This is a genomic window from Sulfurovum sp. NBC37-1 (assembly GCF_000010345.1).
Taxonomy (GTDB): domain Bacteria; phylum Campylobacterota; class Campylobacteria; order Campylobacterales; family Sulfurovaceae; genus Sulfurovum.
This window is the reverse complement of the sequence record NC_009663.1, coordinates 1,960,316-2,017,986: the sequence shown is the minus strand read 5'-3', so window position 1 is coordinate 2,017,986 and position 57,671 is coordinate 1,960,316. Positions and strand designations below refer to the sequence as shown.

General features: G+C 43.7%; 48 protein-coding genes, 3 pseudogenes and 1 riboswitch (2 of these 52 running past the window's edge). Of the genes and pseudogenes, 19 read left to right on the top strand and 32 right to left on the bottom strand.

Features of this window, described 5'->3' with window-relative positions:
- The 3 genes from SUN_RS10100 to SUN_RS10090 all read right to left on the bottom strand — a co-directional run.
- Nucleotides 1–1,578 carry the 5' portion of a phosphoethanolamine transferase gene (locus tag SUN_RS10100; protein ID WP_012083714.1) on the bottom strand. The gene continues 27 nt to the left of window position 1, outside the view, so the window shows 1,578 of its 1,605 coding nt (coding positions 1–1,578); it begins with the start codon at nt 1,576–1,578; its stop codon lies off the left edge, out of view.
- 562 nt (nt 1,579–2,140) lie between these two features.
- Entirely contained in the window at nt 2,141–3,130 is a 990-nt protein-coding gene (locus SUN_RS10095; protein ID WP_148154695.1) for an O-antigen ligase family protein, read from the bottom strand.
- Between the two features lie 246 nt (nt 3,131–3,376).
- A complete protein-coding gene (locus tag SUN_RS10090) occupies nt 3,377–4,105 on the bottom strand; it encodes a hypothetical protein (protein WP_041673080.1) in 729 nt (242 codons plus the stop codon).
- Between the two features lie 171 nt (nt 4,106–4,276).
- Here SUN_RS10090 and SUN_RS10085 point away from each other — a divergent pair, with 171 nt between their 5' ends.
- The 3 genes from SUN_RS10085 to SUN_RS10075 are packed head-to-tail and all read left to right on the top strand — an operon-like array spanning nt 4,277 to nt 7,651.
- Complete coding sequence (locus tag SUN_RS10085) at nt 4,277–5,137, top strand: lysophospholipid acyltransferase family protein (RefSeq protein ID WP_041672750.1); 861 nt, start codon at nt 4,277–4,279, stop codon at nt 5,135–5,137.
- Between the two features lie 4 nt (nt 5,138–5,141).
- Entirely contained in the window at nt 5,142–5,888 is a 747-nt protein-coding gene (locus tag SUN_RS10080) for a glycosyltransferase family 2 protein (protein WP_012083710.1), read from the top strand.
- Between the two features lie 56 nt (nt 5,889–5,944).
- Nucleotides 5,945–7,651, top strand: a complete 1,707-nt coding sequence (locus SUN_RS10075; protein WP_012083709.1) for an ABC transporter ATP-binding protein — start codon at nt 5,945–5,947, stop codon at nt 7,649–7,651.
- 31 nt (nt 7,652–7,682) lie between these two features.
- Here SUN_RS10075 and rfaE2 read toward each other — a convergent pair whose 3' ends face one another.
- From rfaE2 to SUN_RS13810, 4 genes and pseudogenes are all read right to left on the bottom strand, one after another.
- The gene (gene rfaE2 / locus SUN_RS13160; protein ID WP_349674929.1) at nt 7,683–8,582 is read right to left on the bottom strand and encodes a D-glycero-beta-D-manno-heptose 1-phosphate adenylyltransferase; all 900 of its coding nucleotides are present in this window, start codon (nt 8,580–8,582) and stop codon (nt 7,683–7,685) included.
- The gene (locus SUN_RS13910) at nt 8,560–9,021 is read right to left on the bottom strand and encodes a bifunctional heptose 7-phosphate kinase/heptose 1-phosphate adenyltransferase (RefSeq protein WP_041672749.1); all 462 of its coding nucleotides are present in this window, start codon (nt 9,019–9,021) and stop codon (nt 8,560–8,562) included. The genes rfaE2 and SUN_RS13910 overlap by 23 nt, the downstream gene beginning before the upstream one ends.
- A pseudogene (gene rfaD, locus SUN_RS10060) lies at nt 9,014–10,011 on the bottom strand (ADP-glyceromanno-heptose 6-epimerase). Before rfaD ends, SUN_RS13910 begins: the two are co-directional and overlap by 8 nt.
- An 11-nt stretch (nt 10,012–10,022) precedes the next feature.
- Nucleotides 10,023–10,238 carry an HAD hydrolase-like protein gene (locus SUN_RS13810; protein ID WP_232501330.1) on the bottom strand — a complete coding sequence of 72 codons (216 nt, stop codon included), beginning with the start codon at nt 10,236–10,238 and terminating at the stop codon, nt 10,023–10,025.
- A 115-nt stretch (nt 10,239–10,353) separates the two neighbouring features.
- On the opposite strand from SUN_RS13810, the gene SUN_RS13805 reads away from it, so the two are divergent.
- Nucleotides 10,354–10,536 (top strand): hypothetical protein, encoded by a 183-nt coding sequence (locus SUN_RS13805; RefSeq protein ID WP_232501329.1) that lies wholly within the window; start codon nt 10,354–10,356, stop codon nt 10,534–10,536.
- 20 nt (nt 10,537–10,556) lie between these two features.
- Here SUN_RS13805 and SUN_RS10050 read toward each other — a convergent pair whose 3' ends face one another.
- Together SUN_RS10050 and SUN_RS13520 are read right to left on the bottom strand one after the other, a co-directional pair.
- Nucleotides 10,557–11,873, bottom strand: a complete 1,317-nt coding sequence (locus SUN_RS10050) for a sugar transferase (protein WP_012083707.1) — start codon at nt 11,871–11,873, stop codon at nt 10,557–10,559.
- A 364-nt stretch (nt 11,874–12,237) separates the two neighbouring features.
- A pseudogene (locus SUN_RS13520) lies at nt 12,238–12,372 on the bottom strand (transposase); the annotation flags it as partial.
- A 137-nt stretch (nt 12,373–12,509) separates the two neighbouring features.
- Between SUN_RS13520 and SUN_RS10040 the strand changes: the two are divergent.
- Nucleotides 12,510–12,944 carry a transposase gene (locus tag SUN_RS10040; RefSeq protein WP_012083706.1) on the top strand — a complete coding sequence of 145 codons (435 nt, stop codon included), beginning with the start codon at nt 12,510–12,512 and terminating at the stop codon, nt 12,942–12,944.
- Here the strand turns inward: SUN_RS10040 and SUN_RS10035 are convergent.
- A complete protein-coding gene (locus SUN_RS10035; protein WP_012083705.1) occupies nt 12,928–14,133 on the bottom strand; it encodes an IS256 family transposase in 1,206 nt (401 codons plus the stop codon). The genes SUN_RS10040 and SUN_RS10035 overlap by 17 nt on opposite strands.
- A 477-nt stretch (nt 14,134–14,610) precedes the next feature.
- On the opposite strand from SUN_RS10035, the pseudogene SUN_RS13515 reads away from it, so the two are divergent.
- Nucleotides 14,611–14,715: pseudogene (locus tag SUN_RS13515) on the top strand (IS1595 family transposase); the annotation flags it as partial.
- Between the two features lie 105 nt (nt 14,716–14,820).
- On the opposite strand, the gene galU reads toward SUN_RS13515, so the two are convergent.
- From galU to SUN_RS09995, 7 genes are all read right to left on the bottom strand, one after another.
- A complete protein-coding gene (gene galU, locus SUN_RS10025) occupies nt 14,821–15,648 on the bottom strand; it encodes a UTP--glucose-1-phosphate uridylyltransferase GalU (protein ID WP_012083704.1) in 828 nt (275 codons plus the stop codon).
- A 134-nt stretch (nt 15,649–15,782) separates the two neighbouring features.
- Nucleotides 15,783–16,997 carry a glucose-6-phosphate isomerase gene (locus tag SUN_RS10020; protein ID WP_012083703.1) on the bottom strand — a complete coding sequence of 405 codons (1,215 nt, stop codon included), beginning with the start codon at nt 16,995–16,997 and terminating at the stop codon, nt 15,783–15,785.
- Entirely contained in the window at nt 16,994–18,418 is a 1,425-nt protein-coding gene (locus SUN_RS10015) for a phosphomannomutase/phosphoglucomutase (protein ID WP_012083702.1), read from the bottom strand. The genes SUN_RS10020 and SUN_RS10015 overlap by 4 nt, the downstream gene beginning before the upstream one ends.
- 112 nt (nt 18,419–18,530) lie before the next feature.
- Complete coding sequence (gene galE / locus SUN_RS10010; protein WP_012083701.1) at nt 18,531–19,571, bottom strand: UDP-glucose 4-epimerase GalE; 1,041 nt, start codon at nt 19,569–19,571, stop codon at nt 18,531–18,533.
- 12 nt (nt 19,572–19,583) lie between these two features.
- Nucleotides 19,584–20,165 (bottom strand): YfaZ family outer membrane protein, encoded by a 582-nt coding sequence (locus SUN_RS10005; protein WP_012083700.1) that lies wholly within the window; start codon nt 20,163–20,165, stop codon nt 19,584–19,586.
- 216 nt (nt 20,166–20,381) lie between these two features.
- Nucleotides 20,382–20,633 (bottom strand): cbb3-type cytochrome oxidase assembly protein CcoS, encoded by a 252-nt coding sequence (ccoS, locus tag SUN_RS13400; protein ID WP_012083699.1) that lies wholly within the window; start codon nt 20,631–20,633, stop codon nt 20,382–20,384.
- A gap of 148 nt (nt 20,634–20,781) precedes the next feature.
- Nucleotides 20,782–23,199, bottom strand: coding sequence for a heavy metal translocating P-type ATPase (locus SUN_RS09995; protein ID WP_012083698.1), 2,418 nt, complete (start codon nt 23,197–23,199; stop codon nt 20,782–20,784).
- Between the two features lie 71 nt (nt 23,200–23,270).
- Between SUN_RS09995 and SUN_RS09990 the strand changes: the two genes are divergently transcribed.
- A complete protein-coding gene (locus SUN_RS09990) occupies nt 23,271–23,660 on the top strand; it encodes a hypothetical protein (RefSeq protein WP_148154693.1) in 390 nt (129 codons plus the stop codon).
- Nucleotides 23,661–23,810: 150 nt separating this feature from the next.
- On the opposite strand, the gene gdhA is transcribed toward SUN_RS09990, so the two are convergent.
- A complete protein-coding gene (gdhA, locus tag SUN_RS09985; RefSeq protein ID WP_012083696.1) occupies nt 23,811–25,172 on the bottom strand; it encodes an NADP-specific glutamate dehydrogenase in 1,362 nt (453 codons plus the stop codon).
- A 209-nt stretch (nt 25,173–25,381) separates the two neighbouring features.
- Between gdhA and rho the strand changes: the two genes are divergently transcribed.
- Together rho and murI are read left to right on the top strand one after the other, a co-directional pair.
- Nucleotides 25,382–26,707, top strand: coding sequence for a transcription termination factor Rho (gene rho / locus SUN_RS09980; protein ID WP_012083694.1), 1,326 nt, complete (start codon nt 25,382–25,384; stop codon nt 26,705–26,707).
- A gap of 12 nt (nt 26,708–26,719) precedes the next feature.
- Nucleotides 26,720–27,517, top strand: coding sequence for a glutamate racemase (gene murI / locus SUN_RS09975; RefSeq protein WP_012083692.1), 798 nt, complete (start codon nt 26,720–26,722; stop codon nt 27,515–27,517).
- A gap of 17 nt (nt 27,518–27,534) precedes the next feature.
- Here the strand turns inward: murI and trpS are convergent, their stop codons facing one another.
- The 3 genes from trpS to SUN_RS09960 form a co-directional block, all read right to left on the bottom strand.
- Entirely contained in the window at nt 27,535–28,494 is a 960-nt protein-coding gene (gene trpS / locus SUN_RS09970) for a tryptophan--tRNA ligase (protein ID WP_012083690.1), read from the bottom strand.
- A gap of 259 nt (nt 28,495–28,753) precedes the next feature.
- Nucleotides 28,754–30,157: a ribosome biogenesis GTPase Der gene (gene der / locus SUN_RS09965; RefSeq protein ID WP_012083689.1), complete on the bottom strand. Its 1,404-nt coding sequence runs from the start codon at nt 30,155–30,157 to the stop codon at nt 28,754–28,756.
- Between the two features lie 138 nt (nt 30,158–30,295).
- Nucleotides 30,296–31,486 (bottom strand): mechanosensitive ion channel family protein, encoded by a 1,191-nt coding sequence (locus SUN_RS09960; protein ID WP_012083688.1) that lies wholly within the window; start codon nt 31,484–31,486, stop codon nt 30,296–30,298.
- A gap of 65 nt (nt 31,487–31,551) precedes the next feature.
- Between SUN_RS09960 and SUN_RS09955 the strand changes: the two genes are divergently transcribed.
- From SUN_RS09955 to recG, 8 genes are all read left to right on the top strand, one after another.
- Entirely contained in the window at nt 31,552–32,292 is a 741-nt protein-coding gene (locus SUN_RS09955) for a DUF3108 domain-containing protein (protein ID WP_012083687.1), read from the top strand.
- Nucleotides 32,293–32,383: 91 nt separating this feature from the next.
- Complete coding sequence (locus SUN_RS09950; RefSeq protein ID WP_012083686.1) at nt 32,384–33,286, top strand: DMT family transporter; 903 nt, start codon at nt 32,384–32,386, stop codon at nt 33,284–33,286.
- Nucleotides 33,287–33,304: 18 nt separating this feature from the next.
- Nucleotides 33,305–34,105: a 3-deoxy-8-phosphooctulonate synthase gene (kdsA, locus tag SUN_RS09945; RefSeq protein WP_012083685.1), complete on the top strand. Its 801-nt coding sequence runs from the start codon at nt 33,305–33,307 to the stop codon at nt 34,103–34,105.
- Between the two features lie 111 nt (nt 34,106–34,216).
- Entirely contained in the window at nt 34,217–34,687 is a 471-nt protein-coding gene (ribH, locus tag SUN_RS09940; RefSeq protein WP_012083684.1) for a 6,7-dimethyl-8-ribityllumazine synthase, read from the top strand.
- A gap of 81 nt (nt 34,688–34,768) precedes the next feature.
- On the top strand, nt 34,769–35,161 hold the full coding sequence (gene nusB, locus SUN_RS09935) for a transcription antitermination factor NusB (protein ID WP_012083683.1): 393 nt from the start codon (nt 34,769–34,771) through the stop codon (nt 35,159–35,161).
- A 65-nt stretch (nt 35,162–35,226) separates the two neighbouring features.
- The gene (locus SUN_RS09930; RefSeq protein ID WP_232501328.1) at nt 35,227–36,288 is read left to right on the top strand and encodes a dehypoxanthine futalosine cyclase; all 1,062 of its coding nucleotides are present in this window, start codon (nt 35,227–35,229) and stop codon (nt 36,286–36,288) included.
- Between the two features lie 171 nt (nt 36,289–36,459).
- Nucleotides 36,460–37,698 (top strand): M16 family metallopeptidase, encoded by a 1,239-nt coding sequence (locus tag SUN_RS09925; protein WP_012083680.1) that lies wholly within the window; start codon nt 36,460–36,462, stop codon nt 37,696–37,698.
- A 158-nt stretch (nt 37,699–37,856) separates the two neighbouring features.
- Nucleotides 37,857–39,665, top strand: coding sequence for an ATP-dependent DNA helicase RecG (gene recG / locus SUN_RS09920; RefSeq protein WP_012083679.1), 1,809 nt, complete (start codon nt 37,857–37,859; stop codon nt 39,663–39,665).
- Nucleotides 39,666–39,752: 87 nt separating this feature from the next.
- Here the strand turns inward: recG and SUN_RS09915 are convergent, their stop codons facing one another.
- From SUN_RS09915 to SUN_RS13685, 8 genes are all read right to left on the bottom strand, one after another.
- Nucleotides 39,753–40,502, bottom strand: coding sequence for a DUF481 domain-containing protein (locus SUN_RS09915; protein ID WP_012083678.1), 750 nt, complete (start codon nt 40,500–40,502; stop codon nt 39,753–39,755).
- Between the two features lie 150 nt (nt 40,503–40,652).
- Nucleotides 40,653–41,186: a ribosome hibernation-promoting factor, HPF/YfiA family gene (raiA, locus tag SUN_RS09910; RefSeq protein ID WP_012083677.1), complete on the bottom strand. Its 534-nt coding sequence runs from the start codon at nt 41,184–41,186 to the stop codon at nt 40,653–40,655.
- Nucleotides 41,187–41,290: 104 nt separating this feature from the next.
- Nucleotides 41,291–41,944, bottom strand: a complete 654-nt coding sequence (locus SUN_RS09905) for a pilus assembly FimT family protein (protein WP_012083676.1) — start codon at nt 41,942–41,944, stop codon at nt 41,291–41,293.
- 11 nt (nt 41,945–41,955) lie between these two features.
- Complete coding sequence (locus SUN_RS09900; protein WP_012083675.1) at nt 41,956–42,408, bottom strand: hypothetical protein; 453 nt, start codon at nt 42,406–42,408, stop codon at nt 41,956–41,958.
- A gap of 10 nt (nt 42,409–42,418) precedes the next feature.
- Nucleotides 42,419–43,276 (bottom strand): pilus assembly FimT family protein, encoded by an 858-nt coding sequence (locus SUN_RS09895; protein ID WP_012083674.1) that lies wholly within the window; start codon nt 43,274–43,276, stop codon nt 42,419–42,421.
- Nucleotides 43,273–43,974, bottom strand: a complete 702-nt coding sequence (locus tag SUN_RS09890; RefSeq protein ID WP_012083673.1) for a hypothetical protein — start codon at nt 43,972–43,974, stop codon at nt 43,273–43,275. Before SUN_RS09890 ends, SUN_RS09895 begins: the two co-directional genes overlap by 4 nt.
- Complete coding sequence (locus SUN_RS09885) at nt 43,975–49,557, bottom strand: Ig-like domain-containing protein (protein WP_012083672.1); 5,583 nt, start codon at nt 49,555–49,557, stop codon at nt 43,975–43,977.
- An 81-nt stretch (nt 49,558–49,638) separates the two neighbouring features.
- Nucleotides 49,639–49,718: riboswitch (cyclic di-GMP riboswitch) on the bottom strand.
- A gap of 341 nt (nt 49,719–50,059) precedes the next feature.
- Nucleotides 50,060–50,224, bottom strand: coding sequence for a hypothetical protein (locus SUN_RS13685; protein ID WP_188085346.1), 165 nt, complete (start codon nt 50,222–50,224; stop codon nt 50,060–50,062).
- A 258-nt stretch (nt 50,225–50,482) separates the two neighbouring features.
- Between SUN_RS13685 and bamD the strand changes: the two genes are divergently transcribed.
- Complete coding sequence (gene bamD, locus SUN_RS09875) at nt 50,483–51,133, top strand: outer membrane protein assembly factor BamD (RefSeq protein ID WP_012083671.1); 651 nt, start codon at nt 50,483–50,485, stop codon at nt 51,131–51,133.
- Nucleotides 51,134–51,266: 133 nt separating this feature from the next.
- Nucleotides 51,267–53,687: an endopeptidase La gene (gene lon, locus SUN_RS09870; protein ID WP_012083670.1), complete on the top strand. Its 2,421-nt coding sequence runs from the start codon at nt 51,267–51,269 to the stop codon at nt 53,685–53,687.
- A 103-nt stretch (nt 53,688–53,790) separates the two neighbouring features.
- Here the strand turns inward: lon and SUN_RS09865 are convergent, their stop codons facing one another.
- The 3 genes in view from SUN_RS09865 to SUN_RS09855 are tightly spaced (at most 5 nt apart) and all read right to left on the bottom strand, a layout consistent with a single transcriptional unit that may run on beyond the window.
- Entirely contained in the window at nt 53,791–54,159 is a 369-nt protein-coding gene (locus tag SUN_RS09865; RefSeq protein WP_012083669.1) for a response regulator, read from the bottom strand.
- A gap of 5 nt (nt 54,160–54,164) precedes the next feature.
- The gene (locus SUN_RS09860) at nt 54,165–57,362 is read right to left on the bottom strand and encodes an ATP-binding protein (protein ID WP_012083668.1); all 3,198 of its coding nucleotides are present in this window, start codon (nt 57,360–57,362) and stop codon (nt 54,165–54,167) included.
- A 3-nt stretch (nt 57,363–57,365) separates the two neighbouring features.
- Nucleotides 57,366–57,671, bottom strand: partial view of an Hpt domain-containing protein gene (locus SUN_RS09855; protein ID WP_012083667.1) — the 3' portion only. It continues 1,020 nt past the right edge of the window; the window shows 306 of its 1,326 coding nt (coding positions 1,021–1,326); its start codon lies beyond the right edge, outside the window — the gene reads right to left on this strand; its stop codon occupies nt 57,366–57,368.

Below are 57,671 nucleotides of genomic sequence, written 5' to 3'. Positions count from 1 at the left end.
CTTAGCTGTTTCTTCCGGGGCTGAACAAATATTCAAACTTTGATCAATGCCGCCATCTGTTGACTCAATTGCGGAACAACCCAATACGGAATAAAAAATATTGGCAGAGGATAAAGCAGTATCAAGATTATATTTTTTAAGGTGACTGAAACGTTTTCTTCCTTCTTCTGTATCGAGGTATTTTTTGGAGAACCAGATAATAAATGGAACATCGAACTGTTCCTGTGGTGCTATATCTATGGGTTTACCATGGAAATAGTTTCCGTTCTCACCCAGGGATTCACCATGATCAGAAATATAAAAGAGTATTGCCTTTTTATCAGAGAGTTCATTGATGAGCGTTGCAAGAAAGGAATCAATTCCGATAATTGTATTGTCGTAGGCATTAAGAAGTTCTTCCTGTGTACATTTCGCGACATCGGCATGTCGACAGCTTGGTTTGAATATCTCCTGTTCCGGAGTGATACGGTCATGATAAGTCTGATGGGATCCAAGGGTATGTAAAATAAGCAACTTTTTCCCATTTTTATAGTTTTTAATAATTTGCTTGGCATATGGCAGAAGAGAAATATCTTTTGCACCACTGTGTTGCTCGTTTAATATGGCATATTTTGATTTTAGATGATCATAACCCAGATACTGATAAAACTCATCTAATGTCTGAAGAGAATATATCTCCGTGTTGAATCCCAAAGAGTGAAAAACTTCACTAAAGGGTGAATGCGTAACATAGGATTTTGAATGGGCCCTGTCAAGCGGTGAGAAGATGCAAGGTAATGACTGTATAGTCAGCGTGGCACAGGAACGAACATTCCTGAAACTGCTTAAGCCTTCGGTTTTAGAAAGCAGTGGTGTGGTATTTCTGTTGTATCCATTGAGCATAAAGTGGTCGCCGCGTGTGGATTCGCCCAGCACAAATACAACCAAAAGGTCATTTTCTTTTGACCGGTAGTGATATTTTTTTGACATAATTTCGATATTGCTATACAGTTTCTTCATTTTTTTATAAGATCTAAGTGCTTTGTTGAAACTATACTCAACATCTAAAGGTGAAAAGTTACTTAACGCCTGAGAAAATTTGGGGTCTCTTATCTGCCCTTTTGCTCTAAACTCGTACCCCTGTAGAAAGAAAATTGATACTACAGTGACCAATGACACTGCGATCAATATGGAAGTATGTAAAAATTGTTTTTTGAAAGAAAGATGTTGAATTTTTGTAAAAAAAATAGCTATTATGGGCAATATGGCCGTGGACAGGACCCAAAGCAGCAGTTTCATGGAAATCATTTCAGCTGTCAGGTCCGTATCATTGACAAGGCCACTTAGTATGATGTCTCCAGTAATGGTAATACCGTATTGCCATTTGAAAAATATGGCAATAGATGCTATGAGAATATTAAAAGATACAAAAAGTTTCAAGAATAAACGATGAAATAAACCTATAATCAGAAACAGAATAAATAAAAGGAGTGTAGGCCAGATTGACATTACTATCTGGTCTAGATTTTGGTTGCTGAATAAATTTAGAGCAAATATATAAACTGTTGCAATACTACTAAAAGCTATTTTATTAATCATACTTAATATTTACGTTCCTTAGTCTTGTTTTAATGACACTTTTGTTTGAAAGTATAAAAGTGTCATTAAAATATAAATATTTATTATATCGAAATTAAAGTAAAATAATTTTACTCGATTATGTGTCTTTTGGGCGCATAAAGGTAAAATAGTATTTTTGAAAGAACGTAGAATACACTTGTTGTAAATATATCAAAGAAGCGCAGGACAATGAATTTTTTATTAATTTGTATTATATAAAGGAATTAAGCCTATATTTGTGTATATGCTCTCTGGAACTTGTTGAAAACGCTGTCTATACTGGTGTATTGGATATAGAACACAGAAAATATATTTATTCCGAACAGCTCAAAAAAAATAGATTTTAGCCATGTATAAAAAGAGGTGGTTGTGAATTGTATCCCCATGCAAAAGTCTGTGTAAATAACAGTTGTTCCGCTTCATCAAGTCCAACATTTGGAGATATGAAAATTCTAAGAACAATTTGCAATAGGAAGTATGAAAAAAGAATAAATAAAAAGTTCTTGATATAAAAAGAGTTGTGTTTCACTGCATATTCCTGTCAAGTTCCGGAAGGAGTTCTTTGTGGAAGGGAAGCACCCAGGAAGAGGCCTGCGAACAGAATAAAAAGCGTGTTGGTGAACTGCTTCATCAGAAGCGGTTCCGGTATGAACCCGATCAGGAACATAATAACGATCAGCAGGCTTAGCTCCTTGAGCTCAGGATCTGAAATGGATAGCCTTGTAAATTGATAAAAGACCATAAGCAGCAGGAAGAATCCGATAAATCCATTTTGTACCAGGACATTCAGGTACTGACTGTGAAAATGGTATTTTGGTATGAACTGAACGACTTTTTTATTAAAGTTGTGATTATTCTTTTTTAGAGCTTCTGTTGCGGCATCTCTAAAGTCTCCAACACCAACACCGATTAATGGATGGTCTTTAATGATATCCGCTGCCACAATGTACATGGCAACTCGCATACCCCAGCTTGATGTGAATTGTCCCTTTTCGATTTTAGTAATATCATGCTGGGCAGCCTGTACACGTGTCTGGAATTTGTCACTCAGAGTATATGCACCAGTAAAGATAACGACGATCAGAACCAATGCTGCAATGATGGACCTAAAATTGATTCTGTAATGAATGAACACTGTTGCGAATATACCTACTAGAAATGCAAGTTGACCGGTTCTCCCCTCATTAATGAACAGATTACCGGTGATTGTAATAAAGAAAAACAAAAGAGCTATTTTCTCTTTGGGTGTATAACGTTTTGATAGTATACGGTTTAGAAGAATTATGGCGGTAAATGCAAGAAAAATACTATAGTCGATATGCATCATAAATGGAGAAGGATACTCTTTGCCATGACCTTTTATTGTCCACAATTCAAAAAACATACCATAAGAGAGTACTTCACTGACGACCATTCCCAGTACAAATGCAGTGATGACGGACGGGATATTGTCTTTTTTGACATTAAGTGCAATGGCGAATATGGCGATCCAGTAGAGATAAAGAATCTTGCCATTCAGGCCGATTTTCATATTATGGGTCCATAACAGAGAGAGAACAGTGAAGGAGATGAATGCAAGAATAGCAATTGCAAAATGTGAGTGTTTTAAGCGTGCAATCTGCTGTTTATAGTGTCCCTGAAGAAATACAAGTAAGATCAGCAATGCTACAGATAAACTGTTCGTGGCACGTGAAAGTGGTAAGGTGAATGCAAAAGCAAGCAATAAATAGTGATAGGTTTGTTCGAAATCTATTCTATTGATTAGGTCTTTCACTGATCATTCTCTCCAATACTCTTCTATCCACGGAGATGGCTGAATGTGTCTATACCATTTACCGCTGATGCCTTTGACGGCTTCAGGCGGGTTGGGGAGACCGTGGAAGAGGATGATCTTGGCTCCCTGTGGTATGGAAGGTGCTTCGAACCAGGACTTTATCCAGGAGGGGGCACAGTGATATTTGAAACTCGGTACCCATTCATCCGACCAGAATTGAAGTTTCCCTAGTTTATACATTTCACGGGAGAGATAGGCCTGTTCATGACGCACTTCACTTTTTATCTGTTCGAAATTCTCTTCGAAGTATTTTAGTATCTCGGGGTATTTGCCGATTTCAAAACGAAATACCGATGAGTTCCCTTCCATTTTTTTTGGACGATGCCGGTCATGGGCGATCAGAAAGTCACCCGGGTAGGTAAAAAAATCATCGATACTGTCTACGATCACGACATCAAGGTCAAGAAAAAGTGTTGTACCGGACAAGCCGCCGAAGTTTTCGGCAAAAACGGTGAGCTTTCGCCAACCTCTCTCGGGGATATTCTCAGGCAGATCGAGCTCGGGAAGGGGTTGGATCTCTACTTCCGGGCGGATATCTCTGCCATTTTCCGTGAAACAGACAAATCTGAAAGGCAGAGTGAGGTTCCTTTCTACCATGCCGTAGAGTCTGTTGACGTAGTCTGCAGGGAACTTGTCACCCCATTTCATACAGATGATGTTTACTTTATCCATAACCAAGAAGAGCACCTTTTTTTGAACATGGAGAATTATATCCAATAATTTCTGCAATTTGAAACTCTTTTAGGATATTTCGATAAAATTGTATCACTACAAAAAGGTGACGGATGAAACAAACTCTTTTCTATTTTACTGTAATCCGGAAGCTGTGCAGGTCGGGTGAACATGGGTGAGACTGCCGCTTACCTATCCGTAAGAGGGCTTATCGCCATTACGGCACTGCTACCAACATCATGGGTATATAGCCTGATGAAAGCTGTTGCACTTGTATTTTACTATCTCTCAAGGTCCCGCAGGGAGATCACAAAACAAAATCTTGCCGCTGCATTTCCCAATAAGAGCAGGAAAGAGATAGAAATTCTGGCAAAAGAGGTTTATGTCGAACTTTCAAAGACCGTCAGTGAGATCTTTCTGATGCTTTCGAACCGTTTTCCTATCGATGATGCGATCATCAATAAAGAAGAAGCCCTTGTAAAACTGGCTTCCTTGAAGCAGCTGTATCCTACAGGTTGGATCATGATCACGGCCCATTTCTCGAACTGGGAACTGCTGGCACAATTCCTGGGAAAACATGACTATTCGATGGTCGTTATTGGAAGAGAAGGGGACAACAAAAAGATTGACAGTAAGATCACCACTCCTTTCAGAGAACGTTTCAACAACAGATCCGTGCATAAAAGAAAAGCGGCGGTTACCATTATGAAAACCCTGAAAAAAGGGGGAATTGTCGGTATTCTGATCGATCAGAAGGTCATGGAGCATGAAGGTATAAAGGTCAAGTTCTTTGGCAGAGATGTCTACGCAACACCACTGGTCGCTACGATGAAAAACAAGCTGGATATACAGGTTATCCCTATGTTCCTACCTCGTGTCTCCAACGGTAAATATGAATTGCTCGTTGGAGACCCTGTGGAAGCAGATGATGATATTGCGTCTATGACGCAGGCATACAATGACGAAATGGAAAAGATCATCAGAAAGTATCCTGCACAGTGGTTCTGGATGCATAACAGGTGGAAGGTATGATCGAATGGATATAAGTATAGTAATCATTGTAAAGGACGGCGTAAAAACCATGGAAAAATGTCTGAAGGCTCTTGCAGCATTTGATGATGTGGTAGTGTTCGATAACGGTTCTACAGACGGTACACAGGGGATTTGTCGTGCATTTTCAAACGTAAATCTTGTAGAAGGTGAATTTATAGGGTTTGGACCAACCAAAAGGCTTGCTTCGACCTATGCAAAACATGACTGGATACTTTCTCTTGATAGTGATGAGATTGTCACAAACACATTTGTTAATACGTTGAGGTCAAAAAGCCTGGATAAAGATACTGTCTATTCGATAAAGCGGGTCAACTATTATAAAGACATTGAGATTAAGCATGGCTGGAGCAATGATATCCTTCCGAGGCTCTACAACAGAACGAAAACCAATATCAGTGAAAAAATGGTGCATGAGGGGGTCGTTACTGATAATATGAAAGTGGAATATCTGAATATTTCGCTGAAACATCTCAGATATACGTCCATATCGGAATTCATCATTAAAGCTGACCGTTATTCTACACTTTTTGCTGAACAAAATGTTGGGAAAAGAGATTCCTCACCACTGAAAGCTATAGGAAGTTCAAGTTTTACATTTATTCGAAAATATTTTTTCAAACTGGGATTTCTTGACGGTTATCCCGGCTTGATTATGGCTTATTCGAATATGATAGAGAATTTTTACAAATATATGAAACTGTATGAAAAGAACGAAGAACTTGAAAAATAAAAATGAAATAAACCAGCAGTTTTACTGTACAATTAAGTAAAAAAAGAACATAGACGATGAAACAACTTATAAAATACTTTCTACCCTATATGCTCAATTACAAAAGAGAGTTTATCTTTGCTATCATTGGTATGATTGCAGTGGCAGTAGGTACGACACTTACGGCCCAGCTTTTAAAACCTGTACTGGATGATATCTTCATCAACAAGGACCAGGAGATGCTGAAACTGATCCCTTTTGCAATCGTCGGTGTCTTCATGCTGAAATCCGCAGGGCGTTTCGTGCAGACCTACTATACGGTCTATATCGGGGATGATATCGTCCGGAAACTCCGTGACAGACTGGCCCGTCACCTGATGTATCAGGATATTGAGTACCTTAACAAAATGCGCAGTGGAGAGCTGCTGAGCCGTGTCACGAACGACATCAACCGTATACAAACTGTTGTTTCTTCCATGATCCCGACATTGATGGTCAAATCGATGCTGATCGTTACGCTTACTGCCTATGTTATTTACCAGAGTCCGAAACTGGCATTCTATTTTTTGGTGGTCATGCCGCTGGCACTTCTGCCGCTTCAGATCCTGGCACGCAAGATGAAAAAGTACTCCAAACGTTCACAGGAGAGCAATTCCGACCTGACCTCCCGCCTGACTGAGATCTTCAACAATATCGAAGTGATAAAATCTAGTTCTTCCCAGGAGTATGAATTTGAACGTTTCTCCAAAGAAAATATGAATTTCTTCCAACTGGCGATCAAGCAGATGAAGATCAATGCGCTCGTTGGCCCCTCCCTTGAAGTTTTCGGTTCCGTGGCCATTGCGGTTGCCATCTATGTCGGTGCACTTCAGGTAATCCATAACGAGATCACAGTAGGGACCTTTTTCGCTTTTGTAACGGCACTTTTCATGCTTTACGATCCCATAAAAGTACTCTCCAATGTACATAACATGATACAGGATGCAGTCGCGGCGATGGAAAGAATGAACGAATTGTTTGAAAGCAGACCGACGATCGTATCAGGAGACAAGGTCCTGGAACATGTCGAAAAAGTGGTATTTGACGAAGTTTCACTGGTCTATGGTGATAAAAAGGCACTGGATGAAATAAACCTTGAAGCAAACAAAGGAAAAGTCTATGCTCTGGTGGGGGATAGCGGAGCGGGGAAGAGCAGTTTTGTGAATCTGCTTGTTCGTTTCTATGAACCGACTTCGGGAGAACTGAAGATCAATGATCTGAATATTGCCAAATACACGCTTGATTCCCTGCATAAAAAGATCGCCTATGTGACACAGCGTATCTATATTTTCCAGGACACGGTGCTTGCCAATGTCGCGTATGGAAGCTCGGTCAATGAAGAGCAGGCTATTGCTGCATTGAGAAAAGCACAGGCATGGGACTTTGTCAAAGAGATGGAAGAGGGGATACATACACCGCTTGACGAATTCGGTGTCAACCTGAGCGGTGGTCAGCGGCAGCGTATCGCCTTGGCGAGGGCGCTCTACAAATCACCGGAGATACTCATACTCGACGAGGCAACCTCTGCGCTGGACAATAAAAGTGAGAAAGCTATTCAGAAGGCGCTTGAAGGGATCAAAAATGAAATGATCACCTTTATTGTGGCGCACAGGCTCAGTACGGTGGAAAATGCCGATACGCTCCTACTTTTTGAAGAAGGCAGGATCATTGACAGGGGAAGTTACAGTGAATTGCTGTCCCGTTCTGAAGCGTTTAGAAGACTGGCGAATAAGGGCGAAGCGTAGGGTGCTGTGAGAATACAGTACCCTACAAATTTTAACAACTGCTCCCGGAAATCTTCCCGATAATCGATGAAGTGCTTTTCCCCTCGACAAAATCAATGAGCTTTACCTTTTTGGCGATTTCGCTACCGACCACCTCTTTACCCTCATAATCTGCTCCTTTGACAAGCACGTCAGGTATGACACGTTTGATTAGTTCGTAAGGGGTGTCTTCGGTGAAGGGTACGACATAATCGACGCTTTCCAGTGCGGCCAGAAGAAAACCCCTGTCCTCAAGGTCGTTGACCGGCCTTGATTCACCTTTGAGTCGTCTTATACTCTCATCGGAGTTGAAGCCGACGATGAGGAAATCTCCCAACGCTTTGGCCTGCTGCAGGTAGGTCGCATGTCTGCGGTGGAGAATGTCGAAACAGCCGTTGGTAAAGATGATCTTCCTTCCCTGTGCCCTCAGACGTTTGGCTATGCGTTCTATCTGCGCAAAGTCCTTAATCTTGCTTTCCGCCTGTCCCTTGTTCAGTGAATGCTCATACTCTTCTATCTCGTTGAGTGTCGCTGTAGCCGAACCGACCTTTGCCACAACGATAGCGGCCGCCTTGTTGGCGAATCCACAGGCTTCGGTAATGTCAAGCCCGCTTGCTATGGCGACGCCCAGTGATGCAAGTACCGTATCGCCCGCACCTGTGACATCATACACTTCTCTTACGACCGTGGGGATGATATGCATCCCGTCATTGAAAATGGCGATCCCCTCTTCGCTCAGTGTGATGATGCTATAGGCAAGGGAAAGTTCATCCTTGAGTTTAAAACCGGCTTCTCTGAGCGCGTCGTGATCCGAAAGCTCGATGCCTGTGGCCAAAGAAGCTTCTTTCCTGTTCGGTGTCAGAAGCGTGGCACCTTCGTATTTGCTGTGGTCAGTCCCTTTGGGATCTACCAATACCAGTTTGTCGTGGGCTTTGGCAAGGGGAGATGATGTCCCTTGTAAGTGTCGGGGTAAGGACCCCTTTGCCGTAGTCGGAAAGCAGTACTACATCATAAGAGAAGATATTCTTCTGAAGGTCTGTGAGAAGCGCATACTGTGAGCCTAAGGAAATATCTTCTCTGCTCTCATCGTCAAAACGGATGATCTGCTGGTTGGAGGTGATCACACGGCTTTTTCTGGTCGTGACGCATTTCTCCTGCTGAATGACGGTATCGCAGTTCGCGCCTGCATGGGAGAGAAGCTGTTCTGCGAGCGCGGCATTGGCATCTTCCCCCCCCAGCACCTGCACGGGTGCTTCGGGAGAGATACGTTCACACTCCCCCAAGATGTAGTGGTCTATCATCAGATCGCCCACTACGGCGATCCTGGCATCTTTGGCTCTGATCTTATCCATGCGCCACTTCTGTTTCGTAGAGGGTTTTGATCTCGTCTGTATAATCCCTGATCCCTTCTTCAGGTTCCCACTCCAGTGCATATCCGAGATTTTCTTTTGAGGTACTTATATCTGCCTGTGTATGCATCTGGTAGCCGGTGAAGGGGTTGGTGAAGTACTCGATTCCATAGTCCGTGCCCAGCTCTTTCTGGAGGATATTGGCAATATCCTGAAAACTTCTTGGTTTGGAAGTTTCCACATTGTAGACACCGTTCTTTTTGGGTGCGCAGGCTTTTATGTTCGCCTGTATCACATCTTTGATATACACAAAGTCACGGACGATCTTGTCCGATCCTTCAAAGAGTCTCGGTGCTTTGCCCGAGAGTATCTGGTGGCCGAACTGTATGACCGTCGAAGTGGTCTTGTCCTTGAAGAATTCTCTTGAGCCGTAGACATTGAAGTACTTCAGTCCCACGATGGTCATATCGGGGTAGATATTCATATATCGGTAGGCTATCTGCTCCATGGCATATTTACTGAAACTATAAGGGTTTTCAGGATGTTCTTTGCCTACGGTCTGTAGGGAGGGCAGGGACCCGTAAGTCGCGGCCGAAGAGGCATAGACCAGAACGACGTTTATGCGTCTGGCCATTTCCAGTATGTCATAAAAAGAGTTGACATTCGTCTGCATGATGATCTCCTGGTCGTACACACGTGTATCTGAGATGGTGGCTTCATGGAAGATGTAGTCGAAATCGTATGCTTCAAGCAGCGGGAGATCCTCTTTGGAATTGAGGTCGCCGCACAGATTACGTCGCCATGAAAGCCTATCAGGTTCTTGTAGTGACCGAAGCTTTTCAGATTGCCGTTGGAAAAGGTCTCTTAGCTTCTGAATTTGTCAAAAACGACAATATTGTTTTGGGGAAAGTTCTCCTGAAAGTAGAATGCCAGATTTGAGCCGATGAAACCGGCACCGCCGGTAATGAGTATGGTTTTTCCGTTAAAGTCCATATCATTGTATTTTATGCAGTTATTATAGCTGGATTTTCCTCTAAAAAACGTTTGCACTCTGCTATTGAAGGGAAAAAATAGTCCGCCTTTTCAATCTTTGTATTGCCGATCGCAATGCTGTGGCCGATACCGGCATTTTCTGCAAGATCGATGTCGCTTTGTTTGTCGCCGATCATCCAGAAGCAGGGCAGATCGATATCGTAGGTTGCCATTATTGCTTCTATCATACCTATTTTTGGTTTTCTGCAACGGCCGTTTTCTTTTGGTGCATGGGGCAGTGCTTACCTCTTCTATGTGAATACCTTGTTCTTCAAACTGCTCTTTCATCCAGCTTGTCAATTTTTGAAAATCATCTTCTCTGTAATATCCACGCCCGATCCCGGACTGGTTCGTCACAACAAAGACAAGATATCCCGCATTGGTAAAAAAAAGTCTGACAAGCTCAAAAATTCCCTCGACAAACTCGAAATCATCTGTTCTGTAGACATATCCGTGATCCACATTGACGATCCCGTCACGGTCTAAAAAAAGAGCTTTCATATGATTTAGCTTGCTCCTTCACGGACAAGAACAGTTTTGATTGTTTTAAGTAAAATGACAAGATCCATCCACAAATTCCAGTTTCTGATGTACCAGACATCAAGTTCCACACGTGAATAAAAATCCACATCGCTACGTCCACTTACCTGCCAAAGACCAGTTATTCCTGGTTTTACAGAGAGTATAGTTTCTAACTCTTCGCCTATCTTTCCTTTTTCATTGAGCATATAGGGGCGGGGACCTATAAAACTCATATCACCTCTGAAAACGTTATATATCTGAGGTAGTTCATCTAGGGAAGTATGGCGCAAAAAGTGTCCGATTTCTGTAACGCGGGGATCATTTTTGTATTTATGATATGTTTCATAATAGGCTATCTCTTCTGGATGTTCTTTTAGGTATGCTTCCAATATTTTATTACCATTCTCATACATGGTTTGAAATTTATAGCAACTAAAAGGTTTTCCACTCTTTCCCAAACGTTTTTGTTTAAAAAGTATTTTTTCATTGGGATTGTTATGTTTGATTTTATAGGCGATAAAAAGCATAATCGGAATTAAAAAAGGAAAGATCATTAATGAAAGGGTAAAGTCAGATATATTTTTGAATTGTGTTCTGATCGGGCTTTTTAGACGGTTTTGAAATACTATGAGATTGGTACGTGTATTGGCAAGATCATATATATGCGAATGTGTTAAGTCATAATCGTCCATAAGAGGGATAAAAATCACTTCATAGCTATCTTTTATTTGAGATGAAATGATCTTTTTCAAAGTAGGAAGATCATTCTCTTTTGAATTGATAAATACGGTTGATGGTGTTTCATTGGCTTTTGGCTTTATATAACCCAAGTAGGGATTTCCGTAGATTTCATCGGTTAAAAAAGGATCATTGCCGTATATTTTGGCTTTTTTTTGCCAGAGTCCCAATTTATGCATTATTTTTTTATTAATATTTTTTGAAAGAGGTATGAGAGTGGCCATTAGTACAAAAGAAATTCCAATAACGAGTCGTGAGTATTCAACGATCATCTGTGTCATAGCAAGGTATGCAAATATAAGTATAGCTGAGAATACAATTCCTTTGAGTATTAGTCTGCTTTCATGCCAAAAATCGTATCGGTACGAGTAAATACCCTCATAGGTGAAGAGAAGTATAGGTACAACAAAAAGGGGATAAAACTGAAGGTACTGGCTTAAAGGAATCGTATGTTCTTCCAACCCCTCAAGTTCTCCTCGGATCACATAGGAGAAATAGATAGCAAGCATAATCATTATAATATCAAAAAAAATAAATATGGCTTTTGATATTATATCTTTCATTATTTACCTTAATTTTTATATTTGTATTCTATCAGAAAATCAGTAAGGTATCAATGCTTTTTATAACTATCAAGAATCTTAAGAACATTTCCAAACATGCTTGTCTTATAAGGTTTTATTATTGTAGGACCTTTCAAAAGGATTCCGATTTATGGTCTGTATAATCCGAATCTATTTAGTCACTCCTGAAAACCCATTCCAAAGACAGACCAATAATTCCATACCATCAATTCTACCACAACCGGTAAAGCATCAGATAAAGATCAGTATATTTCTGTCGGTCTTTAGGTTTAATCTGTATCAATATCATGGCTATAATTTCTATTCTCCAGATAAAAATAAGCACCAAGAAGCAGTTCATCCACTTCTTCAGATTAAATGCAGCTGCTGCAAGCAGCAAATTGATCTCATCGCCAATAAATCCTTTGAGATAGTTCCTCTGCATCCTATGGTCTGACTTGACATGACCAATGATCGGTTCAATGGTAGCCCGTCTTCTGAACCCTAAAATCGAAATAGAAAAATAAACCATTGAAAAAAATAAGAGAAGATGCCGTAAAATAGGGGAAAAGCCGACAGAGGTCCCACCTGACCGTTAGCACCCGCTGGGTGAGACTTCTGCCAAGGAGTAGAAGTATGACACAGAGAGTGTTAAATTTTACTGTAGAAAGTACCGATGAGCGCCTGACACCAAGAGCAGGTGAAGCAATTTTAGGTGAGTACTTCCAAGCTATTGAGCTTGAAGAACTTTGCAACTCTCATTTTCCAACTCCGGGAAGTAACCATGGATACCAACCCTTTGAGATCGTACAGCCGTTATTGCTGATGCTGCATGCTGGCGGCAGGGTGCTTGAAGATATACGCACCATTGCTTCGGATAAAGGGCTTCGTGCATTATTGGATATCAAGCGTATGCCAACAGCAGATACGATAGGAAAGTGGCTGAAACGCACAGGGCTTCAAGGTGTCTATGCTTTGGAACATGTCAGCCGTATCTTACTGAAACGATATTTGAAGTCTGTAAATGAACCGCTCATCCTAGATATGGATAGCGTCAAAAATTTTCTGTAAATTCTTCCTCAGCCTCATCAGATTGTACCAAATTATTCCAAGAAACATACTTTCTATCCAGCCACTTGGCATTGGTGTCCACTGCCAGGGGCACCAACAGGCGTAGTACTGAGTTGTCACCTGGGAAAGCACCTACCACTTTCGTTCTTCTCTTTACCTCCTTGTTAAATCGCTCTAATACATTTGTAGAATGAATTTTCCTATGATGTGCTTTTAGAAATGCCAGAAATGTCAGTACATCCATCAGGTTCTTGGTCAGGTATTTGATCAGTTTTGGATGTGAGATCTCATAGGCTGAAGCCATACCGCTGGCATAGTCAATAGCATCCTGCATAGTTTTGGAATGCAGAATCACATTTATCTCTTCAAGGATAGTTTTGATATCCTTTTGAGGTACGACTTTCATGAGGTTTCTCTTAAAGTGTACCGAGCATAACTGCCAGCTTGAGCCTACGAAACTTTCACTGGCAGTTTTTTTGATCCCCTTGTGTCCATCAGAGATAATAAGATCCACTTTCTTTATTCCCCGTTCTTTTAAACCATCAAAGAAATCTTCATACGTTGAGACAGCTTCACTTTCCATTGGTGCAATATCGAGTATCTCTCTGTATCCCTCTTCATTGACTCCTATGGCTATCATCACTGCTTTGGAGACAAACCGTGAACCGTTAAAGACTTTCAGATAGAGTGAATCCACGTACAAGTAGGGATAGTAGGATCTTAGCGGTGAAGTTTTGAATTCTGTGACCAGTTCATCCAGTTCGTGGCTCAGGTTACTGACCGTGCTATGAGAAAGTTCAATATCCAGTGCCGAGACCACTGCTTCTACTTTTCTGGTGGAAACCCCTTTGAGGTAACTCTCAACGATCATCGACACCAAGGCTTTATCGATCCGGGAATAGTTCTCGAAGAGTTTGGTTTCAAACTTTCCGCTTCTGGCATAGGGACGTAACAGATTCAATTGACCCAGGGTTGTCTTTAACTGTCGTTCTTTATAGCTGTTACGGTAATCTTTTCGCTCTTCATTGCGTTCGTGACGACCTGCACCGATAAAGGCTTCGAACTCCTTCTCCAATATCGCATTGAGGATCTTCTCTCCTACCTGTCTAAATCCTTCTGTTTTATTGGCTATCAACAGCGGTGCCAACTCCTGCAGGTCAAACTCTATCTTATTTTCTTTTACTTTCATTGCTATGATTCCTTTTTCTTTTTATCATAGCTGATTTGGAATTTACAGAAATATTTTTACGCTACCTTCCAAAGTGCCTGTTTTAAGGAGTGTTTGGGTTTTTAAAGGGTGACTATTTAGCCCTGGTTTGGACCGAAGATAAAGATAACATATCTTTTTATTTATGCTAATTCTAGCTGAAATCTGAAAAGTCATTAGCTGTCAATGCACCTGTATCACTCACACCTTCAAGTATAACGAGCCACATCAATCACCTGTAATGATTGTAAGAGACAGGGAGGGGCATATGCCAGGCGCGGTACCGGATAGTGTCAATGAAAAGGAGATTAGTAGGGTTATCTTTTCTTTAATAGAAATAGATGCAGATATACTGCTTATGCAGTGATGGCAATAGTATTTCATCAGGCATTTGCCAAAAGATTGAATTTCACCCATAAGGTCATTAATGCCAGCGCCAAAGAGTATAAATATATCAAAAAGGGGGTTTTCCATCTTCAGAACGTTAATGCTTATGATGGTAGACTCAAAAATTTGATGCATCATTTTAACGGAGTAGCAACGAAATATTTGGAAAGTTATTTATGCTAAATGTGTATGTTTGATCGTGAATCGAACTTAACCCAGGGAAAGTGTTGGCTATGAGTGCTGGTCGAAGTGATGGTATCTACATGTAATGTGAATAGAACCTTAATGTAAATTTCGATAAAAATAATTCGTAGCCTCAACAAATCCATTAACCGAACCACAGTCAAAACGCTTGCCTTTGAATTTATAGGCAATGACCTTTCCCTGTTTTGCCTGCTCAAGCAGTGCATCGGTAATCTGGATCTCCCCGCCTTTACCCGGCTGGGTATTACGCAAAATATTGAAAATATCGGGTGTGAGGATGTAACGTCCGATGATGGCCATATTGGTCGGTGCATCTTCAGGGTCCGGTTTTTCTACCATATCTGTCACTCTGTAAGTGTCATCAGTATTGTCAACAAGGTTTCCGGCAATGATGCCGTATTTGTCGGTTTGATCCATAGGTACTTCTTCGATGGCTATAACAGAACATTGATATTTTTCATAAACTGCCACCATTTGTTTCAGTACAGGGTCATTTCCATTGTTGTTACAGAGGTCATCTGCAAGAATGACGGCAAAAGGTTCGTTTCCTATGAGTGTTTCCCCCGTAAGGATGGCATGTCCCAAACCTTTCATCTCTGTTTGTCTGGTATAGGAAAAGGTACATTGGGCAATGAGTTCACGGATCTCATTGAGCAGTGGTTCCTTGGAGGTACCTTTGATCTGATGTTCCAGTTCGTATGAGATGTCAAAGTGGTCTTCTATCGCACGTTTCCCTCGACCTGTAACAACAGCCATAGTAGTGATACCAGCCTCAAGTGCTTCTTCAACACCATATTGTATAAGAGGCTTGGTGAGGACAGGGAGCATCTCTTTGGGGGTGGCCTTTGTAGCAGGGAGAAAACGGGTTCCATATCCTGCAGCAGGGAATAGACATTTTTTGATCAAGAAAGCCTCCGTAGGAGGCGGTTATTGATACCCCTCCATTTATAGATTATTAAGAATATTATAGCGAATTAGTATTTAGCGGCGGATAATTGATAGAAGTGCAGGAGTAATATTCTTGTGCCATCAAGCAGAAATCATTCTTGCAATTTCTTCTTCAAAATGATCTTCCCTGCTTCAACTCCCGGTTGATCATACGTATTGACATCGATGAGTTCACCGACCAATGAGGTGAGAAGTTCATAGTAAAAGATGAGAGAACCAATATTGGCTTCGTCGGTTTTGGGAATGCTGATCAGGTCGATGGGAATGTCGTTTTCATTAAGCAGGGCTTCCATGACAGAATCGCATTGCATATTGATTAGCTTTTCAAAAGGAAGGCCGTTGAGAACATCCAGTGATTCCAAATGTGGCAGACTGATATCCGGTATGGTAATGGCGTCATTGAAATCTTCGATTTTGATGAATGTGACTGATTTATCTCGTGTCCCTTCCATAATGAGCTGGAGGAAGGAGTGCTGGTCTTTTGGACCGATGAGTCCGATAGGGGTCAGGCCGACATGGAACGCCGAGTGTCGCTGATGTTTGCCCAGACTTTCCCCCCAGAGCTGGACATACCATTCGCAGAAATATTTGAGAGATTCGGAGTAGGCAAAGATACAGTTGATATGATAATGGGCATGATTTTTAGCATAATAGGCTGCTTTTTTTAATAGTGTATCCTTGAGATATCCGTCATTGAAAAAACTCTCTTTGACAATACGAGCACCATTTAACAGGGCTTGAATATCTACACCGCAGAGTGCGAGTGGAACGAGCCCAACAGTTGAAAGCACAGAGAAACGTCCTCCTATATTGTTCGGCAGATGAAGAACAGATGCATCGATTTCTTTTGCATAATGTTCCAACGGTGAGTTTGGATCTGTGATGAACGTATAGGATGATGGATTACTGTGTAGTGAATAGATATATTTGTAGATGGAGAAGGTCTCTACCGTAGTTCCAGATTTTGAAATAACAAGAAAATGTGTGTTTTCAAGATCGATCTTTGAAAGAAGCGTGGTAATGTTAATGGGGTCTGTACTTTCAAAGAAATAAAGTTTTCTCTTGAGTACTTTGACAGGTTTCACGAATTCATAAACGGCTTTAGCGCCGAGTGAACTTCCTCCGATTCCAATGACTACGATCGTATTGATTTTATCTGGGATCGTTTGGTAATAATGCAAAATAGGAGAGATATCCTGATCGGGAAGGGTATAGTATCCTATCGTAGGCTGTTCTTTTTTTATTGATTCAAAAGCATGTTGTTGTATCTGCTTGTTTTCAGAAGAGAAGTAGAGTTTGTTGATCATAATAATACTTTTGCACTCTCTATTAATTGATTGACTTTCTCTTCATACTCTTTTGCCAATGTTTCATCTGTTGATTCAAAACGGGTGACAAGTACGGGAGTGGTGTTGGAAGCCCTTACCAGGCCCCATCCTTTGTCAAAGTTGATGCGTACACCGTCCACGTCGATGATGCTCTTGATGACAGGGAAATCTGCAGGAGGGTTTATAAGCAGTTCTTTGACTTTGTCGATGATGGCGAATTTCTCTTCTTCCGTGGTCTCTACGTTTAGCTCCTCGGTCGAGTAGACAGTCGGGAGTGCTTCTATCTCTTTGTCTAAGTCTATACCCTCAGCGATGAGCTCAAGCATACGCAACGTGGCATAGATGGCATCGTCATAGCCAAAATAGCGGTTCTTGAAGAAGATATGGCCGCTGACCTCGCAGGCAAGGTCCGCATTGGTCTCTTTCATTTTGACTTTGAGGTTCGAGTGGCCGGTTTTGTACATGATGGCTTTGGCCCCGCGTCGTTCAAGCTCATCATACATGACCTGTGAACATTTGACTTCTCCGATAACGGTAGGGTTTTCCATCTTCATGGCATAAAGCAGTGCCATCTGGTCGCCTTTGATGTTGTGTTTGTGCGTCAGTACCGCGATACGGTCGGCATCACCGTCATAGGCAAAAGCGATGTCCCCCTCTTTTTTCAAAGCAGCTTTAACATCGGCAAGATTCTTTTCTACCGAAGGGTCCGGGTGATGGTTTGGGAAAGTACCGTCCGGTTCACAATAGAGCCCGGTATAGTTGAACTGTAGAGCATCGAATATATCTGTAATAACCGTATCTGCCACGCCGTTGCCACAGTCGATGACGATCTTCTTGTCCAGGCCCTTTAGATGGCTGAACTCTTTGATCATAAAATTGATGTAAGGGGTCTTGACATCGATATCGATCTTCTCTGTATCGTCAGGCACAATCCTGGCCTGATCGGCGATTATGGCGTCTCCGAGTGTGTAAATATCCTCACCAAAGAAAGGTGTTTTATCAAGGGTGATCTTGAAGCCGTTATATTCGGAAGGATTATGTGATCCCGTTATCATAATGGAAGTGTCGGGGGATGCTTCCAAGTGAGGAGTGAGGAGTGAGGAGTGAGGGGTTTTTGGGTTGAGATCTTCGATCTTTTGATAGTTACTAAAGTAGTTTACCGGAGTGGCTACCATGCCCATGTCAAGTACTGTACAGCCTGCTGCGTTGAGTCCTGAGGTGAGATAATCTCTTAAAACAGGGGAGTGTGACCTGGCATCGTAACCGATGGATACTGCCTTGCCTTTACCAATCTTCTGTCCCAGGTGGTAGCCTATGAGTTTTACAGATTGTTCGTTGAGCTCTTTGTTGTAGATGCCCCTGATATCGTATTCACGAAAGATGGATTTGTTGATTGGCATAATTATCCTTGAATAATGTTTTGTCAAGTATAGCAAAAGAGTGCTACGTGTTACGAATTACGTGCTGCGAAAGAGACAAAAGCAATGGTATTATTCGTAATAGCACGTAACATTAGCGATAGCCTTGCGGATTCTTTTCCTGCCATCTCCAGCTGTCTTTGCACATTTCATCGATTCCCTTTGTCGCTTCCCATCCCAATACCTCTTTGGCATAAGAGGGATCGGTATAACATTTGGCAATATCACCGGGACGTCTTGGCGCGAAGCAGTAAGGTACTTCTTTACCGGAAGCTTTTTCAAATGCCTTGACCATGTCAAGCACGGAATACCCTGTACCGGTACCAAGGTTAATGGTCATGACCTTATTGAAATCCTTGAGCCTGTCCAGGGCCTTGACATGTCCGTCAGCCAGGTCCATAACATGAATGTAATCACGTACACCTGTACCGTCATGGGTCTCGTAGTCGTCACCGAAAACGCTCAGGCAGGAGAGCTTTCCAACCGCTGTCTGGGTAATGTAGGGCATAAGGTTGTTGGGGATGCCGCTGGGATCTTCGCCTATGGTTCCCGAGGGGTGGGCACCTACGGGGTTGAAGTAGCGAAGCAGAACGATCTTCCAGTTGTTGTCGGCTACATAGAGATCGCGTAGTATCTCTTCGATGAAGAGTTTGCTTCTGCCGTAGGGATTCGTCGCAGATGTCGGAAAATTCTCCGTAATCGGTGTCGTTGCAGGATCTCCGTATACCGTAGCGGAAGAACTGAAAATGATGGACTTGCAGCCATGTTCCTGCATCACTTTACAGAGTGCGACAGTGCCGTACACATTGTTGTCGTAGTACCTGAGAGGCTGTTCTACAGATTCACCCACGGCTTTTAGGCCCGCAAAATGGATGACTGCATCGATCTTGTGCTCATTAAAAACAGCACGAAGATCAGCTTTGTTCCTGATATCACCTTCAATGGTCGGGATCTCTTTGCCTACGATCTTTTCAACCCTTCGGATACTTTCTCTTGAAGAGTTGCAGAAGTTGTCAAAGATCACCACATCATAGCCTGCTTCAACAAGCAGGATGATTGTATGGGAACCGATATATCCGGCACCGCCGGTAACGAGAACGGTTGATGGCTGATAGTCGCTGCTTGATGGTGACATTCAGTAATTCCTTTAGAAACTAAGTTTTAATCCGCCGTAGAAGCTGTCATTGAAGTTGTAATCACCATAGGTGTAGTCAGTATCGATATTTCTGTAGCCTACAAAAACGTGCGTATTGGAAATCACCTCCATGTCGGCGCCGATCCTGAATTCACTGTAGTCCTCTCCGTCGCTGAACGTAAGTACGGAAGGGGCATAGGCAAAATTGGCAAAGAAAGAGGTGGTCGGAATGGTGTCTATGAGTGGTAGTGCATAGTTCGCGCGCACAAAAAGAGGAAGTGCCGCAAAGCTGTCAGCAAACACGCCTTTTGCTCCGAGTGCGACGGAAAGGCCTTCTACTCCAGGCAAATCATTCTGTCCACTGAAACCAAGGGTAAAGAGATGCTCGCCGTTGTCATTGTCATTAGCTCCGGAGTAAAGGTAGGTCCCGCTGATCACATAGGTGGTCCCGCTCGAATAGTCTGCAAGTGAATTGAAGTTGACCTCCCCGATTAGTTCAACATCTTCATTGTTGATGTCAAGTCCAATGCCTGTTTCTGCCTGTAGAAAACCTGTAACTAATAATGATGAGAGTAGAATTTTTTTCCAGTACATGTTGTTTCCTTGTTAATATTTATTCATATTATAACGAGAAACAGGTTAAAGGTAATTTTTATGAAAGTGAGTTAATGGAAAAGTTAATGTCATCCTGAATTTATTTCAGGATCTTGCTGACTGCATAGGTCTATGAGGGATTCTGAAACGAGTTGCCCATCGGAAATGCCCTTGGGGTGTAGAATGACGTAATGGTAAAATTGAGTTGTTCGTATATCAGTCCGCCGGCATATAGTTTTTTTTCTTCTCTTCGGCTTCCTGTGCCTTTTTTTTCTTCCGTGCTTTTTTCTTCTCTTCCATCATTACTGCATCTCTGAGGTCTTCCTCGTTGTCATATCGGGCAGCATCGATGAATTTGGACTTGTCATCGAACTGGCCTGTTTTAACGCCCCACAGCAAAGCGGCCAGGCCTGTAGCACCCAGAAGTGTGGAGATGCCGATCATGACTATGATGATGTTGTCAGACACTATGCACTCTTTGAGTGCAAGTGAATAGTGAATAGTGAATAGTGCGCCCGACCGGAGGGACAAGTGCCCTTGGGGTAAAGAGTGAATAGTGGAAACATTCATGTATCCTTTTTACGTGATGATTTTAAAATTATAACCGTGAAACACTTTAATGCTCATTCTTGAATTTCAGAAACTTGATCCGCATCGAATTGCCCACGACGATGAGGGAACTTAAACTCATGGAGAGGGCTGCAACAAGCGGATTGACGAAGCCTGCCATGGCGAGTGGTACAGCAACGAGGTTGTAGAGCAGTGAAAAACCGAGATTCTCCCTGACAGCCCGATAGGTACGCTTGGAGAGCCTGTAAGCTTCATAGATACTTTGCGGTTTTTCGTCCATCAGTACGACGTCACTGACAGAGATGGCTACATCCGCACCGTTACCCATAGCGATGGCGATGTCTGACTTGGCAAGCGCGATGGTGTCGTTGATGCCATCTCCAGCCATAACGACGATGTGGCCTTCCTCATGGAATCTGTCGATCATCTCGGCTTTCTGCTGTGGGAGAAGTCTGGCATGGACATGGTCTATCCCTACGGCTTCGGCAACTTTATCGGCACTCTTTTCATGGTCACCGGTGAGCATGACCACTTTGATCCCAAGAGAGCGGATGTTTTGGATTGCTTCTCTTGCCCCTTCCCGGATGGTATCGCTTAATTTGAATTTTGCCATCAGCTTGCCGTCAACTGCAAAATAGAAAAGGGTATTTTCAGAAGTTTCGTCACATGCAATGTCGAAATCTTTCATAAAAGAAGCGTTCCCTCCGACAAGTTTCTGACCATTATACACAGCTTCGATCCCCTTGGCCTGAATGGTTTTGACCTTGTCAAGGGTGAGTGTCTGGAATGTATCTTCATTACCTTCGAGATATCTTTTGATCCCGTTGGAGATGGGATGGTTCGAAGTGGAGACGAGGGCATATAGAAGATATGCATCGTAGTCGTGGTAACGCTCTTCGTTTACAACGGAGGGTTTCCCTTCTGTAATGGTACCGGTCTTGTCGAGTGCAAGCAGGTTGCTTTTGGCCATGGTCTCCAGAAAGCCTGCTTCTTTAAAGAGGATGTTGCGTTTGGCAGCCATTCCGATGCCCACCAGTGTAGCCATAGGGGTTGCCAGTCCCAGGGCGCAGGGACAGGCGATGACGATGACAGAGATACCGATGATGAGCGCCTGTTCAAATTCCCCGGCAAAGAACCACCACCCGGCAAAGGTCAGCAGGGCAATGATGAGAATGATGCTGGAGAAATACCCTGAGACGGTATCGGCAAGCTGCTCGATACGTGGCTTTTTGGTAATAGACTCTTCCAGAAGTGAGACAATGGAGTGGAGCAGGGAAGAGGAGGCGTCTTTGGTCGCTTCGTAACGTATTACTGAATCAAGACAGATGGATCCGCTCAGAATACTGTCGCCTTTCTGCTTGAAGACCGCTTCGCTCTCTCCTGTAAGAGAGCTTTCGTCGAAGGAACCTTCTCCTGAAGTAACGACACCGTCAATGACCACTTTTTCACCGGGTTTCAGCTCGATGATATCCCCCAAAGAGACATTTTCTACGGAAACGAGTGCTTTTGCATCGTTCTGGATCACGGTCACTTCGGTGGGTGTGCTTCCCATGATGGAGTCAAGCGTATCGACGGCATGTTTTTTGCTGAGAACTTCGAGGTATTTGCCTACCAGAACAAAAGTGATGATCATGGCGACCGAATCGAAATAGACCTCGCCTCTCTGCGTGACCATGGCATAGATGGAGTAGAGATAGGCCGAAAGTGCACCGGAGGCGACGAGGGTATCCATATTGACTATTTTGTTTTTGTAGCCGTAGTATGCTCCCCGGAAAAAGACCCAGCCGCTGTAGAAAAGTACAGGTGTAGCCAGAATGAATTCGGCAACATTCAAAATATCTTTGAAGCGCTGTTCCATACCGCTGAAATAGCCGGCATAGTGGGCAATAGCGATCCACATAATGTTCATGGACCCAAAGACAGCGACCAGGATACGGGAGTAGTATTCTTTTTTTGTCTTGTTTGCCCGTTCCTCCTGCAGTGCAGGATCATAAGGGTAGGCGTTGTATCCGATGGAACGGATGGTCTCTATGATCTTCGAGAGCTGGATCACATCAGGGTCCCAGACCACTTTGGCTTTGTTGTTGGTGTAATTGATGGTCGCTTCGATGACCCCGTCTGTTTTATGCAGTACCTTTTCATTGAGCCAGACACAGGCGGAACAGTGGATACCTTCTATGATGAGATTGATCTCGTACAGGCCATCCTCATGCTCCTTGATGTATTTGTTTTTGAAGCCTTCAAGATCGAATTTTTCCAGGTCTTCACTGCTCTGTACGGCCGGTTGCAGCTCTGTGTCACCCAGTTTGTCGTAGAATGTGTCAAGCCCCTCATCTTCAAGCAGATGGTAAACTCCCTGACATCCTTTGCAGCAGAAGTAGAGCGTTTTACCATTCTTCTGTTCGGTAATCATGACGGATTCGTCAAATTTCAGGTTGCAGTGGGTACAGGCGATCTGGGCCAAATGAGTCCTTAATATATTGTGTACAGGTTTATTTGTGTTCGGATTTTATCCAAATATGGGTAAAATTTGCCATGCAAACGGCAATGACATTCACCATAATATTGGTATTTCTTGAACTTTTTGAAGCTTTTATGCAGCGATCAGATACGCTTTACGGAGTTATGGAAAGACTCTATGGCTGGTATCAAAAAAGTATTTTCCTCTTTTTTGCAATGCATCCGGCATTCTATTTCATACTTTTCGTGGTCATAGCGACCAATACACTCAACATTTATATGATCCTGATATTGTCATTCAAGATCTTCGACCTGTTCTACAAGCTGGAATTGATCAAAAAGATATTCATGAGGGGTGATGTACCTCAGGACCTGGCTGCCATGCTGGAATGGAAGATCCCTTCATGGTTTTTTCTGATGGGGGTGGCACTGTACCCGCCGTTGTTGTATTACGGCCTTATGTAGGGTGCTGTGCCCCCACAGCACCATTTATGTTCATGCGAAAGATATATTACATCTTGTTTTGAAGTGGTGCCGTCAGGGGACAGCACCCTACGGTTTTTATAGCATTTTTTCAGTTTGCCTAAAGTAAAAATGTGTGAAACATTCCATCATCTACACGGCTCCCTGATCGATCATCGAGTCCGCTACTTTCCTGAAGCCGGCAATGTTCGCACCTGTGACCAGGTCGCCTTCCACACCGAACTCTTTTGAAGTGTTATAGGCGGTATCGAAGATGTTACGCATGATCTGGCGGAGTTTTATGTCCACCTCTTCAAAACTCCAATTCTCCATACTGGCATTTTGGCTCATTTCAAGCTGACTGGTGGCAACACCTCCGGCATTGGCCGCTTTCCCCGGCCCGAAAAAGACTTTATGCTCCTTTAAATACTCGACTGCATCAGGCGTGGTAGGCATGTTGGCGCCTTCATTGACGAGTATGCATCCGTTGGAAACGAGTGTCTTGGCATCTTCAAGGTCGAGTTCGTTCTGTGTGGCACAGGGAAAAGCGATATCACAGGGGGTAGCCCATGTCTGGTGCCGTCCTTCAGGGTAGTGGCTGACAGGCGTGTAAACACTGTCAGGATGTACCTGTGCATAAGCTTCAAGTGACTGGTGGTTGATCTCTTTGATCGCTTTGAGCGAATTGACATCGATCCCTGTTTTATGATAGATTGTTCCTTTACTGTCACTGCAGGTCACGGGGATCGCTTCCATCTCATAAAGTTTTTCAATAGTATAAATAGCCACATTTCCCGAGCCCGATACTGTACATATCTTTCCTTTAAGCGAATCATCGTATTTGGTCAGAATATTTTCCGCAAAGTAGACGGTACCGTAGCCGGTCGCTTCTTTTCTGGCATTGGAACCGCCCCAGTTTATCGCTTTCCCTGTAATGACACCTTCAAAATGGCCTGTCAGCTTTTTGTACTGTCCGAAGAGGTAGCCGATCTCCCTGGCGCCCACACCGATATCTCCGGCAGGCACATCTCTTGTCTTTCCGATATGTTTAAAGAGTTCGGACATAAATGCCTGGCAGAAACGCATGATTTCATTGTCACTTTTCCCCTTGGGATCGAAATTACTCCCACCTTTCGCACCGCCTATCTGCAGTCCGGTCAGGGCATTTTTGAAGATCTGCTCGAAACCGAGAAACTTGATGATACCGAGGTTGACGGTAGGGTGGAAACGCAGCCCGCCCTTGTACTGGCCTATGGCTGAGTTGAACTGTACCCGGTATCCGAGGTTCGTCTGTACCTTCCCGTTGTCATCTATCCAGCAAACACGGAAGATAATAGTCCGCTCTGGCACCACGATTCTCTCCAGAATGTTGTGCAGGTCATAGCGGTTGTCTTCCTCAAGCAGGGGGATCAGAGAATGAAGTACCTCATGCGCCGCCTGATAGAACTCTTCCTGCCCGGGACTGTAAATTTGAATATGCCGCAATACTTTATCGATATGGGATTGGACTGACATGAGGGTATCTCCTGATTTTAGATTATCCGATTTTATCAGGATATCGCTGTAAGTTTGACATTTCAGCCAAAAAGGATTATAATACACTCACTACACAAGAATAATCTATTGCCGCTAAAAGGCGGTGGTAAACATTATCCGTGCACAATCTTCAGGGAACCTAATTTATTAAAGCTCCCTTCAATTTCATATCCAACACAAGAGGAACAATGAGCGATAACAACAAAAAACCTGCCAGTGGCAACCATGCCGGTAGAAAGAACAGAACACACGTCCCCGTACAGGGCTACAAGATCGAAGACCTTCAGCAAAAACCTTTGGATGAACTCGTCACCATTGCCAAAGAGGTCAAGGTAGAGAACCCCAACGAATACCAGAGACGCGACCTGATATTCGAGATCCTGAAATCACAGGTGAACCAGGGAGGATTCATCCTCTATACGGGTATCCTCGAAGTGATGAATGACGGATACGGTTTCCTCCGTTCCATCGACGGGAACTTCGCAAACTCAAGCAACGATACTTACGTCTCTGCGACACAGGTGAAGCGTTTTGCCCTGAGAAACGGTGATATTGTGACCGGTCAGGTACGTCCTCCAAAAGATCAGGAGAAGTACTATGCGCTGCTCAAGATCGAAGCGATCAACTATGTGGCGCCTGAAAAATCCAAGCAGAGACCGCTTTTTGACAACCTGACACCGCTCTATGCCAATGAAAAACTTAAACTCGAATACAATCCTATGCGAATGACAGGCCGCGTGCTTGACCTCTTTACTCCTATAGGAAAGGGACAGAGAGCCCTGGTCGTTGCACCGCCGAGAACAGGTAAGACGGAACTGCTCAAAGAGTTGGCACACGGGATCACGCATAACAACCCGGATGCTTCATTGATGGTACTGCTTGTAGACGAGAGACCCGAAGAAGTTACAGATATGCAACGCTCGGTTAAGGGTGAAGTCTATGCCTCCACGTTCGACCTTCCCGCACAGAACCATGTCAGGACCGCTGAGATGGTCATCGAGAAAGCCAAAAGACGCGTGGAAATGGGGAAAGATGTCATCATCCTTTTGGATTCGATCACCAGATTGGCGCGTGCCTACAACACGGTAACGCCCAGTTCGGGGAAAGTGCTCTCCGGTGGTGTCGATGCGAATGCGCTTCATAAACCCAAAAGGTTCTTCGGTGCAGCAAGGAATATCGAGGAGGGCGGCTCCCTGACCATCATCGCCACTGCACTTATAGATACGGGTAGCCGTATGGATGAAGTGATCTTTGAAGAGTTCAAAGGTACGGGTAACTCCGAAGTGGTACTCAGCCGCCACGTTTCAGAAAGACGTATCTACCCTGCGATCGACGTGACGAAGTCCGGAACCAGAAAAGAAGAGCTTCTCACAGACCCTGAAACACTCCAGAAGGTCTGGGCGCTCAGAAATGCGATGCAGAACATGGAAGAGGTGGAAGGACTCAAGTTCCTCTTCTCCAAAATGATGAAGACAAAGAGCAACGAAGAATTTCTTTCAATGATGAACGAGTAGGGCTGCCTTTCTATGCGTGTAGGTGTCTTTGATTCCGGGTTGGGCGGTCTGACGGTAGTTCAGGCACTCAGCCGGGTGATCAAAGGTGCCGATATCTTCTATGTAGCCGATACGAAACATGCACCTTACGGTGAAAAAACTCCCGAACAGATCCTCCAGTACAGTCTCAATATCACAGCTTACTTCCTTGACGAACACCAGATCGATGTACTTATCATTGCCTGCAATACGGCAACTTCCGCGGCAGTAAAAACACTGAGAGAAAGATACCCGGAACTGATCATCATCGGTACGGAACCGGGGATCAAGCCGGCCCTTGAACAAACAAGGACAAAAAATATTGGTGTGCTCGCAACGCCTGCGACACTGGTGGGTGAGAAGTATCAGGATCTGGTCAATGTGCTTTCGGCCAAAGAAGAGGTTACGCTTTATGAACAGGCGTGCCCCGGCCTGGTGGAGCAGATCGAAAACGGCGAGATAGAGAGCGGAAAAACGCATGACATGCTCGAAGGATGGCTCCATCCTATGCGTGAGAACGATGTTGATACGATCGTGCTCGGATGTACCCATTATCCGCTGGTGGCACACAAGATCGAAGAGATCATGAAGAGAGAAATGAACCTGATCCATACAGGAGATGCCATTGCAAAGCGCCTGCTTGCTTTGGCAGAGGAGAAAGGCTATGAGAACAGGGGAAAGTTCTCTCTATGTATCATGAGTACGGCGAAGATCGATCAGGAGATCATCAAACAGATCATTCCCGAATATGACTGCTTCAAATTTATTTCCGTTAAAACATCCAATTTTTAACTTTTAATTTCTGATTTTCACAGTCCTATAGCGGCTCTGACCTGTTCCATCTTGGCATCGGCGATACACTTCGCCTTTTTGGCACCCATGGCCAGGATGTCATTGACCTCGTCCATATGGTCGAGGTAGTAGGCCCTTTTCTCTCTGGCTTCGGCCAGCTCTTCCCAGATAAGCTCTTTGAGATATTTTTTGAAGTGTCCGTATCCCTCTTTCCCGCTTTTGTAGCGTTCCTGAAGTTCCTGTTTCTTTGCATCGTCCAAAAAGAGTGCCGAAAGGTTGTAGATGTTGCAATTCTCCCATTCCAGTGGCTCGCCCAGCGGTGTGGAGGAACTGACAATCTTGTTGCATCTCTTCTGTAAGGGTTTTTCATCCATGAAAAGGTCGATGGCATTACCGTAACTCTTGCTCATCTTCTGTCCGTCTATGCCTGGGACGGTGGCGACCTCTTCCGCGACCATATGCTCAGGCAGGGTAAAGAGCTCACCGTATTCGTTGTTGAACTTGATGGCGATATCTCTTGTCATCTCTACGTGTTGGATCTGGTCTTTGCCTACGGGGACCTTTTCGACATCATATAGCAGAATGTCTGCGGCCATCAGTACAGGGTAGGAGAAGAGCGCATGGCTGGCAGGAATCCCTTTGGCCACTTTGTCTTTGTAGCTGTGTGCACGTTCCAGCAGCCCCATCGGTGTGAACTTGGAGAGTATCCAGTAGAGTTCGAGGACTTCGGGTACATGGCTCTGTACCCAGAAAGTCGTTTTCTCGGGGTCGATACCTATGGCAAGATAGTCCACTGCGGCTTCGACCGTGTTCTGTCTGAGTGTTTCGGCATCCGTGGAAGAGGTAAGTGAATGGTAGTTGGCGATGAAAGTGAAGAGTTCATGCTCTTCCTGAAGTTCGACCATCGGTTTCATAGCACCGAAGTAGTTCCCGATGTGAAGTTTGCCCGAAGCCTGGATTCCTGTGAGTACGCGCATTTTTGAATTCCTGCTGTAATTTTTGCAAAATTATAGCAGGAGAATTAGAAATTAGAAATTAGAAATTAGAAATTGGGGTATGCTTTTTTCAAAAAGCTTGCTATTTTAAAGTATGTGTGGTGTGCAGAATGAGTAAACAGGCACCAAATGAGAAGCAGATTTGTTTTTATTGTTAGAGTTTGATCCCTTCGTGGGTCACTTCGTTCCACCACTCTGGTTCCGTAGCTAAAATCGTGAAGCAGTTCACGATTTCTTAACGCTACTCATCTTCTTCGAAGCGTTCTCCGCGTTTTCTGGCAACGATATCCAGCGGTACACCTTCGAAATCGAATTTGCTTCTGATGTAGTTTGCCAGGTAACGCTTGTAGGAGAAGTGCAGGCCGTCGGGACGGTTGGTGATCAGTGCGATCTTTGGCGGTTTGGTCTCGTACTGTGTGGCGAACTTTATCTTGACCAGTGCACCGTTGTATGATGGGACATGGTGGCGTTGCATGGCTTCCCTGAGTACGTCGTTGAGCTTGGAAGTAGAGATACGCTGCTTGTATCTCTCATAGATCGCCGTGATCTGGTCGAGAATCTTGTTCACGCGCATGCCGGTCTTTGCCGAGATGGTGATGAGTGGGGCATAGTGCAGGAACTTTAGCTCGTCACGGATGTCGTCCACCGCCTCTTCATACGTCTTTTCGCCGCGGATGTCCCACTTGTTGATAACGATGAGCGCACTGAGTCTGAACTTTTCTATGAGTCCGGCCACTCTTTCATCCAGCTCTGTCACACCGACTGTAGCATCGATGATAAGAAGGGCGATATCCGCTTTTTCGAGCATCGCTTCCGTACGGCCCAGAGCGTACTTCTCTATACCGACGATCTTGCTTCGTTTTCTGATACCGGCTGTGTCCACAAAGGTGATCTCATAGTCATTGTGTTCTATCGTTTCATCGATAGGATCGATGGTCGTACCGGCGACATCCGATACTACGGAGCGCTCTTCCCCGAGCAGGGCATTGAGCAGGGAACTTTTTCCTGTATTGACCCGTCCGATAATAGCCACGCTGATCTTGTTGTCCGCCTCTTCAGCGGTACTGTTGATATCGCGTACGATCTCCTCGAAGGGATCGATCTCATCTTCTGTCAGTTCAAGCGGTTTTTTTTCTTCTACAGCCGGAATATACTGTTCCAGCCAAGCGTAGAAGTCGTTGAAATAACGGTTATGGCTCACCGACATAGGGAAGGTGGCATCGGCACCGAATTCAAGGAATTCCCAGTAGCGTTCTTCCTCTTTGTCGTTGTCGATCTTGTTGACTACAAGCGCAAGCGGTTTGCCCAGTGCCTGAAGTTTGTAGAAGAGTTCCCTGTCCTCTTCATCGGGCAGGGTCTTCCCGTCGACCATGTAAATGATCACATCAGCCATATCGGCTGCCTTGAGCGAGAAGTCCGCCACTTTGGAGAAAAGTTCTGAGGAGTAGTCTATTCCTCCGGTGTCTATGACTTCGAATTCCCGGTTGCCTGAAATGGTCACAAGGCGTTTTTTGATATCGCGTGTTGTACCGGATACATCAGAGGTAATGGCATCTCTCTGCCTGGCAAGACGGTTGAAGAGGGAACTCTTTCCGACATTGGGACGGCCGAGTATGGCTACTTTTGTTAGGTTGTGTTCTTGCATGAATATTCTTTCTGTAGATAATTGATGCAATTATAGCAGAAAATAACGTAGGTCGGGATGCCCTCGTCCCGACAATCATTCGCATATGAGTTAATTTATACGAAGTTGATAAGGATGTTGGGGTAAGGTTACCCCAACCTACGATTGGGCAGGGGGTAATTGTTCCACATAAATACTCTGACTTGGGAAGGCGAAACTGCTGCCGTTCTCTTCGACGATCTGCATGGTTTTGAGGTGAATATCTTCTCTGATCTCAAGGTAATTTGCCCAGTTCGCCGTTGCAGTGAAGGTGTAGATGAAGATATTCAGAGATGAATCTCCAAAAGAGTCAAAAAAGACCATCAGTGAATCTTTCTGACTAATGCCTTTGTGTGAACGAAGCATCGCTTCGATGTCACTTTTTATTTTGATGAGCTGCTGTGAGGTTGTACCATATGTAAGTCCGATATGCATTTTGATACGGCGGATACCTCTGCGTGAGAAATTCTCTATGGGCTGGTTGGCTACCAGTTGATTTGGAACAGTAATAAGTGTTTTCTGAAAAGAGCGTATCTTGGTCGTACGCATTCCTACATCTTCCACTACCCCTTCCACACCTCCGACTTTTACCCATTCACCGATACGGATGGACTTGTCGGCAAGCAGGGCAAAAGAACCGAAAAGATTGGCGGCTGTATCTTTTGCTGCCAAAGCAAATGCAAGACCACCCAGTCCCAAAGATGCAATGAGCGCAGTGACGTTAATACCCCATGTCTGCAAAATGGCAGCCAGTCCGATACCGCCGACGATGATCTTGAGTATCGCAAGAATAAAGTTTCCCATCTCTTTGGAAAGATCGGGGTTGAACTTTGCCGTCACATCGTAAATCAGTTCGCGCAGAGCTTCGATAATGGCAAGTATAGCCCAGAATAGCGCATAGATTACCAAAGTGTTGAGTATATGTTTTATAAACTCCGTTTCTTTGAAAATCAGCAGAAAGAAAAAGTGCAGGCCTATGATGATGAAGCCAAAACGTAGAGGGCCTTTCAGTGCCGAGATAATACGGTCATCGTAAAATGTTTCCGAATGTTTGGCAAGTCTCTGTAAAAATGCCAGTACAATGCGGGTAAAGAATTTTCGGAGAAGCAATATGAATAGAAAGACAAAAATGGCCAATACAAAATTTGCCAGAGGGATATCAAAGATCATCTGCTGGAAGAATTCCCCGTATTTTGATGTATACAACGGGATAAGCAGGTTTTGTACATCCTGGGCAAATCCCATATCAAGACCGTCAACGACATTGAGCACATTTGTCAGATTCTGTTCTGCACTGCTATTTATATCCATAAAAAAGTTCCTCCACGTTTTATCCACATAATTATAGTAAAATATTATTCAAGTAGGAGCAAACAGTGAAGAAAACAATACGCTATGTACTTTTTATGATCTTTGCAGCATCCGGCGTGCAGGCAAAAGTGCTCGATGCGACATACAGTGTCAGCTACGGTATGTTCGGACAGCTCGGTATTAGTAAAGCGCATCTCGAGACAAAAGGGGATACTTATGTCATAGAAGCAGGGGCCAGAACAACAGGCATCGTCAAAAAACTGAGCAGGAACCGACAGGAGAAGTACATCAGCAAAGGGCACATTGTCGACGGTATGCTGATCTCCGATTCGCTGCAGGTGATCAGGAGTTACGGTGACAAATATGCTGAAAAGATCTATACTGTCGACCATCAGAACAGAAAAGTAACGAAAACCTCCATAGCGAAGAAAAAGGGAAAGGTTTACAGGAACGAAACGAAAGAGCTTGATTTTTACTCTCAGGATGATCTGCTCACACTCTATTTCAATTTATCAAAGAAGATGGATCTGGCAAAAGCCGGGACCTATGAGCTGAGTGCGGTCGGCGCAGAGAAGCAGAACGGAAAGGTGAAAATAGTGATTCCTGATGATAACAGACAGGTTGATTATGAAAAAACACTGGGGAAGGGAGACTTTTGGTATTTGACGGCCATCGTTTACCAGAAGATATTCGAGAGCAACAAAGGTGAATTAATGATCGCCATCGGCAAAGACGGGATCGCCCAAAAAGCTGTTCTGAAAGACTTGATATTGTATGGTGACTTGGTGGCAAAAAGGATCAAATAACTTCTACTTTCAAAACAAAATCGATTGAAATGTCACTGAATGCTCCTTTTTATGCTAAACTTCCGAAAAAATTAATCAAGGCAGACCGCAAATGACTCAGATCATCAGGAACATGGACAGAGGTATCCTTTTTATGCTGCTGGCATCACTCTCGTTTGCTTTCATGGGTGGCTTCGCCAAAGTGGTCTCTCAGATCCTGCCTCCTGTTGAGGTGACTTTTTTCAGAAATATCTTCGGTGTGGTGCTTGTCGGGATTTCCATTTACAAAGTGCCGTTAAAACAGACAGGCGGTAAGTTCCTGCTTCTGATCTTTCGGGGCTCCATGGGCTTTGCCGCACTGCTGGCATACTTCTACATCATGGCGCATATTCCTCTCGGGGAAGCGGTGACCTACAACAAAACTTCTCCGATCTTCGTGGCGATCTTTGCCTATATCTTTCTGAAAGAGAAACTGCCTCCCCCGGCGATGATCGCGATCGTGATCGGCTTCGTCGGTATTGTGCTGATCGCACAGCCACAGGGAGGCAGTTTTGACAAATACGATATCCTGGGTATCTTTTCGGGTATCGGTGCGGCCCTGGCATACACGTCTATCAGGGAACTTCGAAGATATTACGATACCCGGGCCATAGTCATGTCCTTTATGGGCGTAGGAACCATAGCACCGCTCTTTTTGATGCTCATCACACCATATGTAAGCGTCCCGGAGGGATTCGACTGGATGTTCGCAAAGTTCGTGATGCCCGAAGGAATAGCATGGCTTTATGTGACCGCCGTGGGTATTTTCGCCACGATGTCTCAACTTCTGATGACCAAAGCCTATGAACTGACCAAAGCGGGGATCGTAGGGACCATCTCCTACAGCAATATCGTCTTCGCTCTGATCATAGGGACACTGCTTGGGGACCCCATTCCTGATTTTTGGACAATTTTGGGTATAATCCTGGTTATTGTCTCAGGGCTGATGGTCGCGTTGGTCAAAGAGAAACCGTAAGCAAAGAATGGAGTTGATATGATACTGATCGCCGGACCCTGTGTCCTTGAAAGCCGTGAGAATGTAATGCGTATAGCCGAGTCACTGGGGAAATATGATGATGACTGTACCAAGGATTTCTACTTCAAAGCGAGTTTTGACAAGGCTAACCGTACCAGTCTGGACAGTTTCAGAGGCCCCGGCCTGGAAGAAGGCCTCAAAATGCTGCAGGAGGTCAAAGAGCAGTTCGGTTACAAGATACTGACCGATGTGCATGACTATACACAGCCCGCAGCGGTGGCTGAAGTGGCGGATGTTTTGCAGATACCGGCATTCCTTTCCCGCCAGACAGACCTGCTGGTAGCCGCGGCAAAGACCTCTGCTGTAGTGAACATCAAAAAGGGGCAGTTCCTTGCACCGGCGGCTATGGAACACTCTGTAGCCAAAGTACTTAAAACCAGAGGGTTTGACGGTAAGGTGAATTACGAAAATGCCGAGAAATACAATGTCTGGCTGACAGAACGCGGCTCGAGCTTCGGGTACGGGAACCTGGTGGTCGATATGCGCGGATTGGTCACTATGCGTCAGTTTGCACCAGTGATCTTCGATGCGACACACTCGGTACAGATGCCTGCATCAGGCGGAGCAAGCAGTGGAGGAGACAGTTCTTTTGTGCCATATCTTTCACGTGCGGCCGCAGCAGTCGGTGTGGACGGTTTTTTCTTTGAGACCCACTTTGATCCAAGCATCGCTTTGAGTGACGGCCCGAATATGATAGAATTGCAAAAACTTGACGGGTTGATCGAGCAGATTGATGCCATACGAAGTATCGTAGAATAACTGTAGCGTTGGCTTTAGCCGACCATTGAAAAAATTGGAACCAACGGCTTCAGCCTCGGAAGTTCGGGACTAAAGTCTCCGATTCCAAAATAAATTTAAAGAAGGACAAAAATGAAAATAGTAGAAGGAAATCTTTCCGTAGACAAAAGTAAAAAAGTAGCGATTATCAATGCAAGGTTCAACCACTTCATTACAGACAGACTGGTGGAGGGGGCAAAAGATGCCTATGCAAGACACGGCGGGAACCCTGAAGAGCTTGACCTGATCCTCGTACCGGGTGCTTTCGAAATCCCGTTCGCTCTGGACAAAGCTCTGGCATCAGGGAAATACGATGCCGTATGCTGTCTTGGTGCCGTGATCAGAGGTGCAACACCGCATTTCGACTATGTTTCAGCAGAAGCGACAAAAGGCGTGGCCAACGTCACGCTCAAGTATGGGAAGCCGGCGACCTTTGGTGTACTGACCGTTGACAGTATTGAACAGGCGATCGAAAGAGCTGGAACCAAAGCTGGCAACAAGGGTGCTGAAGCGATGGCAGGACTGATCGAGCTTATCAATCTTTACGGATCATTAGAAAAATAATATGTCAATGACGTAGGGTGTGCAATTGCACACCGTTGTAAATATTGTGGTGTGCAATTGCACACCCTACAAAGGAAACAGATGGCAACAAGACATCAGGCAAGAACAGCGGTTGTAGGGCTACTTTACGCTTATGACCTGGGCAATGAGAACATTGCCAAATTCTCCGATGAGATACTCGAAGAGGACAAGATACGCAACAAGCAGAGAGATTTTTCGCATGACCTTTTTGACGGGACCATAGAAAATCTTGAAATGCTCGATGCTGAGATAGAGAAACATTTGACCGACTGGGATTACGATGCTATCGGTAGAGTGGAAAAAGCCATTTTGCGTCTGGGTGCCTACGAGATCCTCGTAGCCAAAACAGACAGGGCTATCATCATCAACGAAGCGGTGGAGCTTGCGAAATCGCTTGCAGACGAAAAATCGCCGCAGTTCATCAACGGCGTGCTGGATGCGATAGGGAAATAATGGTAGGGTGTGCAACAGCACACCATTAATAAAGGTGTGCTGTTGCACACCCTACGGAGAATGATATGACAATGCCAAAAACAGAACGCATGACCATTGACAAAGCCGTCGATCTCATAGAGAACGCCGATCTCAAAACACTGGGCAAAATGGCCCTGGCACGTAAAAAAGAGATGCATCCCAAGGGGGTGACCACTTTTGTCGTGGACAGGAACATCAACTATACCAATATCTGCTGGGTCGACTGTAAATTCTGTGCCTTTTACACGCATGAGAAGAAGGAAGATGCCTATATCCTCTCTTTCGAGGAAATCGACCAGAAAATCGACGAACTTGTCGCCATAGGCGGAACGCAGATACTTTTTCAGGGCGGGGTACACCCCAAACTTGAGATCGAATGGTATGAAGACCTGGTCGAGCACATCCATCAGAAATATCCGCAGGTCACCATTCACGGTTTCTCTGCCATTGAGATAGACTATATCGCACGTCGATCTAACCTGAGTATCTCCGAAGTGCTTGCACGACTCAAGGCCAAAGGGCTCAGTTCCATCCCGGGTGCCGGAGCGGAGATACTTTCCGACAGAGTACGCGACATCATCGCACCCAAGAAACTCGACAAGGATACCTGGCTTGAAGTACACAGAGAAGCTCACAAGCTGGGCATCAAATCGACAGCGACCATGATGTACGGGACCGTAGAGACGACCAGAGAGATCGTGGAGCACTGGGATTACGTGCGTCAGCTTCAGGACGAGACAGGCGGTTTCAGGGCTTTCATTATGTGGTCCTACCAGAGTGACCATACACAGCTCAAAAGAGAATTGCCGACCATCACCAAAACGACTTCCAATCAGTACTTGCGTTACCTGGCCGTGGCAAGGCTTTTTTTGGACAATATCCCCAACATTCAGAGTTCATGGGTAACACAGGGTTCCTATATCGGCCAGATGGCACTGCTTTTTGGTGCGAACGATCTCGGCTCTACCATGATGGAAGAGAACGTTGTCTCCGCTGCGGGTGCGAAAAATGAAATGAACCAGGAAGAGATGGTGCGATTGATCCGTGATGTAGGGGAGAATCCTGCAAAACGTAATACGGCGTATGAAATTTTGGAAAGATTTTAATTCGAAATATTGATGATATTTATTTTATCATATTTCGGGTTTAATGCGTAGGGTGCTGTCCCCTGACGGCACCTTTGCAGTTTATATACATGGTGCTGTGGGGACACAGCACCCTACGAGGTTCTTATGAAAAAAATTGTTTTATTATTTGTATTATTGCAAGGAGTGCTGATGGCAGAGACGGTAAAAGAGGTTAAGATTAAAGATACGCAGGTTCCTGTGGTATTTGAAGAGGGGAATTTCATTCCCATTGTCTCTTTGCAGCTGGTCTTCACCAATGCGGGTCACCTGAGCAATACCAAAGACGGTCTGGCAGATATGTCGGCAAAGCTTTTGAACGAGGGTACAAAAAAAGACGGTTCTGTTGGTTTTGCACAGAAACTCGATGACCATGCCGTGGATGTAACGGCACATGTGGGACGGGAAAGTTTTGTCTTTGAAGTCTCTGCGCTCAAAAGCGAATTTCCCTATGCGATAGAAAGGCTCAAAGAGCTACTGAAAGACCCGAACTATACCCCGGAGGCACTTGAGCAGGTGAAACGCCAGAAGATCGGCTGGCTGACACAGAAGAAGAGTGATTTTGACTACATCGCGGCAACGAAACTAAGAGAGATACTGTTCAAAGGTACGCCGCTGGCCAGACCGTATGATGGAACGATCGAAAGTGTCAAGTCCATTTCGCTTGACGATATCGAGAACTTCGTCTCTACACACTTGGGCTACAACAATGCTATAGCTGTCATAGGAGGAGATATCTCCTTTGATGAGGCAGAAAAATATGTGAATGAACTTTTACCACTGTTGCCCAAGGTAAAAAAAGAGAAGACTCCCTGGTTTATTGCCTCCGATAAAAAAGAAGTAGTACTCATCCCTGAAGATACGCAGCAGGCATATATCTATTTTGGAGCGCCATTCGACTACACCTACAAAGAGAAAGACCAGTACAAAGCAAAGATCGCAGAGTATATTCTCGGCGGGGCAGGGTTTGGTTCAAGACTGATGGAAGAGATACGCGTCAAGAGAGGGCTGACCTATGGTGCATACTCAATGCTGCGACGTACCAAATACGCTTCCTATCTCAGCGGTTATCTCCAGACGAAACTCAGTACACAGGATGAAGCCAAGGCGCTGGTACAGAAGGTTGTGGATGATTTTGTCAGCAAAGGGATCACAGCCGATGAGCTTGAGTCTGCCAAAAAATTCCTTGTAGGAAGTGAGCCGCTCAGAATGGAAACACTCAGTCAGAGACTTAACCGTGCCTACAACGAATTCTACTATGGCAGGCCGCTCGGTTTCTCCAAAGAGCAGCTTGAAAAAATCGAGACCGTGACACTTGATGAGATGAACGCTTTCATTACATCACATAAGGAGTTGTCAGATCTTTCATTCTCTATCGTGACGAAAAAATAATATCTATTTCACGTAGGGTGGATGGATCCACCCTACACGATAAACATGACAATCTGACATATTTTCTTCTTTTTATTCCTAACCTTCGTTATAATCGTTCTACAAAAGCATTGCAGCGTAATGCAATCCCGAATTATTAATTCTGAACGGAGTTCAGCGTGGAAGAAGCCAAACAACTTTTTAAAAAACTCAAGATCTATTCTCTACTCGATCTTGCGCTCATCGTACCGACCTCCTACAACGACACTACACTTTCAACGACGCTGGAAATAGGAAAGATCCATACACTTGAAGCCAAGGTGACGGAGAGCAGTATTTATGGAGGGAAACTGAGAGTGGGCTTCCTGTTGACACAGTCAGGGCGAAGGCTTTCATCCACTTTTTTCCGTGTTACCCCTTACCACCACAAGCTTTTTGGAGTGGGTTCAACCCATTATATTCAGGGCAGACTTGAGGAGTACAAAGGCTACCTTCAGATGCCTCAGCCAAAGTCCATCAAACAGGTAGGGAAGATCACTCCAAAATACAAAAGCGTACTCAAGGAGAGCGAGATAGCTTCTTTGATGGAAGTGTACATTACAGAGCAGAATCTCTTCAATGAAGGTTTGGATTCCAAAGAAGTGGCGACACTGATGCGTGTACATTTCCCCAAAAGTTTAGATGAAGTATATGAGAACGGTGGCTACAAGTCCGAGATCATAGAAGTACTGAAATTCGTTGAAGCCTACAACCACCTGCGAAAACTGCGTGGGAAGAGAGTGGACTTTCCTGCTTTGCGTGCACTTAACGGGGAGATGGAACCCTTTGTTTCAAATCTTCCTTTTACGCTTACAGAGGAGCAGCAGAATGTCATAGTGCAGATACGAAAAGACCTTGCAAGAGAGGACAAAGCAGCAAAACGGATGATCGTCGGAGATGTAGGTTCCGGAAAAACCATGGTGATCCTCGCTTCGGTAATGATGGCCCTGCCACATAAAAGCATTTTAATGGCGCCGACATCACTTCTTGCTCTTCAGCTTTATGAAGAGGCCTGTAAACATTTGCCGAAGTCTGTCAGGATCGCTCTGGTCATGCAGGGGAAAGACGAGGGGAACTACCGGGAAGCGGATTTCATCATAGGCACGCATGCGCTTCTGTTCAAAGAGGACCTTCCCGAAGCCTCACTGGTCATGGTGGACGAGCAGCATCGCTTCGGGACCAAACAGCGCCAGAGCCTTGAGGCGCTAGTGAGTTCGGGTGAACGGAAACCGCATTATCTTCAATTCTCGGCTACCCCCATCCCCAGAACGCAGGCGATGATGGAGTCCGAACTGCTCGATGTCTCCCTCATCACCACAACGCCTTTTGAAAGAGAGGTACTGACACAAACCATCGGCAGAGAGGATTTTCCTGACCTGATGACCCATATCAAAGAGGAGATTGCACAGCAGCACCAGGTTCTCATCATCTATCCGCTGGTGGAAGAGAGTTCCGAAGTCCCTTACCAATCCCTGGACGAGAGCAGAGGATTCTGGGAAAGCAGGTTTGACAATGTCTATGTGACGCATGGCAAGGATAAACAGAAAGAAGATGTACTGCTAGAATTCAGGGAGAAAGGCAATATCCTTCTGGCAACCACGGTTGTGGAAGTTGGTATCTCGCTGCCGAAACTTACGCTCATTGTCATCGTGGGGGCGGAGCGTCTCGGTCTGGCTACACTGCACCAACTAAGGGGACGGGTAGGGCGTAACGGTCTGAAGAGCTGGTGCTACCTCTTCTCGAACAGCAAAGAGAACTTCAGGCTCCAACAGTTTGCACAGACCACCAACGGTTTCGACATAGCCAAACTCGACCTGAAATTTCGTGACAGCGGGGATATACTCGATGGAACGATTCAAAGTGGCCAAAGATTCAAATGGCTGGATATGGCAGAGGACGATAAAATAGTGGAACAGGCAAAAGTTAGGATGAAAAGTCTGAAAACTTAAGTGGAACCGGAGGATCGATCTCCATCCCCAAGTTGTTTTGCAGCTATATTCAAGGTGAAGTTGAAGCATTCACTTCCATGAAGGTTTCTATTTGAATTTGTAGTTCAGGTTGATACTGGATCTGAAATCATTTTCCTCAATATGATGATAAGGTGTAGAATTGTGTTTGTGCTGAAGGTCCAATGACAATGATGTATTCTTCGTAACAGATGTATTTAACTGCAAGATCTGAAATGTTCTGTAGTCAGAGAAATCTTCGATGTTAGGCTGGTAGAAGCCGAGGTAGGTTATGGAAAAGTGCTCATTAATATTTTTGACAAGTGAAAGATAGCTGTTCAGTTTGGTACGTTTATAGATCGGATCAACATCTGTGATCTCATTAGGTTCCATATAGGAATAGAAAAGGCCCAGCCCTACATAACATTTGTCAAAAAAACCTTCGAACCTCCTACGGATGTTTGCCCCTGCAAGGTTGCGCATCTCTACATCCTGAAACTCGTTGAACTCTGTCTGCAAAAAGAATTCATAGTCATAAGGCGTCTCTTCGATACGGTGAATGTAACGTAGATGGGCAAGACCATCATTGGTATTTTTCTCACTGTTGGATTCACCGTAGTGGTAGGCTGCGATGGAGTAGATCATCCAGAGGGGCTGATGGTACTCTATTTTTGCACTAAACCCCAGTGCACTAGTGTTAGAGTTGCCCGAAGTGTAGCTTCCGGAGATCCCCGTTTCCCCGTCAACTCCCTCTTTTCCTCCAATGACCGGCGGGTCAAGAGAAATAAAACTGTAGGAAGCGGAAGTAAACAATAAAAGCAGAAGTAGTTTTTTGAACATGATTATCTCCTCTCGTTATGGAATGATAGCAAAAAACAACAGTGTTAAAACTTTCAGTTAGGAAGAGAAGGGGGTGAAAACCGATAATTCGTAGAAAATAAAGTAAAGAGTAGAATTTAACGCTCAGTGCTCAGCACTGAACGCTTTTTATTAATAAAGTCCGAACTTCCCGTCAGCTCTTTTGTACATGACTCTCATATGGCCATCATAGTCGTTAAAGACGATGAACTGTCTTTTTTTCTCTTCCCTGAGTGCATCGATGGCTTCCTCAAAGTCAAGCGGTTTATGAAGTTCAAGATCCATTGGTACGATCTCGATATCTTCAGTGGCAATTTCTGAAACAGCTTCTGCCTCTTCACCCATGTCTTTAAAGCTCATGACCTTGTGGTCTTTGATCTTCTCTTTGTGTCTTCTGAGGCTCTTTTTCACTCTTTCGCTGGCAAGATCCATAGCGGCATAGACATCTTTATCCACCTGTGTGATGACGACAGTATTCTTGTCTTTTAGATTTACGATGAATTCTACATGAAAACCTTTTTTTCCGTTCTTCTCATCTGCTGAAATAACGATATTGGCTGAGGTGATATCCAAGTGGTATTTCTTGAGGCCTTCCAACAGTGCATCAGCATAGGCTTTAATGGCATCGGTCAGTTCGAAATGTCTTCCTGTAATACTTTTATTCATGATAAATCCTTTAATGTTAGATACGGAGAAGGCCGGAGAGGCCCTTCATTCTCCATACTTAATTGTAACTTAAGTAACTTAATGAAGGGTAAATGGAGAAATAGTTATGAGTTATTTTGTCCAGAAATATATGCATAGCCTGTTTCTGGTTCAATTTTAATTGCAAAAGTGCTATCGTCAGACATAGTAAAGGTAAATGTACACATTGATGACAAGTGACCTGCATTATTTGGTTTGGTGGAATTCGGAAATCCGCTGCTGTAAGGACGACCGAGATGGTCAAAGCCTACATAAAGATTACTGCACCCTCCACTAGGTGCAATAGTTTTAATACCATATTTTTTACTAATAAAAATATTTTCGCTCACATTATTGTCACCACCAGTGCTACAGTCTACTCCGTTTGTCCAAAACATTGCTTTGCCGTTTGCCGGATCCAATGCGGCTTCATTTTGTGTAAAATATGCGTTGGTTGAGCCAGTCATATTGTTATCACTGCCAACCATATAATATTTGTCGTTTCCCGTACATGTTCCAAAGACAATATGCCAGAAACGCCGCTGCCATTTTGCATCATTAAATTTTTGTTTATCGTCAAGAAGAGCCAAGTGTTGTGTATATCGAATTGCAGAGAGTATATTATCAGCAGCTCCCTGTTTGAGGTCCCGGTCCAGTCTTGGTATTGCAAGTGCGGCAATGATGCCCAGTATGACAATGACAAAGACAAGCTCAAGCATGGTAAAGGCATCTCGTTTCATGTGTAAACCTTTCATATCTTTTGTACCGTACGTCTATGAACCGTGACTTTTGGAGCACCGGTATTGTCAGGATCTTCGTAATCCACATAGGCATCCACGATAATAGTAAGCGGTGTTTCAGGAGTCGTTACATTCGTGCTGAGTTGCTGGTCTGGTCTGCAGTTCCCTATCTCAGATATAGGACCAATATAGGCGATATGTGTTCGTATTTCATAGCCTCCCTGATTGATATTGCCAATATTGCCATTGATATCCTCGACACAATTAGCAATTCTATTATGTCCGGTCACTGCCATAATGGCAAATTCCGTATAGCTTTTTGCATAAAGCATAGCTTGCGCTCTCTGATATTGGGCAGTGGTTGCTTTTACACCCTTCCCACTAAGGCTCATAACAAACATAGCGATGGTAGCCATTATGATGATGATAAAGATGGCTGTAATCATTGAAAATGCTTTTCTCATGTGTTCCCTTCTAATACAATACAATTTTTTCTTTACAAGAATGTGCAGATTTTGTTGTGTCAACAGCAACTGAAACATTGCTATCTATAGATTCATATTGACATACTTTGATACGCAAAGAGCCTTCACTTCCCTGAAAACTAAATGTAGTGACATTGGAAAGTAGTTTGCTTTTTATCGTTCCCAATGATGCACCAAAATTAGGTGCAAAATTATAATAAAGCCACAGGTCACTTCCCTCAAACACAATAGCGTAAGAACTCCATGCAAGCTTATAGCGTTCACTGATTGTACTGCCGGAGGAGAGACCTGAAACATTAATGTTTTCGCCGGTGGATCCGGCGGTAACATTTATACTTGGAAGTCCATTAGGAAAATAGAGTTTGGCGTTTGAGATAGTTTTAGATCCGCCACTCAGTTTTTGAATAATCTCATCAGTAAGACCAAGATTTGAACTGGGACTGACAAGTGTTGTCGTAGTACTCTGATTAAGATCAATAAACCCGCTCCATCCCGGTCTTCTGGAAGTACTAGTCATTGCTTCGAAGCTGTCACCGTCCTCACCCACCCATTGCAATACATCTCTTTGGGCAGTGCTGGTGATTTCGGTAATGGATATGAATGCACTTGTCTTGGAGACTCTGGCGCCTACTGTTCCGGGTATAGCATAGCGCAAGCGGTTGGCAATCTGGTTGAGTGCCTGTTCTGTCTTTGTATTTGCCCGGTATTGTGCACGCTGCACAATGTAGCTTTCATAGACTTGTGCTATGACTTCTGCACCTATGGACGAGACAATTCCAAGAATAACAATGACAAAAATAAGCTCTAACATGCTAAAGGCACTTTTTAAGTGTTGTAGATTTTTCATGGAAGTATCCTCATTTCATAGCCTATACCGCCTATATTACAGCTAAATGCATGCATCACGATGGAGCTTTTAAGTTCCGCATCACTTGGAAAAGTTGTTACATTGACATCTATATTTTTAACATTGCTGGTTGCAGCACCGGGAGATGGTATGAAGCTGATAGGTGTAGCTCCACCATTACTGTAGGTGACAGTATCTGAACCATAAGTAATAGTAGTATTTATATCAACATGGTCTTTCCCAATGTATCTACCTCCGGCATTTTGTATGGTTGAAAGAGCGGTATTCCCAAAGTCATCTATATCATCTTTTATAGTGTCACCAAGGTCCATTCCTATCACCGAAGCGTTGAGATCATTCAAGCAGGTGTTAAATTTGCGTGTTGTGGAAGTCAACGGAACACCGATTCGCCTACTTGGATCTGTTGCCATGGGATCCAGTTCACTATCTCCATTTGTTACGTGTAAAACAGGAGGTATGCACGAACTATTTGTGTCATTTTCATCCCAGGCATAGGTAAGTATCATCGTAATTCTCGATACTGCCTGGTTAACACCCTCTTGTTGCAGTACTACAGTGGTACTTTTTTGGGCAGTGCTAATGAGCATAGGGGCCGACATCAATACGATCCCCATAATGACAATGGCAAAGATAAGCTCTATCATAGCAATGGCAGGTGTAAAATATGTTATTTTCATTTACCACTCCACCCTGTTGGATTTATTCCTGCTTACATTGTCGTCTACAACACTTCCCACACCAGGTAAATTTCCTGTAGTACTCCAATTACCACCACCCGTACCGATAAACCGTACTCTGTAGAATGGAGAAGAAGCTGATATAGTAGAGTCTGGATTGTATATAAGCCAGGAACTTGTATCTGTCGGGTTTGTGGTAACAAGGTCTATATCTACAATATAAGGGCGAGTACTGTTTAGAGGATAATTTACAATGATGTTGTTGTCTGTACCATCATTAGTTGCTGAAATGATATTGACATTAGGTGTATTTAGACTACCAGCACTTGAACTGACAGTTAATGTAATGTTTCCATCATTATCTGTCATGTCATGGCCGGTGGAGAGCCACCATTTATTTTCATTTGTTGACCCGTATACAAGGTCAACTCCCGGGCAGTTTGCAGCACTTGTTGGCCATTTGTCGCAATATACGACAATGGAAATAGGTGTTTTCTGGCTGCTGCCAGTTACATCGTCATAGAAGAACTTGGATGATTTTGTCCTACCAAAGAGAAAAGTTGCATTGGCATCGGCTAAATTAGTGCCAGTGATTGTTGCACTTCCTTCAGGAGCAGTACCGCTATAGTTAGAGATAACCGTAAGATTTATGTCGGTACCCGGTACTTCAAACGGATTAATTGGTTCGTTGTTGTTGCGTGAATAATTGAACATCAGTTTTTGTGTTTCATCGCTCTCATTTACGTCAATGATATGTGTACCGTTTGCATCGGTTCCTCCAAAACCAAGGAGCTTTGCCGGAATCTGAGCTCCGGCCAATGTCTGATTAATATCATGAATACGTACAGAGTTATTGAGAGGATGTCGTGTCGTCACAGGTAATAATGGGTTCCAGTCAGTGACCCTCATGCTAACGTTGACAGCATGTTCATAATATCCATTGTCTTTACGGAAATTTGTAGTTACTCCTTCTAGCGCATTCATCGCGGAGATAGTAACTTCTACATGAGCAGACATATTGAGATCATTGGAGAGGTAGGTAAATCCTTTTTGTGCATGATTGTTGAGGTGCACACCGCTAAGGGTAAAGTGGTGGGGTATAAATGTAAGTTTTGGGGTTTCGCCACAGATATACGCTCCTCCTTCAATAGCCTTAGTCTCTCCATTTGCAATGGTTGTTGTTGTTATATTGCAGTCGTATGGCGTATCATCCTCATCTGTTGCAGACCAGGTAAGATCACGGATATTTATAGTAACGTCACCCACGTCATCAAATGAAAATCCTACAACATCTGTACTTGTTGTGTCTTGAACTTGAGAAACACCATTTGTAATGTTCCAGTCGCTTGGAGAAGTTTTTTGTGCAGTTCCATGCATCGATCCTGTGCTGTCCTGTGTGCCATCAGAAAGATAAAGGGAGGCACTCAGATTAATATCACTGCTTATGCGATCGTAGTTAGCAGTATCGTTATCTAGTCCATCTTCTGCATGAATGGTCAAATTGTACTCTTGTCCGGAGCGTAGCAAATCCGGGTAGGAAGTATTAGTTGAACTAATGCTGAACTCTTCTGGACGTGCAGCAAAATCATCGGATGATCTGCTGATAAAGGTAGTGTTGGAATCTGTCAAACAATGAAGACATCCATAAACATGATTATATTTTTCAGGTTGAATATGTTTGGCAGAGTTTACACTCCAGCCTGCATATGCTTGTGGACTACAAGCTGGCACTTGATTTCCACTAAGGCTAAGTGCATTGCCAAGGCAGATATTATGTACACGGGGGTATTTGTCAGCCGGGAAAAGATCTGCTAGTTTTCCATCAGAGTTTAGACACTGAGGTATGCCTTTGTAATTCCCTGAAGTTGTACTATGCTGTATACAGTTACCATTGTAATTGCCCCAGTCAAGTGAATTCCAGTCGATAAAGTGCATTTTGATCCAGTCACTTTGATGTGCTCTTTCCAGGTTCAATCCGGAAGCAGTAATCTCAGACTCGCCATTTGAGAATTCAGGTACAGGATTACCCTCAGGTGTTAGCCGGACACTGTCATCATTCCAGAGAGTTAAGAAAACAGGCATATTGAACGTAGGCCCGGTAAAGGCAGATTGATACCCAGAGATATCAAGGTGAACGAGTTTAAGTTTGAATGACTTATTGACTATTTTAGTTGTAATATTGTTATCTGCCGCATAGGGGTAGTCATCGTTTATGGCATCCATACCGACGGCACCATACACCCATCCAGTAGGAATAGTAAGTACACCGGCATTGTAGGTATTACTTTTCCCTCCAAAGTTTCCGTGTGCATTACTGACCAGTATAACATACTCATCGGTTGTAGCATTTTTGTAGGTTGCGTAGGCAGTATTGGTTGCATTTTCATCTTCTATATTCCTTAGATCATTTCTGATTCTTACTGCAAACTGCATTGTATACTTGTCGCCAATAAATACCTGTGGAATTTTACACCATACACGTCTCTGTCCTGCATTGAACCCACAGTTTGGATTTGTCTGCCAAGTTGCACTGTTTGGCTCGGAGAGTTTGATCTGAGAGAGGTCAAAATTGCTTAAGTCCAGAGCCGGGGTTAAAGAATCAAAATCGAAATCATCAAAAATTTCAAGCTGTTCGGCAATTTCTTCTCCGCTATTTTCAAATTTAAGGGTGTAGATAAGTTCCGAGTTGGGATATATTTCTTCACCTGGACCGGCAGGTCTAAGTGTACCATTATTATCTCTGATTTGTGCACTTTTGTTGATATCGTCGATTACTGGTGTGGTCAGATCAGTAGCAAATGCAAACATGGTAAGGGAGTACCAGTCCACACCGCCGCTTGGTGTCGAAACGTCAAAATAGAAGCGTGTATCATGCTGATCGTTGTCCATAAAGCTGCTGACATCGACACGGTCGGCATCGACACCATAAGTTTTGGTGACACCGCTGTTGATAGGCGTTCCAAATTCAGCGATGGTACTGTTGAGCAGGTTGTCTGTCGGATTGATAACTGAGTCTCCTATAGGACTATATGTTGAAGTTTTTTTGACACGCATACGGGCAACACCACCTACAACAGGGTCACCGTCACCGGCAAAGAGCGCAATTGATGCGGTGACAGGACCACTTAACGGAGTAACGAAACCGTTAATATCAATAGGATTATCATTGCTTGTAATATATTGGAATCCCTTAAATACCGAAATATTTTTAAAATGCAGTGTTTTGGAGGGATCTTCATAGATCGCAAGTATACTCCATCCACCATAGTTACCACCGTTACTTTTTACTCCTTCTGTCAATATAATATTGGCAACACCATAGGCGCCGAACTCATTCTCATCAAGCAGGTGTGTAATGTCTGCAAAAGCGGCATAGTTCCAATCTACACTGTTCCTTTCAATGATATTCAGGTTATTGGCGGTAATATCGATATAGTCGCTCCTATTGGGTGTTTTCAGTTTAATTACGTCAAGATGGTCTTTGGCTTCATTGAAGCTGTTGTAGTTTGAGTGGTGCCAGTCGCATCCTGTACCGTTTCCATTGCCGGTGCCATTTGAGTTATTACTACAAATATGCCCTTCCCAGAAGAGACCCGCCCAAACTATTTTGTATGAAGGGGAAAGGTTCAAGGTTGAAAAAGAGGAGTTGAAGGTACTGGAGTCACCATCATCGTCAACATACTTCATGTCTATATTATCATTATAGTTCTGATCTGCATCACTGGAAGGTTTGTTGACGTTGGCATTACCGATGAGCTTCATATCACCAAAGAGGTTGTACTGGAGATATTTTGTCAATGGAAAGTCTGCTCCTGTGTTGGTACCACTATTGACGGTCACGGTTGCTTCATCGGTATTGTTGGTAGTATTGGTATCTTGTGTAGAAGTAGAGACCGCAGCAGTGTTGGTAATGTTATAGTCGTCTACATCTGCAGGGGTTGTGACTCGAATATTGATGTTCGCAGCAGTGTTGCCTGATGCCAATTTCCCACTGTTGGCAATGTAGTCACAGACAATCAGTTGCCCCTGGCTACAACTCCAGTCCGATCCGCCATCGATCGAGACAAAGTGCAACTCGGAAGGCAGGCTGTCGAGAACCTGAACATTTCCTGCATCGCCTGAGCCGATGTTCTGTACAGTGAGCGTATAATCGAGAGGACTGGCTGTAATAACAGGATTGGGTGATGCACTTTTGGTAATTGCAACATCTGCTAATACTTTTTTGACAGTGGTTGTTACTATATTGGATGTGTTATTTGATGTATCTGGATCAGGTGTATCCGAAGAGATTACGGCTGTATTGTTGATATCCCCACCCACAGCGGGGGCCAAACCATTGATGGTAATAGTCGCATTCTCTCCAGGGTGCAAAATAGCTGTGCTGCAGGTAATGGTACCGGCGGAGAGGGAACATGTCCATCCTGACGGAGCAGTAGACCCATTGTAAAGCATACCTGCAGGCAGTACATCTTCGACAATGACATTTTGGGCATCTGAAATGCTGCTGCTATCATTTTCCACAGTAAGTGTATAGCTCATTGGACTATTTGTATCGACTTCACCAGGAGCGGATTTTAGTATACCCAGATCAGCTTCTGGCGCTACAATATTAATGGTGACAGTTGCTGTATCTACACCACCATATCCATCAGTAACATTATAATCAAAAGTTACAGGATTGTTTGGGTTGGATGCGTATCCTACACTGGCTGTAAATATAAATATACCAGTCGTATCTGGACCAGTAAAAGTACTTGCTGCTGAGGGATCACTTAATCCTGAATGCCAACTAACTGCAAGAAAATCAACAGGATCAGGATCATAGTCTGCAGGATCATCTAACATTGCATTGCCCAAAATTGTTCCACCTTCTACCACTGTATAGTTTTTATCATTGGCAATAGGTGGATGATTCTCTGTCACTGTAATATTTACATCTGCAGTATCGCACAAAATAGGAGCCTGATTATCACATACTTGGTAAGTGAAAGAATCAGGTCCAGTGTAATTAGCATCTGGCGTATAGAGTAGACTTGGATCCGTACCATTTAATGAACCATTTGTAGGCCCTGTTACGATACCATATGTTATAGGGTTATTATCTGGGTCAGATCCAATAAGTGTAATAGTAATAGGTGCGTTTTTATGTGTTATTGCAGTAATGTCATTCGCTGTGGGGGCTCTATTTGGGGAAGTGTCTCTAATGGTGACAATAACACCAGTATCTACTACGCTTACATCTGAATGAAATACTAGTCGAATAGTAGGGGCATTTACTGTGAATGTATCGTTAATACCTGACCCACAGTATGTTTTAAGAACAGTGTGTGCTCCAGTGCTTTCGGTAATTTGCACATAATCATAACCGCAAGATGCCTGATATTCAATACTACCAGTTATCGTTACTTCAATTTGTGTAGCACCGCTGATTCCAGCATCCATGGTTGAGTCATCATTATTGTTGTAAGGACTTGGATCTGTTCTCCATTCAGTAGTACCTGATTTTATCCACCCAGCATTTCCAAAAGAAATAAATATAAATAGAAATAACAATATCTTAAAAATAAAATTCAAATTTTTCATAAGTAACACCTTCTATACTCAGTCGTCACTGAGTGAAATTCGTATGTATATCAAAAGATGACATAAATGTTATGGCTTACGCTTGGCAGTCTGGCTGTCTTCAAAATGAAGACCCACAACTTTCCGCTCCTGCTTTCACAGCAGGTTTGGCTTTTCATCGTATCATACTTTAATATTTAAGGATAACATGTCTAAGATAAAATAAATATAAAATAAGCAATTTTTATAGTATTTGATATTCGGTGTCAAAGTGTTGGGTATAAACTGTCTGCTCCTTGAAGATAGTATTAAAGATTATTGTCTACACTTCCGTCACCGATCGGATCTTCTTTTTGGGCTTTAGCAACTTTGTCAAGTGGAAAAAGTAGTTTCTTGATAATACTTTTGATTTTGGAAGTTTGTCTCGGATGATATGTTCAATGATACTCAGGTTTTCATCTATATAATCGTGGGTAATATAACTTCCCTTTAAATCATTTTTATCGAATTTACTCAAAATTTCTTACTCTGCATCTTCTGAAAGTTTATTGAATTCTTCAGCTATAGAGGTGAGATGCATCAAAATGGATACTCTTGAGCATTTTTTGTCGGATAGAGCATTGGTAACGGACCCATCTTCTTTGCAGACAGCTTCAATAAAATCGATCTTTTTTAATATGGTCTTCAATCTTTAGTGTCGCTTCTAAAAAGACCTATTTTTTCGATCCTGCTTTCCGTCAATTCACTTTTTAGATCAGCAAAGTAGGCTAAAATATGTTCTTTTTGCATTCCATCTATCCTTTTTAATCTATGTCGGGAATAATTCCCCGATCCTGTGGATCGATTTATTAAAATATAAAATTTGATGACATTATTGCCTCACCTAATACGTTTTTTACATATTTTGGGATATGATATTAAATATAACAACTATGATGGGGTAAGTATGAATTTTAAAAAAAGTCTGTTGCTAGGAATTGCTGTAGCGTTTCTGTTCGTGGGATGTTCCAAAGATGATGACGATGTGGCTGAGTTCAACAAACCGGCACTCTACTGGTATCAACAGATAGGAAACAGTATCGCTGCAGGAAATATGGATAAAGCGGATGCTTACTATATTTCACTTAAAAGTGAGCATATGCGTTCTCCACTGATGCAAACAGCGATGATGATGCTTGCCGTCGCACACATGGATAATGAAGAGTACCTGCTTGCAGGCTATTACCTTGATGAATACAACAAGCGTTTCGGTGGTGAGAAGAACCGTGAATACATCGAATACATGAAGCTCAAAGCGGCTTTCCTCGGTATCAAAGATGTTTATAAGGACCAGAAACTCATCATGGACAGTATCAATGGTGCAGGTACCTACCTATTGCGCTATCCCGGATCTACCTATACGCCGCTGGTCAAGACCATTTTGGTCAGACTGCACATGGCTCAGTATCTGTTGAACGAGAATATTGCAGCGCTGTATGAAAGGACAGGTAAGCCAGAAGCGGCAAAGATATACAGAGAAAAGAACAAAGGGTCTGTTGTAGAGATGGCAGATATTACCCCGCCCGAAAAAGGTTTTATCGGAAAGATCTTCGACTAAGAAAAAAGATGGTCCAGGTATCTTTACCTGGATGGAAACAATTCGACATCGGTCAATTATCGGATGTTAATCTACTGTTGATAAACTTTTACAAAGAAATAATTTAACCAATTTTCAAAAGGAAAAACCAATTATGCAATTAAGCGATTATGATGATTTCCCGGCCATATTGCCGATAGTGGTAGAGGATGAACTCTTTCTTTACCCGTTTATGATCAGCCCTATTTTTTTGACAGACCAGAAAGATATCGACGCCGCTACCGAAGCGATGGAAAACAATTCACTTCTTTTTGTAACATCATCCATCCCGGGGAAAGAGGGAAGTCGTGATTTCGATGCGATGTACAGGGTAGGGGTGGTCGGTTCCATTATGCGTAAAGTACACATTCCAGACGGCAGGGTAAAAATACTCTTTCAGGGCCTGGCACGCGGCCAGATCATTGAACCGGCAGAGGGTGAGTTCAACAGAGCGGTCATCGATATCGTCAAACAGGATGGCTACGATCAGCTCAAAGTCGATGCGCTTATGGGTGTGCTGCGTGACAAGATAAAGATACTCTCTTCTCTCAGCAGCCACTTTCCTGCCGACTTGGTGCGTACCATCGAGGAGAATGATGAGCCAAACCGCATCGCGGATCTTGTCTCTTCCATGCTTAAACTGGACAAAGAGGTCGCCTATGTGCTATATATAGAGCCGGATATAGAGAAGCGGCTGCTCGGCCTCATCGATGTTGTGACCTCCGAGATCGAGTCTGCCAAGGTGCAGAGGGAGATCCGTACGAAAGTCCATACCAAGATCGAACAGACGAATAAAGAATATTTCCTCAAAGAACAGCTCAAAGAGATACAGCAGGAGCTGGGTATGGATACGCAGCGCGAAGAGGAGATAGCCGCTTTCAGGGAAAAAGTAGAGTCACTCAAACCCCATCTCAACGAGGATGCCTACAAGGAGATAAGCAAACAGCTTGACCGCCTTGCCAGGATGCATCCCGATTCTGCTGATGCCAATGTACTTCAGTCCTATCTGGAATGGGTACTGGAAGTGCCGTTCGGGAAAGAGACCAAAAAGAACCTGAGTGTTAAAGAGGTTGCTGAAGAACTTGACAAAGACCACTATTCTCTGGAAAAACCCAAAGAGCGCATCGTTGAATTCTTCTCTGTGAGGGAACTCGCGGAACTTAGAGGGATCAAGCAGAAAGAAGCTGGGGGTGTCATACTTTGTTTTGCAGGACCTCCGGGTGTAGGGAAGACCTCTCTTGCGAATTCCATTGCCACGGCACTAAGCAGGCCGCTTGTGCGTATTGCATTGGGTGGCCTTGAAGATGTCAATGAACTCCGAGGGCACAGAAGGACCTATGTGGGCGCAATGCCGGGACGTCTGGTCCAGGGTCTCATTGAGGCCAAGAGCATGGACCCGGTGATCGTGCTCGATGAGATAGACAAGGTAGGACGCAGTATGAGGGGAGACCCGACGGCGGCACTACTTGAGATACTCGATCCCGAACAGAACAGTAAATATAGGGATTACTACCTGAATTTCAACATTGACCTGAGCAAAGCCATTTTTATTGCTACTGCCAATGATGTGGGACGCATTCCTGCGCCTCTTCGTGATAGAATGGAGTTCATTGGGTTGAACTCGTATACGCCAAAAGAGAAATTCGAAATCGCCAAACGCTACCTGATACCGCAGGAGCTGAAGAAGCATGCGCTCAAACGTAGGGAATTCTCGATTTCGGACAAGGCTCTAAAAATACTCATAGATGAGTACACCAGAGAGGCGGGGGTAAGAAACCTACGCCGCCGTATTGCTGGACTGATGAGAAAAAGTGCACGTATGTTGCTTGAAGATGCAAATAAAGACCATATTGCCGTGACAAAGAAGAATTTGGAACACTTTACAGACAAGAAGGTATTTGAGATTTCGCTGGTAGACAAAAAGCCGCAGGTAGGTGTCGTCAGCGGTCTTGCCTGGACAGCGGTGGGCGGAGATGTATTGACAATCGAAGCCATCAAGATCAAAGGGAAGGGGATGCTTCAGCTCACGGGAAGCCTGGGTGATGTCATGAAAGAATCAGTGCGTATCGCCCATTCTGTCGTGAAGATACTCATCGATGAGAAGAAATTGTCGATTCCGTCGTCATGTATTCCGCATACGGCTAAAGAGAGAGAGGAACGCATCCCTGTCGATCCGAGTGAAGTGTATAAACGCTATGACCTGCACATACATGTACCTGAAGGTGCAACCCCTAAGGATGGTCCGAGTGCGGGTATTACCATGGTAACAGCGATCGCCTCCATCCTGAGCAATAGAAAAGTAGACAATAGGGTAGCAATGACAGGTGAAGTGACACTGACAGGCAAGGTCCTTCCTATTGGCGGACTGAAAGAAAAACTCATTGCTGCATATAAAGCGGGGGTGACCAAAGCGCTTATTCCTCAAAAAAATTATGAACGTGATTTGGATGATATTCCCAATGAAGTGAAGAATAATATCAAAATAATAGCTGTTTCAAATGTAGATGATGTCTTGTCGGAAGTGTTCGTGAAATAAGGCTTAATGGACAAAAAAAGATCATGTAAAATGGATTGTCCAACGAAAATTCCTTGGAATATATCCACTTTTGGACAGGAGTGAGTAACCCCACCCTATGATTTTAGTTCGACCATTGATCTAGTTTGGTCGTAAGTATATCTTCTTTAATAGGTTTTCTAAGGAAGTCATTGGCACCGTTCTCAAAAACTTCTGTTTTCCTTGTATCATCTGTAGAAAGTACGATGACAGGGATATGAGCGTTTGCCATGTCGAGTCTGAAGATCTTTAGGAACTCGATACCGTCAACGATCGGCATCATTATGTCAAGAAGAATAAGGTCTATGCCAGGATCTCTTTTCATTTTTTCCAGAGCATCAGAACCGTTTTCCGCTTCGATGATATCTGAAACTTTAGGATTCTTTTTTAAAAGAGTCTGCAATAACTTTCTGTTGATGAAATCATCATCAACAACTAATACTTTTAATCCCATCTTCTTTATCCTCTATGTTTTTTGATCAGAGATTTTATCTCTTCTTTGGAATTCACGGATGTGATTATAGCCAGATTTCCATTTTTTTCACTGATGTTCCCATCGACAAGCTCCTCATCGGTAAATACGATATCATATTTGCCCGAAGCGATCTCCGATTGCAATGCATCCATGTCGTCGAGTATCTTATAGTCATATCCGAGGTTGTCCAATACTTTAGAGAGGACCCTCTTCTCAAGAATGAATTTTTTGGCCACCAGAATACTTTTACCTTCAGCTTTTGCCTCTGATTCTTCATCTTCCATGTTGTCAAGTGCGATCACGTCATCTATAGTGATCGTTTCCTCTTCCGCCTTTGCTTCGGTGACTGCTTCTAGGGATGCTTCTTTTTCTACTGTCTCTTCCATTGCTTTTGTTTCCTCTAGATGCTCTTTTTTCTCTTCCGTCGTGACTGTTTTTGCTTTGCCGGCGAGGAACTTGTTCAGAACGTAAAGCAATTCACTCGTCTCGATCGGTTTGGTGATATATTCATCCATCCCTTCCCCGAGGAATCTCTCTCTGTCTCCTTTAAGTGCATTGGCCGTCAAGGCTACGATTGGTACGTGAGGTACCTCCTCATCCTCTTCATAGTCAAGGATCTCATGGGTCGCTTCTATACCATCCATGACCGGCATCTGAATATCCATGAAGATAAGGTCATAGTCGTTATTTCTTCTCTTTTCAAAGGACTCCAGACCATTGTTGGCAAGATCAACAGTGATGCCATGTTCTTCAAGAATACGTTTGATCAGCTTCTGGTTAATGATATTGTCTTCGGTTACCAGGACCTTGGCATCGAACATTGTTGCATATGACGGCAGTTCTTCCTCTGTAAGCTGTGGTACCGTCTCTGCACTTTTGATCAGAAGCTCTTTGAGCTTTGTAAGTGTTACCGGTTTAAAGACAACATTACCCTGGTCGACATTCATTGCCTCGATTTTATTACGGCTTGTCACATTGGCAATAACGATCAGTTTTGATTTCTCTATGTTAGCTGCAGCATCAATAATATTCTGTTTCGCTTTGTCAATATCAATCCAGTAGGTCTTGCATTCATTGAGCTGACTGAGGTCTCTAAGCTCATCGATCGTCTCAAAGGGTTTGACTTCCGGACCGAAATATTTGAAGTATGATGCAAGATAAGTATCGAGTTTGGTTGGGATCTCCTGCTGGTATTTGCCGATGATCATGTCCGTAAAGGCATGTGCATAGTTCGTTTCAGTTGAGATGACTTCTTCGAACGGGATAGTGAAGAAGAAAGTCGTTCCCTGGTCTTTGGCACTCTCAAGTTCAAGTTTACCACCCATGAGTTCGACGAACTGGCTTGAAATGGTCAGCCCCAGACCTGTACCACCGTATTTACGTGTAACCGAAACATCTGCCTGAGAGAAGGCATCGAAGATACGCTCCTGCTGATCCTGTGTCATACCGATACCATTGTCCTGCACGGAGAACTTGATGCGTGGCATTCTGTCGTCTTCATCCTGTACCTGATGGATCTCGAGATTGACCTCTCCGCCATAACTGGTAAATTTGATCGCGTTACTCAGAAGGTTGATCAGGATCTCCTTAATCTTAGTTGGATCCCCTTTGAGTTTCGGATTGATGGTTGGATCCATATAGAAGTTAAGGTCGATGTTTTTCTCTGCAGCACCGACCGCATATGTCTCAACAGCACTTTCAAACTCTTCAGCTGCATCGAATACGACATTCTCGATCTCGATATTGTTGCTTTCAATCTTGGAGAGGTCAAGAATATTGTTGATAATACTCAGAAGATTTTCTGAACTTTTGTCAATAATGGACAGGAATTCTCTTTGCTCGTCATTGAGGTCGGTACTTCTGAGGATCTCGGTAAATCCGACGATACCATTGAGCGGCGTACGGATCTCGTGAGACATGTTGGCCAGGAAGAGTGACTTGGCTTCATTGGCCTGGAGGGCTATAAGTTTATCTTCCTTGGCTGTTTCGACCAGTGTTTCAAGGAAACGGTAGGCTTCTTTTGTTCCTTCGTGGGTATCGAGGTTGATGTTCTCGATGTAAGCAGTATCGGATGCAAGATAGTGTTCACTGCTCTTCATCTCATCGACCGCTTTATTCAATACGTCTTCAAGCTCTTCAATATTTCTGGTAATATCGCGGGTAGTTGAGAAGCCGAGATAAGCGAGGATCAAACTCAATAACAGGATCGTAGTAGCAATGGCGAGGAGTGTCAACTGTTCTTTCAGATAAGCCTCACTTTTTTTCCACAGGGCACTTGAAACGATAAGTTCTACTTTTGTGAATAGTGAGATTTTCTGTGTTTGCAGTCTGAACCAGTCAATAGGCTCTTCTGCATAGTCACCATTATCGACATCGGTCTGGATGGCGGAAGATGTCTGGGCCAGTTCGGTCAGGACCTCTTTCGCTTTAGGTGCATTGAGGATGGAGGAGACCTCTTTTTTCAGCTGAGGATCGGTGATTTCATTGATATCAAAGATATTCGCTTTTGTCTTGAAGTTATCCCAAAGAGCGATCTCTTCAAAGGACATAGAGGCTTTTTTGGTCATGTAGTAGGAAACGAATCCTCTTTCCAGACCGGCATTTTCCTTCACCGTATAGATCTGTGTCAATGTAGAGATCAGTGATGAGATCTCATTGTCAAGGGAAAAGTTCTTGATCTGGATAAGGTTTGAATAGATCGGGCTTGTCAGTGTTTTGGTATAGCCGTCGAAAAATACTTTTTTGAAATCACTTCCCTGGGTATCTGCTTCTTTCCTGATCTTGGAGATGGCAGGAAGGTTGTTAAGCAGTTTTTGATATTTTTGAGAATCAAGCAACTTTCCTTCGCCTGCCAGATCAAGGATAAAAGGAAGGTATGTCGTATCGGAAGTTTTAAGAGAACGCTTGAGTTCGGCAAAAATGGCATCCGTACTTTTTTGCTGTTTGGTAAGCGGCTCACCGAATTCCTGTCTTTCGCTTCCCATATAGAGAGCGGAGAGGCCACGTTCTTTACCGACGGCAGTCAGTGATTTTCCAAGTATGGCATTGTTTGTCAGCACAGTTTTGAGAGTATTTGCCTTCTCAAAGTTTATATATGAAGTTATAAAGAAATAACTAGAAAGCAGGAGGAGCAGTATAATAGGTACCATCGCCACGAGTTTTAGTCTGTTACGTATAGTCATTGTTTAATTTCCTTTATTTGAAGTAAGCTTGAATTGGGTTTCAAAAGCAAGAAAGTGTGCCCAATACTCTTTGATCAGTTGTTCAAGTTGGCTGCTGTCGTTACAGAACTGTATTTCATAGAGGGTATCTGCAAGTGGATTGATACGCAGGTTACTTGCTGTACCTTTGAGCAGGTGTCCGATTTTCTGAATAGTCTCCAGGTCACCTTTTTCATATGCTTTAAGCATTTTGTCTGTCTCTTCGTGTGCCTGCTTAATGAAATCATGAATGAATTCTTCGATAAGTTCTGCGGGAAGACTAAGCTCATT

Excerpts from the sequence above, each read along its gene's own strand:
- SUN_RS10095 (WP_148154695.1), bottom strand. The coding sequence starts at position 3,130 with ATGAAAATCGGCCTGAATGGCAAGATTCTTTATCTCTACTGGATCGCC.
- SUN_RS10090 (WP_041673080.1), bottom strand. The coding sequence starts at position 4,105 with ATGGATAAAGTAAACATCATCTGTATGAAATGGGGTGACAAGTTCCCT.
- SUN_RS10085 (WP_041672750.1), top strand. The coding sequence starts at position 4,277 with ATGGGTGAGACTGCCGCTTACCTATCCGTAAGAGGGCTTATCGCCATT.
- SUN_RS10080 (WP_012083710.1), top strand. The coding sequence starts at position 5,142 with ATGGATATAAGTATAGTAATCATTGTAAAGGACGGCGTAAAAACCATG.
- SUN_RS10075 (WP_012083709.1), top strand. The coding sequence starts at position 5,945 with ATGAAACAACTTATAAAATACTTTCTACCCTATATGCTCAATTACAAA.
- SUN_RS13910 (WP_041672749.1), bottom strand. The coding sequence starts at position 9,021 with ATGGATAAGATCAGAGCCAAAGATGCCAGGATCGCCGTAGTGGGCGAT.
- SUN_RS13810 (WP_232501330.1), bottom strand. The coding sequence starts at position 10,238 with ATGATAGAAGCAATAATGGCAACCTACGATATCGATCTGCCCTGCTTC.
- SUN_RS10050 (WP_012083707.1), bottom strand. The coding sequence starts at position 11,873 with ATGAAAGATATAATATCAAAAGCCATATTTATTTTTTTTGATATTATA.
- SUN_RS10040 (WP_012083706.1), top strand. The coding sequence starts at position 12,510 with ATGACACAGAGAGTGTTAAATTTTACTGTAGAAAGTACCGATGAGCGC.
- SUN_RS10035 (WP_012083705.1), bottom strand. The coding sequence starts at position 14,133 with ATGAAAGTAAAAGAAAATAAGATAGAGTTTGACCTGCAGGAGTTGGCA.
- SUN_RS10020 (WP_012083703.1), bottom strand. The coding sequence starts at position 16,997 with ATGATCAACAAACTCTACTTCTCTTCTGAAAACAAGCAGATACAACAA.
- SUN_RS10015 (WP_012083702.1), bottom strand. The coding sequence starts at position 18,418 with ATGCCAATCAACAAATCCATCTTTCGTGAATACGATATCAGGGGCATC.
- galE (WP_012083701.1), bottom strand. The coding sequence starts at position 19,571 with ATGTCACCATCAAGCAGCGACTATCAGCCATCAACCGTTCTCGTTACC.
- SUN_RS10005 (WP_012083700.1), bottom strand. The coding sequence starts at position 20,165 with ATGTACTGGAAAAAAATTCTACTCTCATCATTATTAGTTACAGGTTTT.
- SUN_RS09990 (WP_148154693.1), top strand. The coding sequence starts at position 23,271 with ATGCAAACGGCAATGACATTCACCATAATATTGGTATTTCTTGAACTT.
- gdhA (WP_012083696.1), bottom strand. The coding sequence starts at position 25,172 with ATGTCAGTCCAATCCCATATCGATAAAGTATTGCGGCATATTCAAATT.
- rho (WP_012083694.1), top strand. The coding sequence starts at position 25,382 with ATGAGCGATAACAACAAAAAACCTGCCAGTGGCAACCATGCCGGTAGA.
- murI (WP_012083692.1), top strand. The coding sequence starts at position 26,720 with ATGCGTGTAGGTGTCTTTGATTCCGGGTTGGGCGGTCTGACGGTAGTT.
- trpS (WP_012083690.1), bottom strand. The coding sequence starts at position 28,494 with ATGCGCGTACTCACAGGAATCCAGGCTTCGGGCAAACTTCACATCGGG.
- der (WP_012083689.1), bottom strand. The coding sequence starts at position 30,157 with ATGCAAGAACACAACCTAACAAAAGTAGCCATACTCGGCCGTCCCAAT.
- SUN_RS09960 (WP_012083688.1), bottom strand. The coding sequence starts at position 31,486 with ATGGATATAAATAGCAGTGCAGAACAGAATCTGACAAATGTGCTCAAT.
- SUN_RS09950 (WP_012083686.1), top strand. The coding sequence starts at position 32,384 with ATGACTCAGATCATCAGGAACATGGACAGAGGTATCCTTTTTATGCTG.
- kdsA (WP_012083685.1), top strand. The coding sequence starts at position 33,305 with ATGATACTGATCGCCGGACCCTGTGTCCTTGAAAGCCGTGAGAATGTA.
- ribH (WP_012083684.1), top strand. The coding sequence starts at position 34,217 with ATGAAAATAGTAGAAGGAAATCTTTCCGTAGACAAAAGTAAAAAAGTA.
- nusB (WP_012083683.1), top strand. The coding sequence starts at position 34,769 with ATGGCAACAAGACATCAGGCAAGAACAGCGGTTGTAGGGCTACTTTAC.
- SUN_RS09930 (WP_232501328.1), top strand. The coding sequence starts at position 35,227 with ATGACAATGCCAAAAACAGAACGCATGACCATTGACAAAGCCGTCGAT.
- SUN_RS09925 (WP_012083680.1), top strand. The coding sequence starts at position 36,460 with ATGGCAGAGACGGTAAAAGAGGTTAAGATTAAAGATACGCAGGTTCCT.
- SUN_RS09915 (WP_012083678.1), bottom strand. The coding sequence starts at position 40,502 with ATGTTCAAAAAACTACTTCTGCTTTTATTGTTTACTTCCGCTTCCTAC.
- raiA (WP_012083677.1), bottom strand. The coding sequence starts at position 41,186 with ATGAATAAAAGTATTACAGGAAGACATTTCGAACTGACCGATGCCATT.
- SUN_RS09905 (WP_012083676.1), bottom strand. The coding sequence starts at position 41,944 with ATGAAACGAGATGCCTTTACCATGCTTGAGCTTGTCTTTGTCATTGTC.
- SUN_RS09900 (WP_012083675.1), bottom strand. The coding sequence starts at position 42,408 with ATGAGAAAAGCATTTTCAATGATTACAGCCATCTTTATCATCATCATA.
- SUN_RS09895 (WP_012083674.1), bottom strand. The coding sequence starts at position 43,276 with ATGAAAAATCTACAACACTTAAAAAGTGCCTTTAGCATGTTAGAGCTT.
- SUN_RS09890 (WP_012083673.1), bottom strand. The coding sequence starts at position 43,974 with ATGAAAATAACATATTTTACACCTGCCATTGCTATGATAGAGCTTATC.
- SUN_RS09885 (WP_012083672.1), bottom strand. The coding sequence starts at position 49,557 with ATGAAAAATTTGAATTTTATTTTTAAGATATTGTTATTTCTATTTATA.
- bamD (WP_012083671.1), top strand. The coding sequence starts at position 50,483 with ATGAATTTTAAAAAAAGTCTGTTGCTAGGAATTGCTGTAGCGTTTCTG.
- lon (WP_012083670.1), top strand. The coding sequence starts at position 51,267 with ATGCAATTAAGCGATTATGATGATTTCCCGGCCATATTGCCGATAGTG.
- SUN_RS09865 (WP_012083669.1), bottom strand. The coding sequence starts at position 54,159 with ATGGGATTAAAAGTATTAGTTGTTGATGATGATTTCATCAACAGAAAG.
- SUN_RS09860 (WP_012083668.1), bottom strand. The coding sequence starts at position 57,362 with ATGACTATACGTAACAGACTAAAACTCGTGGCGATGGTACCTATTATA.